The 56,125-nt window shown below is 62.7% G+C and carries 55 protein-coding genes (1 of these 55 cut by a window edge); 32 read left to right on the plus strand and 23 right to left on the minus strand.

The window, feature by feature from the left end:
• Positions 1-42 precede the first annotated feature (42 nt).
• From ACCO56_RS22240 to rpsU, 3 genes are all read right to left on the minus strand, one after another.
• Positions 43-309, minus strand: a complete 267-nt coding sequence (locus ACCO56_RS22240; protein WP_433643053.1) for a DUF2277 domain-containing protein — start codon at positions 307-309, stop codon at positions 43-45.
• Between the two features lie 72 nt (positions 310-381).
• Positions 382-2,007 carry a GMC family oxidoreductase gene (locus ACCO56_RS22245; protein WP_433643315.1) on the minus strand — a complete coding sequence of 542 codons (1,626 nt, stop codon included), beginning with the start codon at positions 2,005-2,007 and terminating at the stop codon, positions 382-384.
• A gap of 302 nt (positions 2,008-2,309) precedes the next feature.
• Positions 2,310-2,564, minus strand: coding sequence for a 30S ribosomal protein S21 (gene rpsU / locus ACCO56_RS22250; protein ID WP_433643054.1), 255 nt, complete (start codon positions 2,562-2,564; stop codon positions 2,310-2,312).
• A gap of 490 nt (positions 2,565-3,054) precedes the next feature.
• On the opposite strand from rpsU, the gene ACCO56_RS22255 reads away from it, so the two are divergent.
• From ACCO56_RS22255 to ACCO56_RS22265, 3 genes are all read left to right on the plus strand, one after another.
• Entirely contained in the window at positions 3,055-5,010 is a 1,956-nt protein-coding gene (locus ACCO56_RS22255; RefSeq protein WP_433643055.1) for an MOSC N-terminal beta barrel domain-containing protein, read from the plus strand.
• Between the two features lie 40 nt (positions 5,011-5,050).
• Positions 5,051-6,199, plus strand: coding sequence for a serine hydrolase domain-containing protein (locus tag ACCO56_RS22260; RefSeq protein ID WP_433643056.1), 1,149 nt, complete (start codon positions 5,051-5,053; stop codon positions 6,197-6,199).
• A gap of 268 nt (positions 6,200-6,467) precedes the next feature.
• The gene (locus tag ACCO56_RS22265; protein WP_433643057.1) at positions 6,468-7,451 is read left to right on the plus strand and encodes a glycerophosphodiester phosphodiesterase family protein; all 984 of its coding nucleotides are present in this window, start codon (positions 6,468-6,470) and stop codon (positions 7,449-7,451) included.
• Between the two features lie 28 nt (positions 7,452-7,479).
• On the opposite strand, the gene ACCO56_RS22270 is transcribed toward ACCO56_RS22265, so the two are convergent.
• Positions 7,480-8,517, minus strand: a complete 1,038-nt coding sequence (locus ACCO56_RS22270; protein WP_433643058.1) for a serine hydrolase domain-containing protein — start codon at positions 8,515-8,517, stop codon at positions 7,480-7,482.
• 159 nt (positions 8,518-8,676) lie between these two features.
• Between ACCO56_RS22270 and ACCO56_RS22275 the strand changes: the two genes are divergently transcribed.
• The 11 genes from ACCO56_RS22275 (at position 8,677) to ACCO56_RS22325 (ending at position 19,140) form a co-directional block, all read left to right on the plus strand.
• Positions 8,677-9,513 (plus strand): sugar phosphate isomerase/epimerase family protein, encoded by an 837-nt coding sequence (locus ACCO56_RS22275; RefSeq protein WP_433643059.1) that lies wholly within the window; start codon positions 8,677-8,679, stop codon positions 9,511-9,513.
• Positions 9,514-9,519: 6 nt separating this feature from the next.
• The gene (locus tag ACCO56_RS22280) at positions 9,520-10,167 is read left to right on the plus strand and encodes a TetR family transcriptional regulator (RefSeq protein ID WP_433643060.1); all 648 of its coding nucleotides are present in this window, start codon (positions 9,520-9,522) and stop codon (positions 10,165-10,167) included.
• A gap of 78 nt (positions 10,168-10,245) precedes the next feature.
• A complete protein-coding gene (locus ACCO56_RS22285; RefSeq protein WP_433643061.1) occupies positions 10,246-11,139 on the plus strand; it encodes a sugar phosphate isomerase/epimerase family protein in 894 nt (297 codons plus the stop codon).
• A gap of 80 nt (positions 11,140-11,219) precedes the next feature.
• A complete protein-coding gene (locus tag ACCO56_RS22290) occupies positions 11,220-12,299 on the plus strand; it encodes an NAD-dependent epimerase/dehydratase family protein (RefSeq protein WP_433643062.1) in 1,080 nt (359 codons plus the stop codon).
• Between the two features lie 10 nt (positions 12,300-12,309).
• Entirely contained in the window at positions 12,310-13,362 is a 1,053-nt protein-coding gene (locus ACCO56_RS22295; protein WP_433643063.1) for a dihydrodipicolinate synthase family protein, read from the plus strand.
• A gap of 7 nt (positions 13,363-13,369) precedes the next feature.
• Complete coding sequence (locus ACCO56_RS22300; RefSeq protein ID WP_433643064.1) at positions 13,370-14,140, plus strand: ABC transporter permease; 771 nt, start codon at positions 13,370-13,372, stop codon at positions 14,138-14,140.
• A gap of 26 nt (positions 14,141-14,166) precedes the next feature.
• Complete coding sequence (locus ACCO56_RS22305) at positions 14,167-15,168, plus strand: ABC transporter substrate-binding protein (protein WP_433643065.1); 1,002 nt, start codon at positions 14,167-14,169, stop codon at positions 15,166-15,168.
• Complete coding sequence (locus ACCO56_RS22310) at positions 15,165-15,410, plus strand: hypothetical protein (protein ID WP_433643066.1); 246 nt, start codon at positions 15,165-15,167, stop codon at positions 15,408-15,410. Before ACCO56_RS22305 ends, ACCO56_RS22310 begins: the two co-directional genes overlap by 4 nt.
• 36 nt (positions 15,411-15,446) lie before the next feature.
• On the plus strand, positions 15,447-16,271 hold the full coding sequence (locus tag ACCO56_RS22315) for an ABC transporter ATP-binding protein (protein WP_433643067.1): 825 nt from the start codon (positions 15,447-15,449) through the stop codon (positions 16,269-16,271).
• Entirely contained in the window at positions 16,268-17,707 is a 1,440-nt protein-coding gene (locus ACCO56_RS22320) for a mandelate racemase (protein ID WP_433643068.1), read from the plus strand. The genes ACCO56_RS22315 and ACCO56_RS22320 overlap by 4 nt, the downstream gene beginning before the upstream one ends.
• Positions 17,704-19,140, plus strand: coding sequence for an amidase (locus tag ACCO56_RS22325; protein WP_433643069.1), 1,437 nt, complete (start codon positions 17,704-17,706; stop codon positions 19,138-19,140). The genes ACCO56_RS22320 and ACCO56_RS22325 overlap by 4 nt, the downstream gene beginning before the upstream one ends.
• A 150-nt stretch (positions 19,141-19,290) precedes the next feature.
• On the opposite strand, the gene ACCO56_RS22330 is transcribed toward ACCO56_RS22325, so the two are convergent.
• Together ACCO56_RS22330 and ACCO56_RS22335 are read right to left on the minus strand one after the other, a co-directional pair.
• Positions 19,291-21,378, minus strand: a complete 2,088-nt coding sequence (locus tag ACCO56_RS22330; protein ID WP_433643070.1) for a molybdopterin cofactor-binding domain-containing protein — start codon at positions 21,376-21,378, stop codon at positions 19,291-19,293.
• Positions 21,379-21,494: 116 nt separating this feature from the next.
• Positions 21,495-21,965 (minus strand): (2Fe-2S)-binding protein, encoded by a 471-nt coding sequence (locus ACCO56_RS22335; RefSeq protein ID WP_433643071.1) that lies wholly within the window; start codon positions 21,963-21,965, stop codon positions 21,495-21,497.
• A 464-nt stretch (positions 21,966-22,429) separates the two neighbouring features.
• On the opposite strand from ACCO56_RS22335, the gene ACCO56_RS22340 reads away from it, so the two are divergent.
• Positions 22,430-23,095 (plus strand): DNA alkylation repair protein, encoded by a 666-nt coding sequence (locus ACCO56_RS22340; RefSeq protein WP_433643072.1) that lies wholly within the window; start codon positions 22,430-22,432, stop codon positions 23,093-23,095.
• A gap of 106 nt (positions 23,096-23,201) precedes the next feature.
• Positions 23,202-24,221, plus strand: coding sequence for an LLM class flavin-dependent oxidoreductase (locus tag ACCO56_RS22345; RefSeq protein ID WP_433643073.1), 1,020 nt, complete (start codon positions 23,202-23,204; stop codon positions 24,219-24,221).
• Positions 24,222-24,321: 100 nt separating this feature from the next.
• On the opposite strand, the gene ACCO56_RS22350 is transcribed toward ACCO56_RS22345, so the two are convergent.
• On the minus strand, positions 24,322-25,302 hold the full coding sequence (locus ACCO56_RS22350; protein WP_433643074.1) for an AraC family transcriptional regulator: 981 nt from the start codon (positions 25,300-25,302) through the stop codon (positions 24,322-24,324).
• Positions 25,303-25,389: 87 nt separating this feature from the next.
• Here ACCO56_RS22350 and ACCO56_RS22355 point away from each other — a divergent pair, with 87 nt between their 5' ends.
• Entirely contained in the window at positions 25,390-26,592 is a 1,203-nt protein-coding gene (locus ACCO56_RS22355; RefSeq protein ID WP_433643075.1) for an MFS transporter, read from the plus strand.
• 44 nt (positions 26,593-26,636) lie between these two features.
• Positions 26,637-27,665, plus strand: a complete 1,029-nt coding sequence (locus tag ACCO56_RS22360; RefSeq protein WP_433643076.1) for an NADP-dependent oxidoreductase — start codon at positions 26,637-26,639, stop codon at positions 27,663-27,665.
• Positions 27,666-27,718: 53 nt separating this feature from the next.
• Here the strand turns inward: ACCO56_RS22360 and ACCO56_RS22365 are convergent, their stop codons facing one another.
• Positions 27,719-28,819: an MBL fold metallo-hydrolase gene (locus ACCO56_RS22365; protein WP_433643077.1), complete on the minus strand. Its 1,101-nt coding sequence runs from the start codon at positions 28,817-28,819 to the stop codon at positions 27,719-27,721.
• A 327-nt stretch (positions 28,820-29,146) separates the two neighbouring features.
• Between ACCO56_RS22365 and ACCO56_RS22370 the strand changes: the two genes are divergently transcribed.
• Both ACCO56_RS22370 and ACCO56_RS22375 read left to right on the plus strand, forming a co-directional pair.
• Positions 29,147-29,797, plus strand: coding sequence for a TerC family protein (locus tag ACCO56_RS22370; protein WP_433643078.1), 651 nt, complete (start codon positions 29,147-29,149; stop codon positions 29,795-29,797).
• A gap of 300 nt (positions 29,798-30,097) precedes the next feature.
• Complete coding sequence (locus tag ACCO56_RS22375; RefSeq protein ID WP_433643079.1) at positions 30,098-30,922, plus strand: alpha/beta fold hydrolase; 825 nt, start codon at positions 30,098-30,100, stop codon at positions 30,920-30,922.
• A gap of 44 nt (positions 30,923-30,966) precedes the next feature.
• Here the strand turns inward: ACCO56_RS22375 and ACCO56_RS22380 are convergent, their stop codons facing one another.
• A complete protein-coding gene (locus tag ACCO56_RS22380) occupies positions 30,967-31,671 on the minus strand; it encodes a glutathione S-transferase family protein (RefSeq protein ID WP_433643080.1) in 705 nt (234 codons plus the stop codon).
• A 106-nt stretch (positions 31,672-31,777) separates the two neighbouring features.
• Between ACCO56_RS22380 and ACCO56_RS22385 the strand changes: the two genes are divergently transcribed.
• Positions 31,778-32,125 (plus strand): winged helix-turn-helix transcriptional regulator, encoded by a 348-nt coding sequence (locus tag ACCO56_RS22385; protein ID WP_433643081.1) that lies wholly within the window; start codon positions 31,778-31,780, stop codon positions 32,123-32,125.
• Positions 32,126-32,148: 23 nt separating this feature from the next.
• Here the strand turns inward: ACCO56_RS22385 and ACCO56_RS22390 are convergent, their stop codons facing one another.
• Positions 32,149-33,285 (minus strand): NAD(P)-binding domain-containing protein, encoded by a 1,137-nt coding sequence (locus ACCO56_RS22390; protein WP_433643082.1) that lies wholly within the window; start codon positions 33,283-33,285, stop codon positions 32,149-32,151.
• A gap of 316 nt (positions 33,286-33,601) precedes the next feature.
• Between ACCO56_RS22390 and ACCO56_RS22395 the strand changes: the two genes are divergently transcribed.
• Complete coding sequence (locus tag ACCO56_RS22395) at positions 33,602-33,859, plus strand: YjhX family toxin (RefSeq protein WP_433643083.1); 258 nt, start codon at positions 33,602-33,604, stop codon at positions 33,857-33,859.
• Between the two features lie 59 nt (positions 33,860-33,918).
• Here the strand turns inward: ACCO56_RS22395 and ACCO56_RS22400 are convergent, their stop codons facing one another.
• The 6 genes from ACCO56_RS22400 to ACCO56_RS22425 all read right to left on the minus strand — a co-directional run bounded on the left by ACCO56_RS22400 (position 33,919) and on the right by ACCO56_RS22425 (position 41,301).
• The gene (locus ACCO56_RS22400) at positions 33,919-35,208 is read right to left on the minus strand and encodes an APC family permease (protein ID WP_433643084.1); all 1,290 of its coding nucleotides are present in this window, start codon (positions 35,206-35,208) and stop codon (positions 33,919-33,921) included.
• Between the two features lie 7 nt (positions 35,209-35,215).
• Positions 35,216-35,944 (minus strand): alanyl-tRNA editing protein, encoded by a 729-nt coding sequence (locus ACCO56_RS22405; RefSeq protein WP_433643085.1) that lies wholly within the window; start codon positions 35,942-35,944, stop codon positions 35,216-35,218.
• Positions 35,945-36,034: 90 nt separating this feature from the next.
• Positions 36,035-36,871 carry an AraC family transcriptional regulator gene (locus ACCO56_RS22410; RefSeq protein ID WP_433643086.1) on the minus strand — a complete coding sequence of 279 codons (837 nt, stop codon included), beginning with the start codon at positions 36,869-36,871 and terminating at the stop codon, positions 36,035-36,037.
• A gap of 255 nt (positions 36,872-37,126) precedes the next feature.
• A complete protein-coding gene (dinB, locus tag ACCO56_RS22415) occupies positions 37,127-38,374 on the minus strand; it encodes a DNA polymerase IV (RefSeq protein WP_433643087.1) in 1,248 nt (415 codons plus the stop codon).
• Positions 38,375-38,553: 179 nt separating this feature from the next.
• Positions 38,554-39,726 (minus strand): MFS transporter, encoded by a 1,173-nt coding sequence (locus tag ACCO56_RS22420; protein WP_433643088.1) that lies wholly within the window; start codon positions 39,724-39,726, stop codon positions 38,554-38,556.
• 282 nt (positions 39,727-40,008) lie between these two features.
• The gene (locus ACCO56_RS22425; RefSeq protein ID WP_433643089.1) at positions 40,009-41,301 is read right to left on the minus strand and encodes an amidohydrolase family protein; all 1,293 of its coding nucleotides are present in this window, start codon (positions 41,299-41,301) and stop codon (positions 40,009-40,011) included.
• A 422-nt stretch (positions 41,302-41,723) separates the two neighbouring features.
• Between ACCO56_RS22425 and ACCO56_RS22430 the strand changes: the two genes are divergently transcribed.
• From ACCO56_RS22430 to ACCO56_RS22445, 4 genes are all read left to right on the plus strand, one after another.
• Positions 41,724-42,371, plus strand: coding sequence for a DUF3617 domain-containing protein (locus tag ACCO56_RS22430; protein ID WP_433643090.1), 648 nt, complete (start codon positions 41,724-41,726; stop codon positions 42,369-42,371).
• The gene (locus ACCO56_RS22435) at positions 42,368-43,009 is read left to right on the plus strand and encodes a DUF3617 domain-containing protein (protein WP_433643091.1); all 642 of its coding nucleotides are present in this window, start codon (positions 42,368-42,370) and stop codon (positions 43,007-43,009) included. Before ACCO56_RS22430 ends, ACCO56_RS22435 begins: the two co-directional genes overlap by 4 nt.
• A gap of 313 nt (positions 43,010-43,322) precedes the next feature.
• Positions 43,323-43,487, plus strand: a complete 165-nt coding sequence (locus tag ACCO56_RS22440) for a hypothetical protein (protein ID WP_433643092.1) — start codon at positions 43,323-43,325, stop codon at positions 43,485-43,487.
• Complete coding sequence (locus tag ACCO56_RS22445; RefSeq protein ID WP_433643316.1) at positions 43,487-44,401, plus strand: DUF6734 family protein; 915 nt, start codon at positions 43,487-43,489, stop codon at positions 44,399-44,401. Before ACCO56_RS22440 ends, ACCO56_RS22445 begins: the two co-directional genes overlap by 1 nt.
• Before the next feature lie 2 nt (positions 44,402-44,403).
• Here ACCO56_RS22445 and ACCO56_RS22450 read toward each other — a convergent pair whose 3' ends face one another.
• The 3 genes from ACCO56_RS22450 to ACCO56_RS22460 form a co-directional block, all read right to left on the minus strand.
• Positions 44,404-45,360 carry a hypothetical protein gene (locus ACCO56_RS22450; protein WP_433643093.1) on the minus strand — a complete coding sequence of 319 codons (957 nt, stop codon included), beginning with the start codon at positions 45,358-45,360 and terminating at the stop codon, positions 44,404-44,406.
• Between the two features lie 261 nt (positions 45,361-45,621).
• Positions 45,622-45,873, minus strand: coding sequence for a DUF1344 domain-containing protein (locus ACCO56_RS22455; protein ID WP_433643094.1), 252 nt, complete (start codon positions 45,871-45,873; stop codon positions 45,622-45,624).
• A gap of 213 nt (positions 45,874-46,086) precedes the next feature.
• Complete coding sequence (locus ACCO56_RS22460) at positions 46,087-47,421, minus strand: PQQ-dependent sugar dehydrogenase (protein ID WP_433643095.1); 1,335 nt, start codon at positions 47,419-47,421, stop codon at positions 46,087-46,089.
• Between the two features lie 153 nt (positions 47,422-47,574).
• Between ACCO56_RS22460 and ACCO56_RS22465 the strand changes: the two genes are divergently transcribed.
• Positions 47,575-48,186: a hypothetical protein gene (locus ACCO56_RS22465; protein ID WP_433643096.1), complete on the plus strand. Its 612-nt coding sequence runs from the start codon at positions 47,575-47,577 to the stop codon at positions 48,184-48,186.
• A gap of 963 nt (positions 48,187-49,149) precedes the next feature.
• Here ACCO56_RS22465 and ACCO56_RS22470 read toward each other — a convergent pair.
• Together ACCO56_RS22470 and ACCO56_RS22475 are read right to left on the minus strand one after the other, a co-directional pair.
• Positions 49,150-49,455, minus strand: coding sequence for a BrnA antitoxin family protein (locus ACCO56_RS22470; RefSeq protein ID WP_433643097.1), 306 nt, complete (start codon positions 49,453-49,455; stop codon positions 49,150-49,152).
• Positions 49,452-49,700, minus strand: a complete 249-nt coding sequence (locus tag ACCO56_RS22475) for a BrnT family toxin (protein ID WP_433643098.1) — start codon at positions 49,698-49,700, stop codon at positions 49,452-49,454. The genes ACCO56_RS22470 and ACCO56_RS22475 overlap by 4 nt, the downstream gene beginning before the upstream one ends.
• A 469-nt stretch (positions 49,701-50,169) precedes the next feature.
• Here ACCO56_RS22475 and ACCO56_RS22480 point away from each other — a divergent pair, with 469 nt between their 5' ends.
• Positions 50,170-50,382 carry a hypothetical protein gene (locus ACCO56_RS22480; RefSeq protein ID WP_433643099.1) on the plus strand — a complete coding sequence of 71 codons (213 nt, stop codon included), beginning with the start codon at positions 50,170-50,172 and terminating at the stop codon, positions 50,380-50,382.
• Positions 50,383-50,395: 13 nt separating this feature from the next.
• Here the strand turns inward: ACCO56_RS22480 and ACCO56_RS22485 are convergent, their stop codons facing one another.
• A complete protein-coding gene (locus ACCO56_RS22485; RefSeq protein WP_433643100.1) occupies positions 50,396-50,722 on the minus strand; it encodes a hypothetical protein in 327 nt (108 codons plus the stop codon).
• A gap of 119 nt (positions 50,723-50,841) precedes the next feature.
• Between ACCO56_RS22485 and ACCO56_RS22490 the strand changes: the two genes are divergently transcribed.
• The 4 genes from ACCO56_RS22490 (at position 50,842) to ACCO56_RS22505 (ending at position 55,013) form a co-directional block, all read left to right on the plus strand.
• Positions 50,842-51,531: a hypothetical protein gene (locus tag ACCO56_RS22490; protein WP_433643101.1), complete on the plus strand. Its 690-nt coding sequence runs from the start codon at positions 50,842-50,844 to the stop codon at positions 51,529-51,531.
• Between the two features lie 1,303 nt (positions 51,532-52,834).
• On the plus strand, positions 52,835-54,268 hold the full coding sequence (locus ACCO56_RS22495) for a tyrosine-type recombinase/integrase (RefSeq protein WP_433643103.1): 1,434 nt from the start codon (positions 52,835-52,837) through the stop codon (positions 54,266-54,268).
• A gap of 54 nt (positions 54,269-54,322) precedes the next feature.
• Positions 54,323-54,706 carry a type II toxin-antitoxin system RelE/ParE family toxin gene (locus ACCO56_RS22500; RefSeq protein ID WP_433643104.1) on the plus strand — a complete coding sequence of 128 codons (384 nt, stop codon included), beginning with the start codon at positions 54,323-54,325 and terminating at the stop codon, positions 54,704-54,706.
• Complete coding sequence (locus ACCO56_RS22505) at positions 54,690-55,013, plus strand: helix-turn-helix domain-containing protein (protein WP_433643106.1); 324 nt, start codon at positions 54,690-54,692, stop codon at positions 55,011-55,013. Before ACCO56_RS22500 ends, ACCO56_RS22505 begins: the two co-directional genes overlap by 17 nt.
• Positions 55,014-55,633: 620 nt before the next feature.
• Here ACCO56_RS22505 and ACCO56_RS22510 read toward each other — a convergent pair.
• Positions 55,634-56,125, minus strand: the 3' end of a protein-coding gene (locus ACCO56_RS22510; protein ID WP_433643108.1) for an AAA family ATPase. Its footprint extends 1,800 nt past the window's final position; the window shows 492 of its 2,292 coding nt (coding positions 1,801-2,292); the start codon falls outside the window, past its right edge — the gene reads right to left on this strand; its stop codon occupies positions 55,634-55,636.

Consider the following 56,125-nt stretch of genomic DNA (forward strand, 5'->3'; position numbering starts at 1 on the left):
GCCAAATTGTCAAATAAGTCCCCAGCCTTAGCCAAGCCAGCGCTACCCGAAACGCTCGCGGGCTCTGTCGCGAGCCTTCATCGCCTCCACCTCCCGGTCCCGCGGAGGACTTGCCGTCTCCAACGCGGTGAGCAACCGGTGCGCCGTTGTCGCGATCTCATCTACGGCACGGTTGAAGGCGGTCTCATTGGCTTTTGACGGCCGGTTGAAGCCGGAGAGCTTGCGCACGAATTGCAGCGCAGCGTCGCGGATTTCATCTTCCGTGGCGGGCGGCTCGAAGTTGAAGAGCGTTCGAATGTTCCGGCACATGGGAAACTCCTGGTCACGTCGGGCTCTCGCATGACTATAGGCAATGTGGGACACATTGCCGACCCCCTCTCCCTACCTTCGATTCTCCTCCAGGATCATCGCCGCGCCCTTTTCGGCGATCATGATGGTCGGCGAGTTTGTATTGCCCGACGTGATGGCCGGCATCACCGAGGCGTCGACCACGCGCAGGCCGTCGATGCCGCGCACGCGCAGCCTCTCGTCGAGCACGGCGTTCTGGTCGTTCGCCGCGCCCATACGTGCCGTGCCGACCGGATGAAAGATGGTGGTGCCGAGATCACCGGCGGCGACAAGCATGTCCTCGTCCGAAATCACATGGGCGCCCGGGCGATATTCTTCCGGCTTGAAGGGTGCCAACGCCTGTTGCGAAACGATGCGGCGCGCCCATTTGAGCGAATCGACCGCCACGCGTCTGTCCGTATCGGTCGACAGATAGTTCGGCCGGATGTCGGGGCAGGTCGCCGCGTCCGGCGTGGCTATGTGGATGCTGCCTCGGCTGGTCGGCCTCAAATTGCAGACGCTTGCCGTGAAGGCCGGAAAGGGGTGGAGACCGGCGCCCCAATTGTCGAGCGAAAGCGGCTGGAAATGGAACTCCAGATTGGCCGTCTCATATTCGGGTGATGAGCGCACGAAGGCGCCCACCTGCGACGGCGCCATGGTGAGCGGCCCGCGCCGGCGAAAAGCATAGTCGAGCCCCATGAGCCCGCGCCGGAAAAGATTGGCGTAGGTGTCGTTCAGCGTGCGGATGCCGGACACTTTGTAGATCGGCCTGATCTGAAGATGATCCTGCAGATTTTCCCCGACGCCCGGTGCCTCGACCACCGGGGCGATACCGAGCTTTTGCAGCAGCTCCGGGTTGCCGATGCCGGAGCGTTCGAGGATGCCTGGCGAAGCGACGGCTCCCGCGGCGAGGATGATCTCGCCCCGCGCGACGGCTTTCATAGGCTGCCCGTCCCTCTGATAGACCACGGCGCACACGCGCCCGTCGGCGCACTCGACCCGGTCGACCAGCGCGCCGGTCTCCACCTTCAGGTTCGGCCGGCCCAGCGCGGGCTTGAGGAAGCCTCGCGCCGCGCTCCAGCGTCGGCCGCGCCGCTGGTTGACCTGGAAATAGGACGAACCGGAATTGTCGCCGGTATTGAAGTCGTCGACCTTGGCGATCCCGGCCTGTTCGGCGGCGTCGCGGATGCGGTCGAGGACCGGCCAGTGGATCCGCGGATGTTCGACCCGCCATTCGCCGCCCGAGCGATGCAGCGCGTTCGGTGGGTTCTCGTGGTCCTCGTGCTTGAGGAAGAACGGCAGCACGTCGTCCCAGCCCCAGCCCGTCAGGCCTTGCTGGCGCCAATTGTCGTAGTCCCGCGCCTGGCCGCGCATATAGATCATGGCGTTGATCGCAGAGGAGCCGCCGAGCACCTTGCCGCGCGGATAGGCAAGCCGGCGCCCGTTGAGGCCTGATTCGGCGGCGGTCATGAACATCCAGTCCGAGCGTGGATTGCCGATGGCGAAGAGATAGCCGACCGGTATGTGGAACCAGATCCAATTGTCCTTGCCGCCGCCTTCCAGCAACAGGACCCGATTGCGCGGATCGGCCGAGAGCCGGTTGGCGAGCACGCAGCCGGCCGAGCCCGCCCCGGCAATGATGTAGTCGAATTCTTCGCCTGCCGCGGTTCCCGCCAAGATGCTCTCCTCCTCGGATGCCGCCGCTTCTACGCGTCGGCCTCGGTCGAGCGCACCATATGCACCGGAGGGCGGTTGTGTGAAGTGGCTGATCCTCTCGGGGAGCCGCATCGAGGCCTGACGGAAACGCCGATCAGCGATCGCATATTGCCGGCGGGTCGCTTTCGAAGAAATCTACACCAGGATCTGGGCCGAGCTTCTGAGACAGCTGGAAGGTCGTCGTTCGAAATCGGGCGGCGACCGTTCTGGGTGTTGGCCAGAACGTCGGAGTGGACCGGGCGTGACGCGCCCGGTCGCGGAGAAGATCAGGCTCTGGCGGCCGGCCTGCCGGCAGGGGCCTTGCGCTTCGGTGCCGGCAGAAGGCCCTCGCGCTGGGCCTGCTTGCGCGCCAGTTTTCTGGCACGGCGCACGGCTTCCGATTTCTCGCGGGCGCGCTTCTCGGAAGGCTTCTCATAGGCGCGGCGCGCCTTCATCTCCCGGAAAACACCTTCCCGCTGCATCTTCTTCTTGAGAACGCGAAGCGCTTGGTCGACATTGTTGTCTCTTACGAGAACTTGCATTTTTTCTCCTGTCGTTATCGCTTTGCGCCGCCATCGGCGGCATTCGATCGCCGCAAAAAACGGCGGTTGCGACGCCTGTCGCTTTCAAATCAATCGAAAAATTTGGGTAAGGTGGATGTCTCTCACGAAGGGAGAGCCAAATCAGCCAAATGTACGATCGCGCTTGCGTTACCAGACAAATGCGTCCCAATTGAGGCCTAGCAATGCTGAAAAGATTCCAGGAGCCGCTGCCGCTGTGGATGGCAGAATGTGTCGCTGTTTTCAGGCTTTTGGCTCCATAGGGAGGGCCTCGGTTAAATCCATTTGCGCGATCTGCGATCGCAATCTGCCGAGGGCTTGTCGATGCCGGGCGCATTCTTCTCGGCGGGAGGCTTCCTCGATGCCACCGCGGTCCGAAATGGTGCTACCGGGCCGGGACCCGCATTGCACCCTGGCTGTCCGGTCGTGCATGCTACGTCCCTGAGCATTGTTCCGGATCGTCAGTCGCAACATGTCGGAAGCCACTTTTCGCCTGAAGAGCCTCCATGTCTACCCGCTGAAGTCGGGGGCCGGGCTCGCTGTCGAAACGGCTCGGCTGGAGCCCGAAGGCCTGGCCGGCGACCGGCGCATGATGGTCGTCGATGCCAGCGGTACCTGCCTCACCGCGCGCGCGGCGCCAAGGCTCATGCAGGTCCGCGCGCATCGCGACGGCGACGAGGTCGTGCTCGCGGCCCCCGGCATGGCTGCCCTGGTCTTCGCTCGGAGCGACCTCGAGCGGACGAACAACGTCACTATCTGGGGCGATCACGTGGTTGCGCTGGACGCGGGCGACGCGGTCGCCGCATGGCTGTCCGCGTTCCTGGACCGGCCATGCCGTCTCGTGGTGAAGGGGCGCGAGACGCATCGGCCGCTCGGCCTGGCGCCCGGTGGGACGGTCAGCTTCGCCGATACAGCTCCGTTGCTTATGACCAATGTCGCTTCGCTCGCCGATCTCAACCGGTTCCTCGACGACGAGGTCGAGATGGCGCGGTTCCGGCCGAATGTCGTCGTCTCAGGCCCGCAGGCGTATGACGAGGACGGCTGGGGACAGGTGCGCATCGGAGAGGTCGAATTCGAGGTTGCGGGAGGGTGCGATCGCTGCGTGATGACAACGCTCGATCCGCGCAGCGGCGAGGCACGGCCCGACCACGAACCGCTTGCCACGCTCGGCCGTCAGCGACGAGGCCCGGATGGCAAGGCTTATTTCGGCCAGTATTTGATTCCCCGCACGCTGGGCCGGCTCGTAGTGGGCGACGCCATCGAAGTCCTGTCGCGCAAGCCGGCCATGTCAGTCGCCCCCGGCACGGCCTCGCCCGTGACGCGTCTTCCCTCGACGGCAGGTTCAGCCGCCCAAGGCGGAAGCCGCGAGCGGCAACTCCGCTGCGTGGCAGTCATCGACGAGACGCATGATTTCCGTACCTTTCGTTTCGCTGTGGAGCCGTTCGTCGATTACAAGCCCGGTCAGTTCATCACGTTGCTTCTCGATATCGACGGCCGCGTCGTGCGCCGCAATTACACGATCTCGTCGTCTCCTTCACGTCCGCACCATGTCTCCGTGACGGTGAAGCGACTCCGAGGCGGGCATGTGTCGAACTGGCTGCACGATACGCTGAAGGTGGGCGACACCATCCGCTCCCTCGGAACCAACGGGCGGTTCCATCTTGCCGCGGCCCGAGGAGCCGATCGTCTGCTGATGCTGTCGGCCGGCAGCGGGATCACGCCGATGATGTCGATGCTTCGTTTCGTGGCCGACACCGACCTGCCAGTGGATATCGTCTTCCATCACAGCGTGCGTACCGAGCGCGATGTTTCCTTCATCGAGGAGTTGCGGCTTCTGCGTCGGCAGATGGGGTCCCGGCTGCAGATGTCCTGGAACCTTACGGGATGCGACGCGAAGGCTGCTGCGGCTTTCGCGTCCGCCACCACCGGAGACGATGCGCCCAGGGTTTTCACGGGAAGGCTCGACGCCGACATGTTGCGGATCGCCTGCCCGGATCTTGCTGATCGCGCGGTGTTTTGCTGCGGGCCGGACGGCTTTCGCGGCAAGGCGCGGGAGATTTTGGAGGCGTGGCAGCCCGCGCCGAAGCACGCCTTTCTCGAAGAGACTTTCGGACCAGACCGGTCGGCCGAGCCCTTGCCGGAAATCGGCGCCTACAGCGTAATCTTTCGCAAGAGCAACAAGCAGGTTTCCGGCGAAGGCACGGTGACGGTTCTGGAGCTTGCGCGCCAGGTGGGCCTCGCGCTGCCGGCCGATTGCGAGGCGGGCATCTGCGGCACCTGCCGGTGCAGGCTGGTTTCGGGCGATTGGCGCATCGCTTCGAACTCCGCCGATCGCGGCCGGACAGTGCTGTCGGAGGAGGAAGAACGGGAGGGCTATATCCTCGCTTGTTCCACCAACCCCATCGGCGATGTCGTCGTCGATTTGTAGTCCGAGCCATTCTCGTTCCATCAGAAGCAGGAAGCCGACAATGATCAATGCCATTTCCATGCGTGCTGAAATCAACCTGGCGAACTGGCGGACGCGACCCTATTCCGGCTGGTCGTTCCAGAACGCGAGGGAACTCGTGCCTTCCGCCGTGATCCCGGGCAAGCGCATTGCCGAGGAGCCGGCACCAGGGCTTGGCGCGCTTGGCGATCTGGTCGTCCACGACAATGCCGGGAAGGTGCGCAAGCTCACGGAATTCCTGGCCGAGAACAGCACCGATGCTTTTGTGGTGATGCGGAGCGGCAAGATCGTGGGAGAATGGTTCGGCGCGGAATGCGACCCGGCAAAGCCCCATATGGTCTTCTCGATCTCCAAATCCATGACCGGCCTCCTCGCCGGCATCCTGGTCGGCCAGGGCGCGCTGTCGCTCGACGATGTCGCGGCGAAATACGTGCCCGAAGCGGCGGCCTCGGCTTACGGCGACGCGTCGATCCGCGACCTGCTCAACATGCAGGTCAGCCTCGACTTCGAGGAATCCTATCTGGACAAGACCGGCGCGTTCGACCGTTACCGGCGCGCCATGTTGTGGAATCCGGAACGGGCAGACGAGCCGACTCCGGACCTCAAGACCTTCCTCTGCAACCTGCCCAAAGCGTCGCATCCTCATGGCACGAGGCATGCGTACCGCTCGCCCAATGTCGACATGGCGGCACTGGTGCTGGAACGCGCGGCCGGCGAACGTTACGCCGATCTGATGAGCCGGCTGCTCTGGATTCCGATGGGCGCCCACAGCGATGCCGAGATCACCGTCGATCGGATGGGCAATCCGCGTGCCTCGGGCGGCATCTCCATGACCGCGCGCGACCTGGCCCGGGTCGGGGAACTGGTACGCACCGGCGGCAACGGCATCGTGCCGTCTGACTGGATCACCGACATCTGGTCCGGTGGCGACCGCGAGATCTGGGCGGCGGGCGACCAGGGCTATGCCTATCCGGGCGGCAGCTATCGCTACTACTGGTATGATACGGGCACGGGTGCGCTGGCCGGCCTCGGCATTCACGGGCAGTGGCTGTGGATCGACCCCGCCACCGAGACGGTAATTGTCCGGCAATCGTCGGAGAACGACCCGATCAACGACGAGATGGATCAGACCGTCATCAAGGTCATGAAGGCGGTCGCGGCCTTTTCATGACGTCGCGCCTGCGGCCAAGCCTTCGCTTTCTTTCCCCGGGGCGAAGGCTTCGATCATGCTCTACCGCGTTTTCCTGGAATGCGCGTGCTGCATGAGATGCGAGGCGCCGTCGCGTATGTCGCGAACGATGGCGGCTCGCGCCTTCGGGCCGAACGGTTGCAGGCTCGACGAGATCCATTTGCCGCCTTTGCACCCAGAAATGAGGCAAGGTTATTGACTTGTTCTCCGTTCCCAGGACATCCGGCCCCCACAGCCGAAAGGACCGTCGATGCGGCGAAAGCTGAAACCTGTTTTGCTACTGGCGCTCGCCTTTGGGCTTTTCGTCTATTTCGCCAATTCCAACCTCTTCGTGGCAGGCGAGCATGGCGACCCAATACTGCTCGCTCATCGCGGCGTGGCCCAGCGGTTCGATGCCGCGTCGATGGACGGCGAGGCGTGTTCGGCCTCCCGCATCGCGCCGCCCACCCATGACTATCTCGAGAACACGATCCGCTCGATGCGCGCTGCCTTCGCGGCCGGCGCCGACCTCGTCGAATTCGATGTCCATCCGACAACCGACGGGCAATTCGCGGTCTTCCACGACTGGACGCTGGACTGCCGCACGGATGGTCATGGCGTCACGCGCGAGCACAGCATGACGGATCTCCGGGCGCTCGACATCGGGTACGGCTATACGGCGGATGGCGGCAAGACGTTTCCATTCCGCGAAAAGGGGCGCGGCCTGATGCCGACCCTGGACGAGGTGCTCGCGACCTTCCCCGACCGTCGTTTCCTGATCAACGTGAAAAGCAACGACGCGAACGAAGGAACGAAGCTTGCTGCCGTGCTTGCGCGGTTCCCGCCCGAGCGACGCGTGCTTCTCGTGCCCTACGGCGGAGATCGCCCGATCGATGAAATCCGACGCCTGCTGCCCGATATGAAGATCGTCTCGCGCGGCTCACTCAAGGCGTGCCTGCTTCGGTATGTCGGCTATGGCTGGACGGGCCTCGTCCCGAAAGCTTGCAGGAACCTCGTATTGCTGGTTCCGACGAATGTCGCGCCCTGGCTTTGGGGATGGCCGGATCGGTTCCTGGCCCGCATGAGATCTGCCGATAGCGAAGTGTTCGTTGTCGCGCCGTGGAGCGGCGGCGCAACGGCCGGCATCGACACCCCGGAGGAATTGGGGAGCTTGCCAGAAGGTTACTCGGGAGGCATCTGGACGAACGCGATCGAGGTAATCGGTCCGATGGTGAAGGATGAGGTCGGCGGGTAAATCTTGCCCAAATGAACTTCAGCAGGCGTTAATTCTGGGCTTGGAAGGCGACCTGGGTGGCGATGATCGCGGCCAGCAGATCGTGCAAGGCGTCGCGGTAGCCGTTGCGGGCGGAGGGATTGTCCTCGTCCGAGGTCATGACGACGGTGAGGCCGATCGCCGGTGCGATATAGAGCATCTGTCCGCCGTAGCCCCAGGCATATTTCACGTCCTGTCCTGCGATATTGCGCAGGAACCAGCCATAACCGTAGCCGTCGCCATTGAACTGGGACGTCGTCCGCTGCTGCCAGGACGCGGCGATCCATTCGGGCGAAAGCAGTTGCTTGCCATCCGGCATCCTGCCGTTGTTGCGGTAGAGCTCGCCGAAAGCCAGCAGGGATCTGGCGCTCATCGCCATCTGGTTTCCGCCGAGATAGATGCCCTGTGGGTCCCGCTCCCAGCCGCCGATGGCGAAATTGGGCAGAGGGCCCAGCCATTCCCGTGCAAGCTCACGGGTCGAGCGGCCGCTGCGCCGCGTCAGGATCGCCGACAGGAGGTGTGTCGAGCCGGTGGAGTAGAGCATCCGACCGCCGGGTTCGTCGACGAAGGGCTGGGCGAGGGCGGCACGCACCCAATTGTTGCTTGCCACCCACCGACCATAATTCGGCCCGGAGGTGCGATCGAGCCCGGCCTGCATGGAGAGCAGGTTTCCGATGGTGATGTCCTGGAGCCGGGGATCGGCCTCGGGAGGGAGATCGGCCCGAAGCAGCGGCGCGATCCTCTGGTCCGGTCCCTCGAGCAGCCCCTTCTCGATGGCGATCCCGACCAGCGCTGACATCACCGTCTTCGATGCGGACTTGATGTTGGTCGGCGTCGTCACCTTGTTGTCGCGATAACCTCGCTCGGCAAGCACGACGCCGTCGCGGGCAACCAGCACAGTTTTCAGCGCGCCGAGCTCCCCTGCTCTGTCGAGAACTTGCGGCAATGTCGGTTGCGGCGCCGCGGGCGGGGCGGTGATGTCCTGGGCACGTGCCGCGAGCGGCAGCACAAAGAGCGATATCAGGGAAAGAAAGATACGTCGGTTCATGATGCCGAGCTAACGCATCGACGCGGCAGAATCGTGAATCGTCTGCCGAACCGGAAGCAACTCACGGTGATTTGACCCATTTCCACACAATCGCTGCCGATGGATGACGGCGGCGACGGATTGTGACATCCATGGCGGCCGGTCGCCGGGGAGAGCCTGATGTCTATTCCGATCAACCTCTGCAACGAAGTGATCCGCGAACTGGATTTCCGCGCCCAATGCGCTTTCACGCGCGCGGTCGGTTATGACGGGCTGGAGATCGCGCCCTTCACTCTGGGAGCCTCACCTCATGATTTGCCGAAATCCGTGATTCGCGAAACCCGAGCCACGGCGGAGGGCGAGGGCATGGCAATCGCGGGCTTGCATTGGCTGCTTGCAGCGCCGGATGGCCTTTCGATCACCAGCGCCGACGATGCGGTCTGGCGCCGCACGGTCGATGTCGGGCGCCGACTTGTAGTCCTCTGCGCCGAGCTCGGCGGGCGCTATCTCGTCCACGGCTCGCCGGGACAGCGCCGGCTCGAAGCTGGATGCGAGACCGAAGGACGCGACCGTGCCGTCGCCTACTTCGCGGCTGTGGCCGCCGAGGCGGAGAAGGCAGGAGTGGCCTATCTCATCGAGCCGCTGGCCAGGCAGGACACAGCCTTCATCAACTCCGTGGACGAAGCGCTCGATATCGTCCAAGGGGTCGGCTCGCCGGCGCTGGGAGCGATGATCGATTGTTACGCGACGGCTGCGGATGGCGGGGACATCGCGGCGCTCTTGAGGCAATGGCTGCCGCACAATGCAGTGGGTCATGTCCACTTCAACGATTCCAATCGGCGCGGCCCCGGCGAGGGGAATCTCGCCTTTGCGCCCATCGTCCACGCGCTCCGGGAATTCGGCTATCGCGGCGCGATCGGCATCGAGCCTTTCGTGTACGAACCCGACGGCATGGCTTGCGCTGCCCGTGCGATCGGTTATGTCCGGGGGCTCATGGAGGGGCATGGAGCGCATTAGGATAAGATGTCGACGACAAGAGAGCCGATCGCGGCCAAGCGACCACGCAACCCGGAAGCCACCAAGGCCTCCATCCTGGCGGCCGCGCGTGCCGAATTCGCCGAACGCGGACTCGATGGCGGGCGCGTCGACAGCATCGCCAGGCGGGCCGGCGCCAACAAGCAGCTCGTCTATTATTATTTCGGGAGCAAGGACGAGATATACAGGGCGGCGCTCGAAGCTTCCTATGCCGATATCCGCAGCCTCGAACGTGAGCTCGACCTGGCCGCCCTGCCGCCGCGCGAGGCGATGATAAGGCTGATCGACTTCTCGCTCGACTACCTTGCCCAGCACCGCGAATTCATCCGGATGCTCGCCGACGAGAATGCCCATGGCGCCCGCCATGTGCGGAACTCGGATGCTGCCCGTCAGACCAATTCGCCGCTGCTCGAGATGATCGCCGAGACGCTGAGGCGCGGCGAGAAGGAAGGCATCTTCCGGACGGGCGTCGACCCGCTCGAGCTCTATGTCTCGATCGCCGGCATGACCTTCTTCTACTTCGCCAATGGTCTCACCATGTCGGCCATTTTCGGCCGCGACCTCACGCAGCCCGAGGCGATCTCCTCCTATCGAGACCACATCGTCAGCTTCACCCTCGCCGGCCTGCGCCCATAAGCTATCAACCATACGGTTGAAACTTTCCCGATTCTGCCGTTAATTCACCGCCCGAAAGATAGAGCGGGGGATGCAGGCATGATTCCAAGCATCGTGACGGACGAACTATCCGGCGATCCGGAAACGGCGTTCGAACTCGGTCTCGAATGGGGTGTCGACCGCTTCGAATTGCGCGGCATCCATGACGGGCGCGTGCCCCGTCTCGATCGGCACGCCCGGCAGCGCCTGCTGCGCGCCGTGCGTGGCTTCGGTGTGACGATCACGGCTATCTCGCCGGGCCTCTTCAAATGTCCTTTTCCCGCCGGGGAGCCGGCGCGCTCCAATCTCGGCTGGATGGACAAAGGCTTCTTCCAGAACTGGGAGGAGGCGCGATCGCTGGTCGAGGACCACAGGCGCAACCTGCTGCCTGCGTCGATCGATTTCGCCAGGGAGGTGGGCGCGAAATTCATCATCGCCTTCAGTTTCAGCCGCAACGGCGCGGCTAGCGGTGAGGCTCCCGCCGGTGTGATCGAGCTGCTGTCCGAGGCAGCGGCAGCGGCTGATGCTGCCGGGCTGGAACTGCTGGTCGAGACCGAAGAAGGCCATTGGGCGGATACTGGCGCGAGATCGGCTGCCTTGGTGGAGCGCGCCGCCAAGCCGAGCCTCGCCATCAATTGGGATCCGGCCAACGCTCTCATCGATGGCGACGTTCCCTATCCTCAGGGGTATGCGGCCCTCAAGCATCTCGTCCGCAATGTCCATTTCAAGGATGCCCGGGTCTATCCCGACGGATCCTGGGAACTGCTCGCGCAGGGCGATGTGGATTGGGCCGGCCAGATCGCCGCGCTCGCGGCAGACGGCTACGAGGGTGCGATTGCCGTGGAGCCGCACCTGTCGCCTTCAGTCGCCTCGACGCGCAATGCGCTGGCTCGCCTGCGGTCGCTGATCGAAGACGCGAAAGCACGTCCGTCGACGGTCGGGAAAAAATCTTGAACAGGTTTCAACCAAATGGTTGAAACCTCGCGAGAGTCGCGATAGCGTCGGATCGACAAGGCAAGCAGGGGAGTGGGGCGATGCAGCCAGCCGCGGTCAAGGCGCCGGTGGTGGACGAGGGAAGCAAAGGGCGGTCCGCCCTGCCCCAGCGTTTCGACAGCATCGAGCAGCTCGATGATTTCCTGACGCGGCCGAGCGACGCTCTCGTTGAAGACCTCGAGAGGCTTGACGGCGACATCATGCTTCTGGGCGTCGGCGGCAAGATGGGCCCCACACTGGCGAAGCTTGCCCGCAATGCCGCGCCTTCCAAGCGTATCATCGGCGTCGCCCGGTTCAGCGAGGCAGGCCTGCGCGAGCGTCTCGAGGGCTGGGGCGTCGAGACGATCTCCGCCGACCTGCTCGACGAGGCGCAGGTGAGCTCGCTGCCCAAGGTGAAGAACGTCGTCTATATGGCCGGCCGCAAGTTCGGCTCGAGCGACAACCAGGCGCTGACTTGGGCCATGAACGTACACAGCCCGGCGATCGTCGCTTCCGCTTTTCGGGAGTCGCGCATCGTCGCTTTCTCCACGGGCAACATTTATCCGTTGGTCGACGTCATGCACCAGGGCGCGCTGGAAACCACGCCGCCCGGACCGCGCGGTGAATATGCTCAGTCCTGTCTCGGTCGGGAGCGGATGTTCGAATATTTCTCGGACAAGTACGGAACGCCCGGGCGTCTTTTCCGGCTGAACTACGCGATCGACCTGCGCTACGGCGTACTCCACGACCTGGCGAGCCGCGTCAAGGCCGGCACGCCGATCGATCTTTCGCTGATGGGTAACGTCAACGTCATATGGCAGGGCGACGCCAATGCCCAGGCGCTACGCTGCCTGCTCCATTGCACGACGCCGACCTCGCCCATCAACATCAGCGGGCCGGAGACGCTCTCGGTCCGCTGGCTGGCCGAGGAGCTCGGCGCCCGCATGGACGTCAAGCCCAATCTCGTCGGTGCGGAATCGCAGACCGCCTGGCTCACCAACACCGCGGAAGCGGCCAAGCTCTTCGGCTATCCCGAGGTGCCGCTCGGTGCCATGCTCGACTGGGTCGCGGATTGGGTGGCGCGCGATCAGCTCAGCTTCAACAAGCCGACGAAATACGAAGTCCGCGATGGCGGCTTCTGAGATTGGAACGATGACCGCCGACTCCCGATCCCCAGCGCTCGCCCTTCTCAAGCAAGGCACCGTGATCCCGGCTCATCCGCTGGCGCTCGATGCCTCGCGCCGGCTCGACCGCCGCCGCCAGAGGGCGCTGGCACGTTACTACATCGATGCCGGCGCGGGCGGTCTTGCCGTCGGCGTCCACACCACCCAGTTCGCCATCCGTGAAGCCGGCCTCTATGAGGAGGTCCTGTCGCTGGCCACCGAGACGGCGGCGAGCTGGACGGATCGCCGGCTTGCCATGGTCGCGGGGCTCGCCGGGCCGACGAAGCAGGCGGTCGCGGAGGCGAAGACGGCCGTGCGGCTCGGTTACGATGCCGGCCTGCTCAGCCTCGCAGCGCTGAAGGGCAGCGATCACGACGCGCTGATAGAGCATTGCGAGGCGGTGGCGCGCGAGATCCCGCTTGTCGGCTTCTATCTGCAGCCGGCCGTCGGCGGGCTTGACCTCGACGCGCGCTTCTGGGCGCGTTTTGCAGCGATCGACAATGTCGTCGCCATAAAGGTCGCGCCGTTCAATCGTTATCGCACCATCGAAGTCATCCGCGGGGTGGTCGAGGCCGGCGCGGATCGCCGCGTCTCGCTCTACACCGGCAATGACGACCACATCGTTCTCGACCTCGTGACGCCTTTCACCGTCATGCGCGAGGGCAAACCGGTGACCGTCCGCTTCGTCGGCGGGCTGCTCGGCCACTGGTCCGTATGGACCAAGGGGGCGGTGGAGATTTTCGAGCGCTGCCGCCGGGCGGCCGCATCCGAGGCGGTTTCCGCAGAGCTGCTGGCGCTGGACAGCCGGGTCACCGATTGCAACAGCGCCTTCTTCGACGTCGCCAACAATTTCCATGGCTGCATCGCCGGCTGCCACGAAGTGCTGCGCCGGCAAGGCCTGCTCGAAGGGATCTGGTGCCTCGATCCGAACGAGGGACTGAGCCCAGGCCAGAAGGAAGAGATCGACCGTGTGTTGGAGCTGCATGCCGATCTCGCCGACGACGCTTTCGTGGCGGCCAATCTGGAGCGCTGGCTGGGATAGGGCAGTCATGAACAAGCTTTCCGGCAAGATCCTCGAACTTATTCCGGCCACGCTCATGTTCGTGGCCGTTATCGTGCTCTGGCAGCTCGCCGTTTCGGTCTTCGGCGTGCGCGAATATCTGCTGCCGAGCCCCGGCTCGGTTGTCGCCTCGATGTTCGGCGGCGGCATCGATTGGGTCGGCCACATCTGGGTCACGGCCGTGGCGATCTTCGGCGCCTTCCTGCTTGCGACGGTGGCCGGCGTGCTGCTCGGCACGATGATCGCATGGTCGAACACCATGGCCCGAGCGCTGATGCCGTTCCTGGTCTTCGTGAACACGCTGCCGAAAGTGGCGGTGGCACCGCTTTTCCTGCTCTGGCTAGGCTACGGCATCCTGCCCAATATGCTGATCGGCGCCTTGATCGGCTTCTTCCCGGTCGTCATCAACACCGCAGTGGGATTGAGCCAGATCGACAACGACATGCTGGATCTCGGCCGCGTCTTCAGCGCGCCGAAATGGAAGATCTTTGCCAAGATCCGCATCCCCAACGCCTATCCCTACATTCTGAGCGCCTTGAAGGTGACCGCCACCTCGGCGGTGGTCGGCGCGATCGTTGGCGAGTTCGTCGCCTCGCAGCGCGGCCTCGGCTACGTGATCATCACCAGCCAGAGCAGCATGAACACGCCGCTCGCCTTTGCCGCGCTCGTCTGGATCTCGGTGCTCGGATTGCTCCTTTTCGGCGCTGTCGCCCTCATGTCGCGCGTGCTGGCACCGTGGGCCGAAGGTCAGGAAAGATAATAAACGACGACAATGGGAGATTTGGAATGATCAGGAAGCTTATCTCGACGGCGGCATTGCTCGCAGCTCTCGCGCTGCCCGGCGCGGCGAACGCGCAAGAGAAATTCACCTTCGCTCTCAACTGGTTTCCGGTGGGCGATCATGCCGCCTACTGGGTCGCGCTGGAGAAAGGCTACTTTGCCGAGAAGGGCCTGGACGTAACCCTGGAGAACTCGAAAGGGTCGGGCGATTCCATCGCCAAAGTCGACAGCGGTCGTGCCGATGCGGGCCTGGCCGACGCCGCCGTCATTATCGGCTCACGCGCTCGTGGCACCACGGTCAAGATAGTCGGCATGATCTTCGACAAGACGCCGATGAACGTCTTCTCCCCCAAGGACGCGCCGATCACCGAGCCCAAGCAGCTCAAGGGCAAGACCATCGCAGCCCCGCCCGGAGACAGCCAGCGCCAGATGTGGCCGGCTTTCGCCAAGGCCAACGGCATCGATGAAAGCAAGGTCACCTGGATCAATATCGAGCCGACCGCCAAGGTCGCAGCCCTCGCCGAAAAGCGTGCCGATGCCGTCTCCGACTACACGACCGGTCAACCGCTCTTCGAAAAGCCCATGGGCAAGGGCAATGTTGTGGCTCTGCCCTGGTCGCAGCACGGCTTCGACATGTATTCCATGTCGATCATGGCGAGCGAGAAGACCATGACGGAGCGCCCGGAAGTGCTGAAAGCCTTCCTCGAAGCTGCCTACAAAGGCTGGCAGGATGTGATGAAGGATCCGCAGGCTGCGCTCGCCATCTTCAAGAAGCGCGTGCCGGAGATCGACGAGACGCTTATCGGCGAGAACATGCTGCTCGGCCTCGACCTGATGGCGACCCAGCGCTACAAGGATCACGGCATCGGCTGGATGGAAGAAGCTAAGATGTGCGACTCGGTCGAACTTGTGAACACCTATATGGAGCTTCCCTCCAAGGTGGCTTGCGCGGATGTCTTCACCAACGAGTTCCTGACCAAGGTCGACATGCCGCTCGACGTGAAGTGAGCGACTGGAGCAATTTCGGGAAGGAGGACCCGGTTTTCCGTCCGGAATTGCGCAAGAAGGAGCAGTTCCAGGAAAAGTGGGAACCGGTTTTCCGTCCGGAACTGCGCAAGAAGGAGCAGTTCCAGGAAAAGTGGGAACCGGTTTTCCGTCCGGAACTGCGCAAGAAGGAGCAGTTCCAGGAAAAGTGGGAACCGGTTTTCCGTCCGGAACTGCGCAAGAAAAGAGAAAGAGCATTTCCGTGAGTCGAAGAAGAGCGGAAATGCTCTAGAAGCGGGCTGATGAGCGTGGCCAAGACATCGATAGACCTCGATCGCGTCGGCATGATCTACGACACGGGCAGCGGCCCGGTCGAAGCGCTGCGCGATATCTCCCTGTCGGTCAGGCAGGGAGAGTTCATCTCGCTTGTCGGCCCGAGCGGCTGCGGAAAGTCGACGCTGCTGCGTATGATCGCCGGCTTGCGCCCGGTGAGCAGCGGCACCGTGCTGGTCGATGGCGTGCCGGTCACCAAGCCGATCCCGCAGGTCGGCATGGTATTCCAGGCGGCCGTGCTGCTGCGCTGGCGCACGATCCTCGACAATGTGATGCTGCCGGCCGAGCTGGCCGGCCTCAACCCCAGGCACTATCGCGAACGAGCGTTGGAACTGCTGCGGCTGACCGGCCTTTTCGAATTCGCCGACAAGCTGCCCAGCGAACTCTCGGGCGGCATGCAGCAGCGCGCCTCGCTGTGCAGGGCGCTGCTCCTCGACCCGCCCTTGTTGCTGATGGACGAACCCTTCGGCGCGCTCGACGCCATGACGCGCGACGAGATGAATCTCGAACTGCTGCGCATATGGGGTGAGGCCGGCGGGGTCGGCGGCGAGAAGAAGACCATCCTCTTCGTCACCCATTCCATCCCCGAAGCGGTCTTCCTCGCCGACCGCGTGGTGATCATGTCGCCTCGCCCCGGCCGGGTCGCGCGTATCCTCGACATCGACCTGCCGCGCCCGCGCAGTGTCGAGACGAGAGCGACGGCCGAATTCGGCCAATACTCGCTGGAGATCTACGACGTGCTCACCGGGCGGAATTCCATCGGTGCCGACGCGTCCAGGATGGTGCCGGCTTGACTGCTCCGCGCCTCACGGTCGTCGAGATCACCAGACGCGAGCGTCCATACAAATTGCGCATGCCTTTCCGCTTCGGCGTGATGACGGCGACTCACGGCCGTCAGGCCGTTATCGCTGTGCGGATCCGCCTGGGCGATGGGCGGGAAGGGCTCGGCTACGCCGCCGAGGCGCTCGGCGCCAAATGGTTCGACAAGAACCCGGCGCTCAGCGACGACGACAATCACCATCAGCTCCGCAAGGCGATCGAGCTGGCGGGAGAAGCCTATCTTTCGGCCGAGCCCTCGACCGCCTTCGGGCTTTTTGCCGACAATTACCGCAGCCATCTCCACATCTGTGCGGCAATCGACCTCAATCCGCTGGTCGCGAGCTATGGCCCCGCGCTTATCGACCGCGCGGTGTTCGACGCGCTCTGCCGCATCCACGGGGCCAGCTTCTATCAGGCGACAAGGAGCAATCTCGCCGGCATAGACAGTCATCCGGTCGCACCGGAACTGGAAGGCGTCGACATCGGCGCCCTGCTGCGCAGCCTCAACCCGGCTTCGACAATCGACGTGCGCCACACGGTCGGCCTTCTCGACCCTATAACGCGCGCCGACCAGACGGAGCGCATTGGAGACGGACTTCCCGAGACGCTGGAAGAAGTGATCGCGACCTATGGCAACCGCTATTTCAAGATCAAGGTCGGCGGCGACGACGCGGCGGATCTGGAAAGGCTTGAACGCATCGCCTCCGTGCTCGACCGTTCGCCCGAACCTTATTTCCTGACTCTCGACGGAAACGAACAATATGAGAGCGCCGAGAGCGCGCTGGCGCTTCTCCGGCGCATCGACGAGAGCGAGGGCCTTCGGCGGCTGAGAGCCTCGATGCTCTATCTGGAGCAACCCATCAAGCGCGCCGTCGCCCTGTCGCAGCCGGTCGAGACGCTGGCCGCGCTCACGCCCGTCATCATCGACGAGTCCGACGGCGAGCTCTCCTCTTTCCCCCGGGCGCGCGCTCTCGGCTATCGCGGTGTCTCTTCCAAGGCGTGCAAGGGCTTCTACAAGTCGCTCATCAATCTCGTCCGCTGCCGCGTCTGGAATGCGGAGGGGCCCGACCGTCACTTCCTGTCCGCGGAAGATCTGACCTGCGAGCCCGGCGTCGCGCTCCAGCAGGACCTCGCGCTGGTCAATATGCTCGGCCTCACCCATGTCGAGCGCAACGCGCATCATTTCATCGACGGCTTCGACGGCCGGCCCGAGGCCGAGGCGATGGCCTGGCGGCAGGCTCACGCCGACCTCTACGCGCTTCAGGGCGGGCGGGTGCGGCTCGCCATCACCGACGGTCGGCTTGGCATCGGATCCCTGGATACGCCCGGCTTCGGCAGCGGCGCCGTGCCCGATCTCGAAGCCACCGAGCCGATGCCGGTTGCGCGTTGGCCGCTTGGGAATGCGGCATGATCGGTGACTATGCCGGCTATGACGCGCTAGGTCTGGCGGAACTGGTTCGCACGCGACAGGTCTCGGCTGCCGAACTTCTGGAAACCGTGCTCGATCGAGCCGCTGCGGTCAATCCGCGCCTCAACGCCATCGTCACGCCGCTTTACGAACAGGCCCGCGAGGCCGTAGCGGCCGGCTTGCCGGAAGGGCCTTTCGCCGGCGTTCCCTATGTCTTCAAGGAACTTGTCGTCTCGGTGAAAGGCGCGCCGACCACTTCGGCTTCGCGTCTCTTCGCCGACAACATGCCTGTCGCGGACAGCGAAATCGTGCGCCGCTGCAGACAGGCGGGGCTCGTCGTGATCGGCAAGACGAACTCGTCTGAATTCGGGCTCTCGGCCGCGACCGAGCCGGCGCTTTTCGGGGCGACGCGCAATCCCTGGGATTTGAGCCTGTCGCCGGGCGGGTCGAGCGGCGGTTCGGCCGCCGCGGTGGCGGCAGGCTTGCTGCCCATGGGCCATGCCAGCGACGGCGGCGGCTCCATCCGTATTCCCGCGGCATGCTGCGGGTTGTTCGGCCTCAAGCCCACGCGGGCTCGCATCACCGCCGGGCCGGAGGGCGGGGAGGGGTTGGCCGGTCTCGCCAATCAGCATGCGGTGACATGGAGCGTGCGCGACAGCGCGGCCCTGCTCGACGCCACGGCAGGCCGCTTGCCAGGCGACCCCTATTTCGCCTCGCCGCCACAACGCTCCTACCAGGAGGAGGCTGGACGCGACCCCGGCAGGTTGCGTATCGCCTATTCCGCGAAGTCCCTTCATGGCGCGCCGGTCGATTCCGAGATTGTCGCGGCGACCGAGGATGCGGCCCGGCTCTGCTCTGCGCTGGGCCATGAGGTGAGTGAAGCTTCGCCGGCTTTCGACTTCGAAGCCGTGCGCGAGGGCTTCGCTGCCGTTTTCGCCGCGAATTGCATGGCAAGTATCGCGCGGGCGACAGGTGGGCGGCTCCCGCCGGAGGGGTCGGTGGAGCCGCTCACCCGGGCCATCGCGGAGCGTGGGCTCGCCATGCCGGCGGCGGACTACATCAGGCATCTTCAGGTGTTGCACCGCGAGAGCCGCGCCATCGCGCGCTTCTACCAGCAATATGACGTCTGGCTCACCCCGACACTGGCGATGCCGCCTCGGCCGACCGGTTATTTCGACGTCAATGACACCGATGTGGATCGCTGGCTGGAAAGGCTGCTCGCCTTCACGCCCTTTGCCTTTCTCGCCAATATTACTGGCCAGCCGGCCATGTCCGTGCCCCTCGGCGAAAGCCAGATCGGCCTGCCGATCGGCTGCCATTTCACGGCGCGCTACGGCGAAGAAGGCTTGCTTTTCCAGCTTGCCGGGCAGTTCGAACGCGCGCGGCCCTGGACGATGAGGCGGCCCAACTTTCCATGCGGTCTGGCAACGGACTGATCGATCGCGTAGCGTTCCGCGTTCGCCGCTCCGCTAAATTAAAGACGGAGCTTTCGCGGTCGCCACGCCGACGTCAGAACGAGGCCTTTTGCTGAACTTGACGCACACAACTTGCGCCATGCCAGCGCAAGGCGCGCCCGGAGCCGCTGCTCACACCTTCAACTCAGTGCTGTCGATGGGCAGCCTTCGCAGACGCGTGCCTGTTGCCGCAAAGATCGCGTTGGTCACGGCGGGGGCGATTGCCGAGGTCCCTGTTTCGCCTATGCCGCCGGGCGGATCGGAACTTTGGACAATATGGACCTCGATGGCTGGGGTCTCGTTCATCCGCAGGATTTGATAGGTGTCGAAGTTCGATTGTTCGACGCGTCCGTCCTTGAGGGTGACCGCCCCGTAAAGCGCTGCGGTGATGCCGAAGACGACCCCGCTCTGGACCTGCGCGCGAACGGTATCGGGATTGACGACAGTGCCGCAATCGACAGCGCAGACCACGCGCTTGACCTTGACCTCTCCCGCTTTCGAAACCTCGACTTCGGCAACCTGCGCCATGTAGGACGCGAAGACGAATTGAACGGAGACGCCGCGGCCAGCTCTCTCCGGCAATGGCTGGCCCCAGCCGGCTTTTTCCGCCGCAAGTTCAAGCACGGCTTTGGCGCGCGGCGATTTGTCGAGGAGACCCAGCCTGAAGGATACCGGATCCTGCTTCGCCGCAGCCGCCATCTCATCCATGAAGCTCTCAGTCACGAAGACGTTGTGGGACGGCCCGACGCTGCGCCAAAACGCTGTCGGAATACCCGGCGGTTCCACGCGCGCATATTCGACATGCATGTTCGGGAGATCATAGGTCAGGTCGATCGCGCCTTCTGTCGTGTCGGGGTCGAGACCGTTGTTGAAACCCGGCGGTACCCATCGCGCGATGACGGAGGAGCCTGCAAAGCGGTTGTTCCAGGCGATCAGCTTTCCCTCCGCGTCGAGACCGCCGGAGATCCGGTCGAGGAAAGCGGGTCTGTACATGTCGTGCTGGATGTCTTCCTCGCGCGTCCAGACGACCTTGACGGGCCCGTCGACTTGCCTCGCTATCTGGACGGCGCGAACGACGCCATCTGCCTCAAGCCGCCGTCCGAATCCGCCACCGATCAAATGGTTGTGGACCGCTACCTTTTCCAAGGGCATGCCGGCGACTTCGGCTGCCATCGCCTGGGCCCGCGCGATCGCCTGGGTGCCGACCCAGATTTCGCAGCTGTCCGCACGGGCGTGGACCGTACAGTTCATCGGCTCCATTGTGGCATGCGCGAGGAACGGAACCTGATAGGTCGCCTCGATCTTGATGACGGCATCCGCCATGGCACGATCGACATCACCGATGTTCTGCGCGACCGCTCCCGGAGCGAGCGTAGCCTTGTCGAGCTCTTCCACGATCGTGTCTGTAGTGACCTCGGCATGTGGGCCCTCGTCCCATTCGATCGTCAGCGCTGCAAGGCCCTTTTTTGCCGCCCCCATATGGTCGGCCACTACGGCGACGGCGTCGTCGAGCTGCACGATCTGGCGCACGCCCTTAATGGCCTTTGCCGCCGCATCGTCGACGCTTTTCACCCGGCCGCCGAAGACTGGTGATTGCGCCAGGGTTGCGATCGTCAGCCCCGGTAGCCGGACATCGATGCCATAGAGGGCCGATCCGTCGACCTTGCCGGGTGCGTCTAGCCGTTTTGCCGCGGTGCCGATGAGCTTGAAGTCCTCCGGTTTCTTGAGCGCGACGTTTTGCGGGATCGGCATCCCGGCGGCGTCACCGGCCAGCTCGCCATAGGGGATGTGCTTTCCTGTCGGCAAGTGATGCACTTCGCCAGTGCGGGCGGCGCAAGACGTCGGGTCGACGTTCCACTGTTTTGCAGCCGCCGCTATCAGCATGGTCCTGGCCGTGGCCCCGGCTTCCCGCAGGGGCTGCCACGCCCCACGGATCGCGTTCGAGTTGCCGGTCGCCTGGATTCCGCCAAGCAAAGGGTTGCCGTAGAGCTTCTCATCCGGTGGTGCGTGTTCCAGCCGAACTTGCTTCAGCTCGACTTCCAGTTCCTCGGCAAGCAGCATGGGGATGGAGGTATAGGTGCCCTGCCCCATTTCGACATAGGGCATGGTGAGGACGACCTCTCCGTCGCTGCCGATGCGGATGAAGGCGTTCGGCGCGAAGCCGGCGGCGCCTGCCGCTTTCGCGCCACCATTTGCGAAGGGTATGTTCAAGCTGAGCATCAGCCCTCCGCCTGCGGCTGCTCCGACCTGGAGAAACCGACGACGGGAGAAAGTGCCGGCCGATTCTGCTCGTGCCGAGTCGGCGAAGTTGGGTGTTTGTCGATAGAGGTTCATGATCAGCCTCCCTGTCCATTCGACTGCGCGGCCTGCTTGATCGCCTCGCGAATCCGAAGATAGGTCCCGCACCGGCAGATGTTGCCGGACATCGCATCGTCGATATCCGCATCCGACGGATGCGGATTGCTCGCGAGGAGCGCGGCGGCGGACATGATCTGTCCAGACTGGCAATAGCCGCACTGGACGACCTCCCGATCCAGCCATGCCGTCTGTATCCTGGCGCCGGCGGCAGTCTTGCCGATCGCCTCAATGGTTGTGACCTCGGAGTCGCCGATGCCGTCGATTGCGGTGATGCAGGATCTGGTGGCGATGCCGTCGATGTGCACCGTACAGGCGCCGCAAAGCGCCATGCCGCATCCGAACTTCGTGCCCGTCATGCCGAGCACGTCACGCAGCACCCAAAGGAGTGGCGTGTCGCCGTCGACATCGACGCTGTGCGTGTCTCCGTTGACTTTGATCATGTAGCCCATGGCGTCCTCACCTCTTGCTCGAAACAGCCGGCGATGCCCGGCTCTTGCTGTTCGCTCGTTGTGAGCGGGTCCCCAAAGCAGACGAAGAGAGTCGACTTTCGAGTGCTTCAGCTCTGGTGAAATGCGTGCAGGCTTCTTGAGTTGAATCGATGCTTGCCGAGCAACGTTCAAATAAAATTCAGACATATATTATAGTATACTTTACCAAGGAGCGCACGGGCGAATTGCTCATGCCGAAGGGCGTCATGAATAAATGCCAGCGTCCGAAGACGGGCGTTTCGAACCAAGTGGGTGCCCAATCGATCAGAAAATTGCAGCACTGCTCGATCGATGATCACGCGACCAGGCGATCGCGGAAGGTTCGGGCCGGCCCGTTTGTATCGCGCTCCTCATCCGCTACGATGGGCGCTCTCGATGAGGCTCGCACACCTTTCTCGAAGCGAGCGGAACATGCGGAGCGAGCGATGAGCACAATCAAGGACGTCATGCGCGAGCTCGCCGTACTCGAAGACCCGAAGATGCGGGAAGCCAACGAACGCCGTGGTGACGATCACGGCGTTAACCTCACCCGGCTTCGCACTCTCGCCAAGCGGCTGAAGACGCAGCATGAACTTGCGCTCCAGCTCTGGGCTACGGGCGACACCGCGGCGCGCCTTCTTGCCACCCTGGTATGCAAGCCCAAGGCATTCTCGGCGGCCGAACTCGACGCGATGGTCCGCGATATAGGCTCTCCCAAGCTCCTCGACTGGTTCATCGTGAACGTGGTGAAGCCCGGTCGCCACGCCGAGGAATTGCGTCCGGGCTGGAAGGACGGCGACGATCTCGTCGGCCGCGCCGGCTGGAGCCTGACGACCGACAGGGTCGTCAGGAATGCTGAGGGCCTCGATCTCGATGCGTTGCTCGACCAGATCGAGGAGGAGATGAAGCAGGCACCTGCCCAGAAGCAGTGGGCCATGAATCATTGCCTCGCAGAGATCGGCATTCACCATCCCGAATGCCGCAGGCGAGCAATCGGCATCGGCGAGCGGCTCGCTGTCCTTATGGACTACCCGGCCTCACCCGGCTGCACGCCGCCTTACGCGCCGGTCTGGATCGCCGAGATGGTTCGCCGTCGCGAGGAGGGTGCTTGATGACAAGATCTTCCTGGCGCCAAGCCGCCTCCTCGGGGAACTGGTTGGCGTTCCAACGTCGTGTCATTTGGAACCACGGTCCGCGCGTGCTAAATCCCTTCGCATCATGAAGAAGATCGGCTTCCTATCGTTCGGGCATTGGTCGCCCTCGCCCCAGTCGCAGACGCGGTCGGCATCCGATGCGCTTCTCCAATCGATCGACCTGGCAGTCGCCGCGGAGGAACTCGGCGCGGACGGCGCCTATTTCCGTGTGCATCACTTTGCGCGGCAGCTCGCCTCGCCATTTCCCCTGATGGCTGCCGTCGGCGCGAGAACCAGGCGCATCGAGATCGGCACGGCGGTCATCGACATGCGCTACGAGAACCCGCTCTACATGGCCGAAGATGCGGGCGCGGCCGATCTCATCGCCGGCGGGCGCCTGCAATTGGGCATTAGCCGCGGGTCGCCCGAGCAGGTGATCGACGGCTGGCGGTACTTCGGCTACGTCCCGCAGGACCGCCAGAGCGATGCCGACATGGCTCGGCAACATGCCGAGGTATTTCTGGACGTGTTACGCGGCCAAGGATTTGCGCGGCCCAATCCTCGCCCGATGTTCCCCAACCCACCCGGACTATTGCGCATCGAGCCGCATTCGGAGGGGTTGCGTGAACGGATCTGGTGGGGCGCCGCCACCAACGCCACAGCGGAATGGGCGGCCGGATTGGGGATGAACCTGCAGAGTTCCACGCTCAAATTCGACGAAACCGGCAAGCCTTTCCATATCCAGCAGGCTGAACAGATCCGGGCCTTTCGTGAAGCCTGGAAACTGGCCGGCCACGAGCGCGAGCCTCGGGTGTCGGTCAGCCGCAGCATCTTTGCGCTGGTTGACGACCGCGACCGCGCTTTTTTCGGCGGTAATGAGAGCGATGACCACTTCGGCTACATAGAGGCCGATACCCGTGCCGTTTTTGGCCGCACCTATGCCGCGGAGCCGGATGTCCTTGTCGAACAACTCAGGGAAGACGAGGCAATCGCCGAGGCCGATACGCTGCTCCTGACCGTCCCCAACCAGCTCGGCGTCGACTACAACGCGCATGTCATCGAGGCGATTCTGAAACACGTCGCGCCGGCCCTGGGTTGGCGCTGACGTTTCCTTGAGTGCCATGTTGGCCAACGTCATCCAGGGATGATGAGCGTTCGCGCTGGGCCCCCCGGCAGAACAGAGGGGGGTGAGGACGGCAGCGGGCTTATAACTGGGGCCGCATCGAGCCGGGCGCCTGCCCGATCACCCGCTTGAAGGCGCGGCTGAAGGCCGCCTGGGAACCGTAGCCGAGGCGGTGGGCGGCCGCTTCGATCGGCATCCGGTCGCGTCCGATCCACTGCGCCGCGAGCCGCATCCTGAGTTCCGTGAGATAACGCACCGGCGTCATTCCGGTCATGTCGAGAAAACGCTCGGCGAAGACCGAGCGGGAACTTCCCATTTCAGCCGCAAGCTCGGCCACCGTCCAGTTTCTGCCGGGGTCGCGATGGAGCGCGCCGATGACGCGGCCCAGGCGGGGGTCGCGAAGGGCCGCGACCCAGCCGCTCGCGTCTCCACAGCCGCATTCCACCCAGGCTCGGACGACGAACGCCGAAACGACATCGGCGAGCCGGGCCAGGATACCGGCAAAGCCTGCGCGAGCGTCTCGGGCCTCGCGTTCCATCGCCTCCAGCATCGGCAGGATCTCCGGATAGCGTTCTAGAAGCGTGCCGACGAGCATCACTTCAGGCATGAGCGCCACGAGCGGATGCATGGCGCCGAGATCGAATTCCATGCACCCGCTGAAGATGAGCGCATTCGTCGACGGGCAGCCCTCGCCCGAACATGACTTGATGGCGCTGACGCTCCGGCACAGAGGGCTGGACTGGAAGGCTGCGATGTCGCGGCCGATGAGATCCGGCGCGGACACGAGATCGTGCTCGCCGCCACGAGGCAGAAGCACGGCATCGCCGGTGTTCATGGCCTGGACGGTCTCGCCACCGCCGCGCAGGAAGACGGGGCCACGGGCGATGAAGTGAAACTGTGCCCGTCCTTCCACGGTGCCGAAGCGCAGCCCGAAAGGCGGTGTGATCTCGATGCGGCGGTAATCGAGCCCGACGAGCCGCATGCCCATGAGCAGCTCGCTCACGAGATCGGCCGGAATGCGCCGCTCCTGTCCGGTGCGATTTTCGGATTTTCGATCAAGCATTCCGGATTCTATGACATAGCACGTCCGAAAAGTCCACCCTACTTCTGCTGCACTGCAAAATATCTCGTCTTGCGAAAGGGCCTACGGATGAGCGAAACCTTGCAATGGATCGGCACGGATCGGGCGGAAGCGGAGCCCGCCTGGGGCGCCGTCTTTGCCATGACGCTTGGCGTATTCGGCTTGGTGACGGCGGAATTCCTGCCGGCCAGCCTGCTGACGCCGATGGCGATCGATCTCGGCATCACCGAAGGAATGGCAGGGCAGGCCGTCACCGCGACCGCCGTCGTCGCGCTCCTGACCAGCCTCCTGATCTCCGCCGCGACACGGAATGTCGACCGTCGGCGTGTGCTTCTGGCCTTCTCCGTTCTGCTGGTCGGGGCAAATCTCATTGTCGCCTTCGCGCCCAGCCTGCTGCAGTTGCTCGTCGGGCGTGTGCTTCTCGGCGTAGCGCTCGGCGGGTTCTGGTCGATGTCGGCGGCGATCGCCATGCGGCTCGTGCCGGAGGCGCTGGTGCCCAGGGCGTTGTCGATGATCTTCAGTGGCGTCTCGGCCGCGACGATCCTGGCGGCGCCCATCGGCAGCTATCTCGGTGACGTCGCGGGGTGGCGCAGCGTCTTCCTCTTGGCCGCGGGCCTCGCCGTGATCGCGTTGGTCGCGCAGGTCTTCACGCTTCCCAGGATGGCGCCGAGCGGTCTCACCCGGCTGCGGACGCTCGCCGACGTGCTCGCGCGGCCAGGTGTCGGGCTTGGCATGCTCGCGGTGATGCTGGTCTTCACCGGCCACTTCGCCTTCTTCACCTATATCCGGCCGTTCCTCGAAACCGTCACCGGAGTAGGCATCGGCGCGGTATCCGCCATCCTGCTGGGGTTCGGCATCGCCAATTTCCTCGGCACTCTCCTTGCCGGCCCGATGATCGAGCGCAGCCTGCGGCTGACCCTGCTTTCCATGCCGTTCCTGATGGGCGTCCTCGGAGTAGCCCTTGTCAGCCTGGGCAACGCCCCGATGGCGGACGCGGTGATGGTGTCGCTCTGGGGGCTGGCGTTCGGCGCCGTGCCGGTGGCCTGGTCCACCTGGCTCACCCGCACTGTTCCCGACCAGGCGGAAAGCGCGGGCGGTCTCATCGTCGCGGCGATCCAGCTAGCCATCGCGATCGGCGCGGCCGCCGGCGGCGTGATGTTCGACCTGAGCGGCGCGAGCGGTGTCTTCGCTTCGGCCGGACTCGTCCTCCTGCTGGCCACCGGAATCATCATGCTTGGCGTACGGCCACGGCCCGTAGCGGCCTTGGCATGAACCTGCCAAATTTGTCATTTCCACATCTGCTCGAGGAGAAAGACGTGTCACAGCAACAGGCGATCAATCGCAGGATCGTGCTCGGCGCCCGGCCTCAGGGGGTACCGACGCCGCTGGACTTCAGGCTCGAGGAAACTCAGGTGCCTGCGCCTGGGGAAGGGCAAGTGCTCTTGCGCACGCTCTATCTCTCCCTCGATCCCTATATGCGTGGCCGAATGAGCGAAGCGCCTTCCTATGCTCCTCCGCTCGAACTGGACGAGGTGATGGTCGGCGGCACCGTGGGCCGCGTGGTCGCCTCCCGCAATTCCAATTTCCACGAAGGCGACCTCGTGCTGGGCAATTCCGGTTGGCAGGACTACACATTATCCGACGGCAGGGATCTGACGCCGCTGGGCGAGATGGCGCGTCCGTCCTACGCGTTGAGCGTGCTCGGCATGCCGGGCTTCACGGCCTGGCACGGCCTGTTGAAGATCGGTGAGCCCAAGCCGGGCGAAACCGTGGTCGTGGCTGCTGCCAGCGGCGCGGTCGGTGCCGTGGTCGGTCAGATCGCCAAACTCAAAGGTGCGCGCGTGGTGGGCATTGCCGGCGGTAGGACCAAGTGCCGCTATGTGTCCGAGGAACTCGGTTTCGACGCCTGCATCGACCGTCGCGACCCGCAATTCGCGGTGAAGCTCACGGCCGCATGCCCCGACGGTATCGATGTCTATTTCGAGAATGTCGGCGGCGAGGTTCTCGACGCCGTTCTGCCGCTCCTCAATGTCGGAGCTCGCATGCCGATATGCGGATTTATCGCCCATTACAACGAACGCGAACTTTCACCCGGCCCGAACCGCATGCCGTCCTTACTGTCGGCGCTGCTGTCGAAGCGCGTGCGCGCCCAGGGCTTCATCATCCACGACCACTACGCCGACGAATTCGCAGCCTTCTCCCGCGACATGGGCGGATGGGTGACCGAGGGCAAGGTGAAACTGCGCGAGGACATCGTAGACGGCCTGGACAAGGCCCCCGACGCCTTCATCGGGCTCCTGAAGGGCGAGAACTTCGGCAAGGTCGTCGTCCGCGTCGCGGAATGACGTTGCCAAGGCGCAGCGCTGTGGTCGCTGTGCCGGCCGCACTCGATCGGTCTCTACCTGGCCAGGACAAGCTTGTGCATGCCGGCCTCTTCGCGCCAGGCAAGTTCGCCGCGCCGGACCATGTGGTTGACGTGGGCGTGGGTTTCGCTGAAGGCGAAGCTCAGTTGATGCGGGTCCAACTCGCGCCTGAAGAGGACGGGGACGAGATCCGCGACGGTTCTGGGCCCGGCACTGCAGGCATCCGCGATCAGGCGGCAGCGGACCCCATGATGGTCGGCAAGTTCCCGGCAGCGTCTGTGCAGGCCGCGAAAGGGGAGTTGATGTCCCGGAAGGACCAGTGTGTCTTCGGGGAGGCTGCGCTCGAGAGCGCCCAGGGAACGCAGGTAGAGCCCCAGCGGATCTCCGTCGGGCTCGACTGCCCAGACGCTGATGTTGGGGGAGATTTTCGCGATGACCTGGTCGGCGGCCAACAGAATCCGGTCGTCCGGCGAATAGAGCATTATCTGCTCGGGCGCATGCCCATCACCGGACAAGACGTCGAACCGCCGTCCTCCAAGGACAAGCTCGTCTCCTGCGACCATGCGCCGGAACGTCGGCGGCAGCGGCATGACCATTCGCAGGTAGCCATGGCCTTGCGTGCTGACCAGTTGCGCCGTCTCGCTCGTCATCCCGTGACGCAAGTAAAAGTCGCGATAATGCTGGGCCTCAAGAGCGCCCGGGTCGAGCGAGATGTTGATACAGCCGAGATAGCTTGTCTGGCTGGTCAGCAGCGGCACCTCGAAACGCTCGCAGAGCCAGCCGGCGAGCCCGATATGGTCGGGATGGTAGTGTGTTATGACGACCTTGGTGAATCGCCAGCCTGCGAGGGGCCCCGACAGCAGCGCCTCCCAGGCCGCCCTGGTGCTGTCATGGGCGATCCCGGTGTCGAGAATGGCCCAGCCGTCATCGTCCTCGATCAGATAGACATTGACGTGGTCGAGCCGAAAAGGCAGCGGAATACGCGCCCAAATGATGCCAGGGGCAACCTCGCGCACTTCGCCCGGTGCCGGTGGCTCGGGGAACGGAAAATCCAAGGCGTCCCGGTGTGCCAGGCCCATCGCTTCGGGATCAAGTCGTCGCAAGGAAACGTCCTTCCAGTCTGTCGCACCAAGCATGGCTTGCAGCGGCGATCCATTAGCGATCGCGTCTTCCCTGCCTAATACGGCAAGAATCCTAGCGCCAGTCATCTCGTCGCGACCAGGGCAATTTCTTCCGATCGATTTCGCTCTTGAGTTTCTCCCGCCCCTCGATTAGGCAATTGCCACCAGGCCGGGCCCCTCTGGCAGCCATAATGGCTGCGATGTCGGACTGGAGTTCCAATCCGGTGGCCTGGCTTTGACGTTTCTCACTCCGTAGCAGCACCTGCAGTCTCACGCGCATTCCGGATGCGCCTGAACGCGCCTGCAAGCCATGCCGCCCTCGCTGAATGCAAAGGGTGCCGTATGACAGAATTTTTCACACCGGAGGCTATGACAGCCCTCTTCCAGGTCATCATGATCGACCTGGTGCTGGCGGGCGACAATGCCATCGTGATCGGTTTGGCGGCCGCCGGGCTGCCGAAGGAACAGCGGGCAAAGGCGATCCTGATGGGCATCGTCGCCGCGACCGTGCTGCGCATCGGTTTCGCTGCCGCCACCACTCAGCTTCTTCAGATCGTTGGCTTGCTTTTGGCCGGCGGCGTGCTGCTCCTGTGGGTGTGTTGGAAGATGTGGCGCGAGCTCCAGAATCATGGAGCTGAGACGCAGGCCGTGGAAGCGTTGTCGGAAGAGGATCTGGATCGTGACGGCAAGATTGCCGGCACGGCGCCGCGCAAGACCTTCGCGCAGGCCGCGTGGCAGATCGTCATCGCCGACGTCTCCATGTCGCTCGACAACGTCCTCGCGGTGGCGGGCGCGGCACGCGACCATCCGAACGTGCTGATCTTCGGCCTGGTGCTCTCGATCGCGCTGATGGGCGTTGCCGCGAGCTTCATCGCCAACCTGCTGCAGAAGCATCGCTGGATCGCCTATGTCGGGCTGCTGATCATCCTCTATGTGGCAGGCGAGATGATCTATCGCGGCGCGCTGGAGCTTCTGCCTTATCTCGCGGGCTGATACGGATAGGTCAGGGGCCGGAGCAGCATTGCGCCGGCCCTCGTCCGTCCGAGCCGCCACGCGGCTGATCAGGCCGGAATGAAGTGGCGGGGACTCAGGACTTGCCGCGCGCGGCAAGACCTGAAAACATCACGTCTTCAGCACTCGCCACAATTCATTCCACAAGTATTTCCCATTCTTCTCGTGTCGGTGCGATGAAACGGTCAGGGAGTGAAATTGTCGCGGATTGAAGCAGGCACATAAGAGGCCTGCCGCCGCCCAAGGATTCGCGTTCATCCGGAGTTTTCGGGAGTCATGATCATGAGCATCTTCAAGACGAAAGACGGAACGGAAATCTTCTACAAGGACTGGGGTTCGGGACAGCCAATCGTTTTCCATCACGGCTGGCCGCTGAGCGCCGACGATTGGGACAGCCAGATGCTGTTCTTCCTGCATCAGGGTTACAGGGTCGTCGCCCATGACCGGCGGGGCCACGGCCGCTCCACTCAGACCGCTTATGGCAACGAGATGGATACTTATGCCGACGACGTCGCCGAACTCGTCGTCCATCTCGACCTGAAGGACGCTGTCCATGTCGGCCATTCCACCGGGGGCGGCGAGGTCGCCCACTATCTCGGGCGACACGGCACCGGTCGCGCCGCCAAGGCGGTGCTGATCGGCGCGGTGCCGCCGGTCATGGTCAAGTCGGAAAAGAATCCGGGCGGTCTGCCGATCGAAGTGTTCGATGGTTTTCGCGCCGCGCTGGCGGCCAATCGCGCCCAGTTCTACAGGGACGTGCCGTCGGGACCCTTCTACGGTTTCAACCGGCCGGGCGCCGAAATCTCGCAAGGGATCATCGACAATTGGTGGCGCCAGGGCATGATGGGCGGGACCAAGGCGCATTACGACTGCATCAAGGCCTTCTCGGAGACGGATTTCACCGACGATCTGAAAAGGATCGATATCCCGGTTCTGGTCATGCACGGCGACGACGACCAGATCGTCCCCTATGCCGACTCTGCCCCGCTGTCGGTCGAGCTCCTGAAGCAGGGCACGCTCAAGACCTACAAGGGCCTGCCGCACGGCATGTGTACGACCCACGCCGACATCATCAATCCCGACCTTCTTGCCTTCATCAAGGCATGAGGCGATGAGCGCTCCGGTTTGCCGGAGCGCCCATTCGAACAGTCTTACTTGCCGAACCGCTCGACGATCTCGGCCAGAGGGACCTGCCCGAGCAGGGCGCCGGAGCCGGTCGGCGTCTCGCCGTTCTCGATCGCGGTTGCGAATTTGACGGCCGGTTCGGCCTCGATGCGCTCGCGAAGAGCCGCGAGCTTCGGCCAGCGCGAGGGCCGAGCGACCTCGTGGAATTCCAGCCATCGGGCGACGCCGATCAGCACGCCGTCGGCGAGGGTCGGACGTTCGCCGAGCAGGAACGGCGTATCGCCGATCATTGCTTCCAGCTTGTCGTGACGCTCGATCACCCTTTCCCGGCCGAAGCTCCGCAGCCTGGCCTGCAGTTCCGGGTCGGGCTTCTCCATCTCCAGCGCTACCCAGAGCGGGGTGAAAGCTCCGGTGAAGCCGGTGTTCACGAAGGCCATCAACTGATGCATGCGATCGGCCTCAGACGAGTGCGGATCGAAGCTGATGCGCCGCTCGCTGTCGCGTGCCTCGAGCCAGGCGGCGATCGCCATGGTTTCGCTGAGGGCACGGCCGTCGTCGGTGATCAGCACGGGGGTCTCATGCCGTGCGTTCAGGCGGGCATAGGGCGGCGTACGCATCTCGCCGAGCATGTCGACGCGGCTGAGGCGATAGGGCTTGCCGAGCCACTCCAGCGCGGCGACGAGGCCCATCGAGCTTCCCAGCGGGAAGCCGTAGAGAAGGATTGGTTCCATTGGTCTGTTCCGTGATTGAAGACATCACGCTGCGCAGCGAGACTGGAACATAGGTGCCGGCGAAATTATGTAAATTACGCACATTTTTGTAACCGGAGCCGCGCCCATGAAAGACGTCGTCTCGCGTTGTCCCATCGAACAGGCCATGCAGGTTCTGAGCGGCCGTTGGCCGACACTCCTGCTCTATTATCTGAAGGACGGGACGAAGCGCTTCAGCGACTTGAGGCGCGACAACCCGACGGTTTCCCATCGCATCCTGACGCTCGAGCTGCGCAAGCTGGAGAAGGCCGGCATCGTCAGGCGTACCGCCTATGAGGGGTATCCCCTACGCGTCGACTACGACCTGACGCCGGCTGGCCTCCGGCTGGTGCCGCTCATCGATTCGCTTGGAGACTGGTGGGAAGAGACGGAGGCGGAGCGTCGCCGTCCACCGGCGCTGCCCAAGGCGGCTTGATAACAACAGCGGCCTGAGCGCTATCAAGCAAGTCCGAGATAGGCCGAAAGCTCTCGCGCAGCCGCCGCGCCCGCCCGGTTGGCGCCGATGGTCGAGGCCGACGGGCCGTAACCGACCAGATGGACGCGCGGATCCCTCGCGACCTGCGTTGCCAGCCGCCCTGTCATGACGATGCCGCCATCGTCCTCGCGGATCTGCAGCGGTGCGAGGTGGTCGAGCGAGCTGCGAAAACCTGTCGCCCACAGGATGACATCGGCTTGCCGTTCCGTTCCGTCCGGCCAGCGCACGCCGGTTTCGGTGATCTCGCTGAACATCGGCAGGCGGTTCAGCACGCCGCGCTCGCGCGCCGCCTTCAGGGCCGGCGTCCAGGGAATGCCGGTGACCGAGACGACCGAGCCGGGAACAAGGCCGCGTCTCACCCTGTCTTCGACGGTCGCAACCGCGGCGCGGCCATCTTCGGGCGTGAAGGGAGCGTCGCGGAACCGGGGCTCCCGGCGCGTCACCCAGGTGGTGGAGGTTACGCGCGAAATCTCGTCGAGAAGCTGAAGGGCCGAGATGCCGCCACCGACCACCACGACATGTTTGCCGGCAAACTCGTCGGCGGTGCGGTAGTCGCGGGCGTGGAGCTGGCGTCCCTTGAAGAGCTCCTGGCCGGGATAGGTGGGGATCGACGGCGTCTCCCAGGTGCCGGTCGCGTTGATCAGGCCACGCACCGAGAAGGTTTCGCGATCGGTCTCGACCCGGAAGCGGCCATTGCGCTCGCACACGACCTTCACCGTCACTGGCCGATAGACCGGAAGCTGGAACTTGCGCTCATAGGCTTCGTAGTAGCGCGGCACGACGACGGAGGCTTTCACCTCGGTGACGCCGGGATCGATGATTTCGGCGAACTGCATGCCGGGCAGGTCATGAATACGGTTGACGGTGCTGAGCGTCAGCGAGGGCCAGCGATATTGCCAGGCTCCACCCGCCTGTTCGGACTTGTCGAGAAGGAGGAAGTTCCGGCCCGGCTTGAGACCCAGCCGCATGAGGTGGTAGGCCGAGGAGAGGCCGGCCTGGCCGGCGCCGATGACGACGATATCCACCTTGTAGGCGACGTGGATCTCGCCTCGGGACGAGCCGTTTCCATTCTCGGTTGTCTGCGTTCGCTCAGTGGTCATGTCCGGCTCGGATGCGTCGACCCCATCGCCACGATCGGATCTGAACTGATGCTCTCATATGGGGAGAGGGCCTTCCCGACGACAAGGCGGAGGGTCGGCTGGATCGGCCAGTGTCGAGTTGACAGCGGCGTATGGGTCAGGTTAGGCGAGGCTTGGCTTGTAACGAGCCGGCGATCCGGGGTCTTTATGTCAGAGCTTGTGGGAAACCGCTGACCGTCTCGATCTGACGAGACATGTCGAGGCAATCGACCGGGTCCGCACGTCGTGCGGCACCTCGGATTTTGCTCGTCCTGGTTTCAGTTACAGGCTCATTACAATGAATATCTCACGGGGCGAACAGCGCGTGCTGCACGTGCTCGCCCAGGGTGGTTACATCCGCCATCATCGCGGCGATAACGGCCGCATCTTCCATGTCGATTGTTTTACGCGCGACGGTTACCGTCTCGCCGACTGCACGCTTGACGTCTTTGCCAAGCTGCGTCGCAAGCGGCTGATCGAATCCCGCTCGGCGAGCCCCTACCGCATATCGCAGCGGGGCCGGCACGCCGTGCGTTCGCAGGCCGACAATCGCTGAGCAGCTCGATGCCTCGGCCCTGAAGTCGTTTCAGGGCCGAGGCCGTCGGTGCCTCATAGTCATCGCCGTACCCGGTCGGCGAGAAGGCCGACCGCCAGCCATGCCGCCCCGCCGGCGATGCCGATAGCGCCGCTCGACAGGAGCAGGGCGAGCGACATCGCGAAGGCGAGCGGAAGCAGCAGCCGGGCAAGCGGCATGCGGAAACCCGTTGCATTCCCGCCTCGCCGGCGCAGCTTCATCAGCACGACGAGCGGCGGGATGAAATGCAGGACATAAAGGAAACCGCCGATCGACGTCGAAATATGCACCGATCCGGCGAGCGCGACGAGCGCCATCAAGGCGGCGCTCACCAATATCGCGACGGTGGGTGCCCCGGTGGCAGCATTTATGCGTGCGAGCCGCCCAGGGAGCAGGTCATCGCGGGCCATGGCGAAACTGATGCGCGAAGTCACGACCAGCACGGCATTGGCCGTCGCCGCTGTCGTCAGCACCGCAATGATCGCGACCACGGCGCTACCGGCCGGCCCGAGAAACCGATCCGCCGCGTCGCGCAAGGGCGCGCCGGAGGCGCCGAGCCCTTGCCAATCCATCGTTCCGAGGGCGACGAAGGCGACCAGGAGATAGATGCCGAGCACGATGGCGAGCGTGAGAAGAATCGCCAGCGGCAGGTTGCGTTGAGGGTTTTCGACCTCCTCGCCGGCGGCCGCTACCATGTCGAAACCGCCGAAGGCCAGAAAGGTCAGGAGGGTGGCCGACAGGATTCCGGCGGGACCGGTCGGCATGAAAGGCTTGAAATTATCCGCATCCACATGGGGCAGGCCGATGGCTCCAAAGCCGACAAGCCCGGCGACGGCAAGCGTGATGACTGCGAATTGCACCTGACCGGAAAGGCGGACGCCGGCGACGTTGACCGCAGCGCAAGCCGCGATCAGGCCCAGTGCACCGGCGGGGACCGGGATCCCTGTCAGCGCGTGGAGATAACCACCGAAGCCGAGCGTCACGTAGCCGCTGACGAACAGATAGGCGCCCCAGAACACCCAGCCCATGAGAAAGCCCCACCGCCGCCCGAGAACGCTGCGGGCAAAAGCGTAGCCGCCGCCCGCCTCCGGGTATCGGCAGGCAAGTTCGGCATAGGGAAGCGCGATGAGCAGCGAGGCGAGGAAGGCCAGGCCGAAGGCGAGCAGGGCGGCCGGGCCGGCAAGGCCGGCCGCTCCGCCGACGAGCACGAAGATGCCTCCGCCGATCGTCCCGCCGACGCCGATGCCGATCGCCTCGCGCAACCCCAGCGCGCGATGGAGTTGCGTTCGCACGTTCGCGGCGCCTTCGCCGCGCCAACCATTGCTTGCCATGATCTCCTCACGCCCCGGCGAAGCCTGCCAGCCCGATGCGAACGCGACGATTGTGCCGCCCCTTGTTTTCGACCTTCAGGATCCTGATCGGCCGGCACTGTCCGGTCGAAGCAAGATGCGTGCCGCCGCATGCCTGCCGGTCGAGGCCGGCAATTTCGACGACGCGGATCTTTCCGTCGGAGGTGGGCGGCGGTGTGACGGACTTGGATCGGATGAGGCCGTGCTGCCCATGGGCGCTCTCCAGCGGGACGTAGTCGTCAGTGACCGCGAGGTCCTGGCGGATAGCGTCGTTGATCGGCGCTTCGAGCGCTTTCAGCCGCTCATTGTCGGCTCCGGGCACGTCGAAATCCATGCGCGCCGTGCCGTCGGCATTCATCTGCACGCCGGTGACGAGAGCGCCGTCGAAGTGCTGAAACACGAAGGCGTTGAGAATGTGGGTACCGGTATGGAGCTCGCGCATCATTTGCCGGAATTCCGCATCGACCGCAGCCTGGACGGTTCCCGACAGCTCGTCTTGGCTGGCGAGCAGGATCCACTGCCTGCCGCCCTCGGTCTCGAAACCGATGACGTCGGCCTCGCCTCCCGACCAACGCAGCACGCCTCGGTCGGCCAGTTGGCCTCCTCCGCCGGGATAGAACGGAGATTGGGCAAGAAGCAAGCGGCCCGGCCGTGCCTCGACGATCCCGGTTTCGAGGGCAAGGGTCTCGGGGTTCTGATGATAGAATGCACGCGACATGATCTTCCCCATTGGTTTGGAGGAAGATTGGCCGATGCAGGTCTCACCGTATTGGTGAAAATTGAAGGCAAACAGCTGATGCGCGGGACGCTACTTGCGCTCTGCCACGGCCCTGGTGAATTGAAGCGGTGTGATGCCGTAGCAACGCTTGAAATGCCGTGTCAGCGCGCTCTGGTCATAGAAGCCGGAATCGGTCGCCGCGTCGGCGATCGGACGACCGATTGCCAGGAGTTGCCGCGCCCGGCGTAGCCGCGTTTGCGTCAGGTAGTTGTGCGGCGTCATCCCCAGGACGCGGTTGTAGAGGCCGATGAGCTGGAACTGCGTGAGCCCGACCTGCGCCGCGACGGCCTCGAGCCGCAGCGGATCGGCGTAGCGGTCTTCCAGGATCGCGTTTGCCTTGGCGACGAGCATGCGATCGCGCGGCGGCGGCTCGATTCTGCCGCCGCCGCTACCGTGGCGGCGGAACAGGCGGCCGAAGGTGGAGACCAGCAGCTCGCGCTGGCGAAACAGGTCCGCACCTTCTTCCAATGCCCGATGCAGCAACAAAAAGCCGCCGATCAGATCGCTGTCCGTGTGGAGATTGCGGATGAAATAGGGAAGAGCATCCACCCCGAGCGCCTCGGCCACGGCACGAAGCGACTCCTGTTCGAGGTAGAGGGAACGGTATCGCCAATAATTGCTGCGGCCCATCCAACCGGAATGTGGCTCTGCCGGATTGAAGACGAACAGGGCCGAAGCGTGGGCTTGTTCTATCGAGCCGCGGCTCTTGATCGCCGCGCCGCCGGTCTCCGTAACGGCGATGACGAAGCCGTCATGGCTGTGGGGCGCATACTCCTGGGTCGTGAAGTCAGCGCACATGAGGCCAAGCCCGCTCGTGTTGGGATCCAGCCAGAAGCGTGCGATGTTCTTCGGATCGGTGCGAGCCATTTGCGGCCCTCCTGAGACTGAAGCATGTCTTCCGAAAATGGGCATCGGTTTCGGCGAAAAGACATGCGAAAATCAAAACCTAAAGCGTAAGGAGCGAATCTGAAAGATCGCGACACGCTTTGGCCGCGCCGAACGGCGCCGCATCTGCGTAGCGCCGATAAAGATTGATGTCGCGCTACTTGCGCAAACAATGCGATGGGCTCGGCCGATAATCGCGGAAATCCCCGGTCTTCTCTGCGCCATTGTGCTTGTGGGCTAAAGCCCCTTTTCCGCGAGTTCGCGGAATGCATCGGGGACGGACTTGGCGTCCTCCAGGGCGACCGACGCATAACCGACGGCTTCCCATCCGAAGCGGTCGCGAATCCTGTCCATGGCACGATCGGCCACCCAACGGGCCAAGCCTTTCCCCGTGCCCGGTCGGCGTGCTTCGTCGGCCAGGCCGAGGGGAAGCTCGAGTTGAAGCTGAGCCCGCTCATCGAGATGCGAGACGGAGATCGCCAGGAGCGAAATGGACTTCTCCCGGGGATGCTCCGCGAGCACGCCGCGCACCAGATCCTCGGCGATCTCCGCAATCATCGCAGTCGCCGAGATCGGTGCGTCGAGCGTGACGGAGCGCGTCACCGAGTGGAGATCGGCGAAGCGGACCCGCACCGTCACCGTGCGGCCCGGACGGGATTTGGCGCGCAGTCGGCTCGCCACCCGGTCGGCGAGGTGTCGGAGCGCGGGACGGAAGACGGCCTCTTCGGCGGCTTTCCTGCCGAGCGCCGACTGTGCCCCGGCGGACTGCGCCCGGCGATGCGTCCTGATCTCGCGCGGGTCGCGGTTCCAGGCGAGCGACTTGAGCTTTTCTCCGGCGGCTGGGCCGAGCAGCCTCTCGAGCGACCATCCCGGTGTGTCCGCGAGTTGCCCGATCGTGGTGACGCCGATCTCGGCAAGGCGTGCCCGGGTGGCCGGGCCCACGCCCCACATCAGTCCGACAGGCAGGCCGTGAAGGAAATCCAGCTCGATCTTCGGCTCGACGACAACCAGCCCGTCGGGCTTGGCGACCTGCGAGGCGATCTTGGCGAGATGCTTGGTCCGGGCGACGCCGATCGAGATGGGAAGCCCAAGTTCGTTGCGCACGCGTTGGCGGACGATGCCGGCGATTTCGCCGGGTGAACCGAAAAGATGGGTACAGCCGGCGACATCGGCGAACGCCTCGTCGATGGAGATCCGTTCGACCAGCGGCGTGAAATAGTGAAGCACCGCGATAGCGGCGTCGCCGAGCCGTTGATACTCCTTGAAATGGCCTCCGACGAAGATGAGACCGGGACAGAGTTCGCGCGCTCGCCGGCCCGGCATGCCGCCATGCACGCCGAAGGCCTTGGCCTCGTAGGAAGCTGCGAGCACCACGCCGCCACCGACCGCAATGGGCTTGCCACGTAACGAAGGTTCGAGCAACTGCTCGACGGAAGCATAAAAAGCATCGAGATCCGCATGCAGAATTGTGGCTGCCGGTTCCATTCGACTTTCGCCTCGACGCTCGAATTCGGCGAGTTCTCGCAGTGATCAGTGATAGAACATAAAGAGAACATTGTCGGGCTGCTTGTCAAGCTGCACTGATCCGTTCTGCCGCCGCGAGCGGCGGCAGAAGGAGCTTTTCGGCATCGTTCGAAGCGGTGGCGACCCGCGCCAGGCGCCCGTCACAGAGTCGGCAGCAGCGCCAGCATGGCCAGCGCCGACCCCACCAGAACCGTGGAGACCAGCGCCATCGGCAGGAGGCCGAAGGTTATGAAAGGAGCGACCCCCGCCGTGCCGGCTGCGGCGACAACCAGGATGGCCACCACGACGATCGCCGCCCCCCTTGCATCGTCGCCGCTGGCGGCCACGACCGCACCGTGGAAGCCGGCGGGACCGCGCAGCCCGAGCCCGATGTTGAACGGGATGAACAGCAGCGTGACGGCGAGTGGCCCCGCCGCGCCGGAGAGCGCCAGGATCAGGATGGTGACGGCGCTCGCCGCCGCTACCCAGGTCCCGGTCCAGATCGCTGCCTCGCGGCCGTACTTGGCTACGAGGCGGCCCGACAGGTTCGCGGCGACGACGAACGCCGCAATGCCGACGATCTGCATGAGGATGAAGTCCGCGAGCGTAGCGCCGAGCGAAACGACAAAGACGGTTGGCGCGGCGAATACGATCACCAGCAAAGCGCCGAGGACCAGCGCATGGGAGCAGGCGTAACGCATGAAAGTGCCGTCCCGCAGCAGTCGCAGATATCCGCCGGGGCGTGTCGGCCTCGCGGGCTCGGGCAGGGCCTTTCCCAGCAGGGCGACGCTGATCGCCGCGGCCATGGCCGCCGCCGCGATGACGACGAAGGAAGATGGCCACCCTCCCATATGCAGGAGCCATGCGCCGACGACCGGTGCGAAGGCGGGCGCGAGCATTTCCACGCTGTTGAGCAGCCCAAGCGCCGAAACCGCGTGCTGGTCGCCGTAAAGCGCGCGGATCATCCCGGGGGCGAAGACCGCGGCTGCGGAGCCGGCCAAGCCTTGGAGAAAGCGCAGGACGATGAGGAACTCCACCGATGTGCTGGCCGCGGCTATCGCCGAGATGCCGGAATAGGCGAGGAGCGATACGATCAGCAGCCCGCGCTGGCCCAGGCGAGCGCCGAGCGCACCGAAGGCGAGGAGGCCGGCGGCCGCGCCGACGACGAATGCTGCGAGCACATATTGCGCGCTGGCATGGGTCGTGCCGAGCGCTTCGGGCAGGAAGGGAATCGCGGGAAGAACGAGGTCCGTGCCGGCGATGCCGAGCAGCGTGCCGGCGACGATCAGGATGAATGCGACGCGACGGCGGGCGTCGTGGTCGTGCGAAGTCATGATTTGGATTCTCGAAACAAGCAGCCTGTCCGCCCCGTCTGGATAGACCATCGGGAGGGAAGGCACAGAGCTGACGACTATGTGGAACGAAGCGACCGGCGCCATGCGCCGTCGCCAGGGGGCCTCACACCAGCAATGCGGCTTCGGCCCCGCCTCGGCGGGGCCACTCAGGCGACAAGCGGCAATCCGTGTTTCATAGGCGCCGTCATAGCATGGCCGGCGGCTTTTGCCACGCCCTCGTCGAGTGGCTGGAACTCGGTCCACGCGAAGTCAAGTCAGTCCTCACGCTCTCAGGCTATTCTTGTGGATGCGCCCATCCTTCATGATGAGCTTCAGGTTCTTCTCGGGATCCGCGACAAGCGAAACGTCCTCCAACGGATTGCCGTCGATCACCAGCAGATCGGCAAGGGCGCCGGGCTCGACGACGCCGAGCGCTCCCGGATAGGGGTTACGCGGGCCGGAGAGCGCGAGGAGCGCTGCATTCCGGCTCGTCGCGAGCCGCAGCACGTCGGCATTGTCGAACCAGCGCGCGATCTTGGTGAGCTGCTTGCCCTGCGTCGCCGTCCCGCGCGGGTTGAACAGGATGTCCGTTCCCCAGGCCATGTTGACATTGTGCTTCTTGCCGAGCTCGAAAGCGCGCACCGTTCCTTCCGCGATGGCAAGCTGCTGGGCCTGTTGCTCCGCGCTCCCCTTGGGATTGGAATCCTCGTCGGCCAGGAATGGCTGGAGGCTCCACCAGGCGCCGGCGTCCGCGATGCGGCGAACGGTCTCTTCATCCGCCAACTGGCCGTGCTCGATCGATTTCACGCCGCAGGAAAGCGCCCTTTGAATGCCTGGCGACGTGTAGACATGGGCGCAGACGTAAGTGCCCCAGTCGGCGGCCGCGCCGACGGCGGCTCGCATCTCGGCCTCGGAATACTGCAGGGAATCGAGCGGATCGAATTCCGACGACACTCCCCCGCCCGCCATGATCTTGATCTGGCTGGCGCCGAGCATCAGCTGTTCGCGGGTGCGCCGCAGCACCTCCGCCTCCCCGTCCGCGATCGCTGAAATGCCGGCGGCTTCCGCCGTGCTCAGATTGCTCTGCGCCGTGCGCGGCAGGTCGGTTCGGAAACGGAAATCGCCATGTCCGGATGTCTGAGAGATCATCGCTCCCGACGGAAAAATGCGCGGGCCGGGGATCTGGTTCTCGTCGATCGCCCGCTTCAGGGCGAAGGCCGGGCCGCCCACGTCGCGCACCGTGGTGAAGCCGCGCATCAACGTCCGGTCGGCCTCCCGCGCGGCAACGAGATGGACGTAGGGCACGTCGGCCGTCATGGCGACCAATTGCGAGATGCCGGCGAGAAGCGCGTGCCAATGGGCGTCGATCAGGCCGGGCATGATCACCTTTCCCGAACAGTCGATCGCCTCCGCGTCGGCGACGTCCTGCCCGGCGGAAACAAGGTCCTGGATCTTGTTGCCGGCGACGAGCACATCGCGCCCCTCGATCAGACTGCTCGCCTTGCCGTCGAAGATCCGGCCGTTCTGAAGCAGGATGGGCTTGTCGGTCGTTTGTGCGAGGGAGACACCCGCCATCCCTATAGCCGGCGCGGCCAGGCTGGCTGCGATGCCGCGGAGCACGGAACGGCGCGAGAGGCCCGTGGCGACCCGGTTGCAGAGGTCGACGGCGAGGGGATCATGGCAAGCGCATCGGGAATTTTGCGCGAGATGTTGATATCTCGGTCCAAATCGGATCGACAAGAATTCCCTCCCTCGCAAAGTGCTGAAAGAATTGATGGAGGGGTACCATGACCGGGCCCAGGCTGGAAGTGTTGCCGATACGTCGCCAAAGCTCTGCAGAGATGAGGATTCCGGCTGGAGTGAGGACCGGCGGCTAAAAGCAATGGTGAAGAGCGATCGCGCTCGGCCTGTGGCCGAGGCCGCATTTCCGACACCCTTGGTGGACCCGGCTCCTCATGACGGGCTATGCTCGCCCTGATTTCTGAAATGAGGCTTTCGTGAAACCCATTGCGAAATTGACCATTGCCGGTGCTGTCGCCGCCATTGTCCTTTCAACGCTTGGCGCGGGGGCATTCGATTTTCCGCAAGACCTTCCAGCTCGGAAGCCCGGGCTCTGGGAAAGCGTGACGACAGGAATGCAAGGCCCGCTCCAGATCGAGCACGTCAAGCGCTACTGCCTCGACCTCCGTTCCGATCGCGCCCTTCATGAAAGCTACGTTCTCGGCCGGGAGCTTTCGGTGATCTACGAAGATGTCGGTTGCGAGCAACCGAAGCTGGCCCTTTCGGCCAATGTGATGTCCGGCGAGATGATTTGCAGAACCAACTCGGCCGAAGACGCTGAAACCGCGGGCAAGGACTTTCGCTGGACCGCTACGTTCAAGGGCGACACCGAAGTTGTCATCGAGGAGCAAAACGAGGCCCGCGATATCTTGTTTTCCGGCGAAGACCACTTCGTCGAGCGTCAAAGATGGATGGGCGAATGTCCCGCCGATCAGAAGCCCGGCGACATGCTGGAGATCAGCGTGAAAACCAATGGGGTCGAGACCTATAAGAAGCCGCCCTCGAACATTCTCGAAGGTCTGGTGATCAAGAGGAAGCTGATCAAGGAAGCGAAAGAGATCAACGAACGGCTGGGGCCGCTATGAGGCGTCGTAACCGCTTCGCCCTCCGCCCTTTGCTCGTCGCTTCTGCCCTGATGCCCGTCGGGGCCTCGTCGTTCGAACTGCCCTCGGAGCTGCCGGCACGCGACGAAGGCATGTGGATCATCGATCAGACCGGAACGATAAGCGACGGCAAGACCACCTTCGAGATCCAGAAGATCTGGAATGTCTGCCTCGATACCAACGCTGACCGCGCCTTGCATGAACTCGAAGTCCGCGAGCAGCAGGCAAGTGTCGCCAGCCTCAACGAAACCTGCGAGGAGCCGCAGCCCTCGGTTTCAGGAAACGTCCTCTCCTGGGCGATGCACTGCTCGGGTCCTTCGCTAATCGAGGACAAGATCGGAAAGACCGATATCCGGCATTCCACCACATTCGTGAATGGTGAAGAGACAAGCGCCGAGTCCGTGATCGTCAACCGCGACAATCTCGTCCAGAGTCACGGCCGGTTCGAGACGAGAATGAGACGGCTTGGAGACTGCAAAGGCAGCCTAAAGGCTGGCGAAATGATGCTGATGCACTGGCGGGTCAACGGCGAGGAAACGCTGAAAGGGCGCCAAATGCGAAACATCCGTCGCGAGATCGAGAACCACAAGGCATTCACCGCCTCTCGGCTGGCCCGATGACACCGGTTCCTGCCTTGTTCGAGCCTGTAGCTGCAACGTAATTGCAGGCCTGCCGTCCAGCGTTCCTCCTTGATCGGAGCCTGAGGGGGCGCAAGCCAGCTTTAGGCTGGCGTGCAGGCGCAAAGCGATAGATCATGGTGGAATGCCGGATTGCTCCGAAGATGCGATCGCATGTTCTCGGAACTGGGGAGTACGTCAGTCGCTTGTGATCGCGACCATGACGGGGTCCGCGTTGCGACAATGCAAGGCGCTGAGGTTCAGCGGCGGTGGCGTCAGGATGGAAATAATCGGAAGAGGCGGAAACAGCATCGACGTGGCGATCGAGATCGCCGCAGACGCCAGTTTGGGGCCCAGGATGCTGATCGTTGAATACGCGCTCGCTCGTTTCGTGCTCCCGGACTTCTTTACGATTGTCGAGCCCGCTGCCATGCCGTCGGCCGGTTTTGAGGTGCGCGGAATCGGAAGCCATCTCCTGTGATGCGAGCGGTCTGGTCGTTCTGGTCAAAGCCCTACCGTGCCTTCTATCACCGCAGCTGGCTGGATGAACGAACGCACCTCCTCTCATGGGCGCTTTCGATTTCCGAGGCGAGCCGCCACTATCCGATAACCTGTCTGCACACCGACGCCATCGGCGCCGAACTGTTGGTAGACCGTCTCAAGCTTCCGTTCCGGCATGTCTTCTTGACGCTGGACGAGCTGAACGTCGTGGCGGATCATGAATGGTGGGTTCTCGGCAAGCTGGCGACATATGCGGCGCAGACCGAACCGTTCGTCCATTTGGATAGTGATGTGTTCCTCTGGAAGCCCTTGCCTGCCCGGATGACCGACGCGCCGGTCCTCGCACAGAATCCCGAGCGATTCGATTTCGAAGATCAGTCGCTGTATCGAATCGATGCCTTCATGTGCGGGATCGAGCGTTTCGGGGGCTGGGTACCGGAGGAATGGGCGGATCACTTCGCCAGTCGCGCCAATCGCGCGATATGCTGCGGAATTCTCGGTGGTCGCGATGTCGAGCTCCTACGCTGTTACGCCAATCTGGCGATGGAGGTAATTCACCGCCCGGAAAACCAGCCGATCTGGCCTACGCTTGGCGTGCGCGACAATATCTTGGTCGAGCAGTACTTTCTCGCCGCCTATCTCCGTTTCCATGCAGCTGGCAATAGATCTGCGTCGGGTGTGCACGCGGAATTCCTGTTTCCATCCTCAAACGATGCGTTCGATCCTGCTGCAGCGCAACTTGCCGGCTACACGCACCTGATCGGCGACGCCAAGCGCAACATCGCGGTTGCCGAGCGGCTCGAACAACGAGTCAAACGAGAGTATCCCAAGCTCTATGACGTTTGCATGGGCCAGGCTTTCCCATCGATTTCGCTCTTCAACGACAAGACCTGATTCTATTGGGTCCTGTCGTCAGCCTGAAGTTTCATTTCGAATTCAGCTTGGACGACACCTGCCATCTGCATCCAATTGTCTTGAATGTCCCGAATGTCCGCGAAAAGTTCCAGCGAGATCTCCCGGCCTGCCTGCCTTTCCTCGAGAAACCTTCGAAATTCGGCATTCGCGCGCGTTACCGTCCGCCCAATGGCGTCCAGCTTGTCTCTCAGGCTCGCCGAAACAAATATGCTTTGAGTCATCAAATAGGATCGGAGTTCTTCTGAAAGCGCGTGGGCCCGGCGGTATCTTGCCCAATCCAACATGTTCGCCAGCTTCCGATCCCGGTCCGTCTCTTTGTCCTTGGGGTAATTTCTGATCTCCCATTTTTCCCAATCGAGCAGGGGAGCACTTTCCAAGAACGTGTTGAGTTCTCCCTCGTTCATGCCTCGGGTGGAAGGCTGAATTCGATCCGGGTCGGTCATCTCCACGGTTGCGGACAATGCCGACGACATCTTCCGCCACAACTCCGGAAGGACGGTGAACTCGAACTGGTGAAGCTTTGACACGCGGTCCATAAGCACGCCGAAACGATGTTCCAGTGCCTTGATTTGCTTGGTGTGCTCCTGTTCAAGTGTTGCGAGTTTCTTGGAGTACTCATATTCAAGTGCCTGCTTGCGGGATTCGAAGTAGTTGTTCAACCAAGCGTTGGCTAAAGTCTTAATGGCGAGCCAGCCTGCAAGTAGGACGGTAACGACCGAAATCCCAAGTTGAACGAGGAGTTCTCTAATCCATAATTCCATGTAGAAGAGTATGAACTTGTGACTGGTTCCGTTCAAGATCGATCGAAAGCAGAAAGTCTCTTTCTGATATGGATCTATATTGATCTTCAATGGCATTTGGGAGAAGAAAATCGAGAAAGTTGGTGGTGATGTGCACGCGCAGGTCGAACTCACGTGGTGGGTCGTGTTCAGCGCCACGAAAGCCGCTCAACGGAGCGGGTGACCATTCAGGCCGACCGCTCCGTTGAACCGGCGCTCGAGCACGCTCGATCCGAAAACATTTGAGGATCCGAGCTGAAGCCTCGTTCGGCTCCATCTTGGCGGCTTTCACGCTGCCGTTAGAGCATTTCGCAGCCGACCGGATTCGGTCGGCGTCGCGAGAATGCGGCAGAACAAACACCTAAAGCGTGTCACCCGAATCCGATTGCCAGCGACACGCTTTAGTGCTCTATCTTGGAACTACTGAGGGACAACGGACGTGGCCATATGCTTGCCGCCCTTGTCCTGGTAGGTCACCTTCACCTTTTCGCCAGTCTTCATCTTGCCCATGCCCTGCTTGGCAGGGATCGAAAATACCGTGCCATTGTCGAGTGTCAGGGTATGAGCCTTTGCATCCATGGACTTGATGCTGCCTGTTGCCTGCGCCGCATACGCTCCGGTGGCGGCAAATAGGGCAACTGCGGTTAGTGACGGAAGGATCATGCGTCTCATAGCAACCTCCTATTGCTCTGGAACAACGTTAGGCTTTTGCCTGGTCGGCCCAGATCGGAGACCGAGCCGATCCGCCGCCCCAATTCGAAGCCTTGATTTTCGTTCCGAGGGAGAGGTGCGACATAATCGCAGGAGCTGCCGTCTGCTCACTGGTTCCACAGTTGAAAGTCGCCATGTAGTCTTGGGCCCATGATCAACGACAAGCGATGAACTCTATTTTCCACCGCCCGTAGGCGCGACGCGCCAGACCTTGTTGCCGACGTCGTCGGCTACTAGCAGTGCGCCGTGCTTGTCCACCGCGACGCCAACGGGGCGACCCAGCGCCTGGCCGCGCTCATTGACAAAGCCCGTCAATATGTCGCGCGGCCCGCCGATCGGCTTGCCGTTCCGGAAGGGAACGAAGACCACCTTATAGCCGCTCCGCGGGTTGCGGTTCCAAGAGCCGTGCTGGCCCACGAAAGCGCCACCCCGGTATTTGGGACCGAACAGTCGCCCCGTATAGAATGTCAAGCCGAGCGAGGCCGTGTGCGGGCCCAGAGCGTAGTCGGGCTTGATGGCCTTGGCGACAAGATCCGGCCGCGGCGGTTTAACGCGCATATCGACATGCTGCCCGAAATAGCTGTAGGGCCAGCCATAGAAGCCGCCTCGTCTCACCGCGGTCATGTAATCCGGAACGAGATCGCTGCCGATCTCGTCGCGTTCATTTACCACCACCCAGAGCGCGCCGCTGTCCGGCTGCCATGACAATCCGTTCGGATTACGCAAGCCGGAGGCGAACAGATAGCTGCGCCGGGTGGTGAGATCGATTTCGAGAACGCTGGCGCGGTCGATTTCGTTCTCGATGCCGTTCTCGCTAACATTACTGTTGGAGCCGACGGTGGCGTAGAGCTTTGTGCCGTCGCGACTCGCGATCACATCCTTGGTCCAGTGATGGTTGATCGGCCCGGCCGGCAGATCGGCAATTTTCTCGCCCTTCGAGGATATTCTGGTTTGGCCGCGCGAGTAGGGGAAGGCGACGATCGCGTCGGTATTGGCGACATAGAGCTTGTTGCCGATGAGCGTCATCCCGAAGGGCGAATTCAGGCCCTGAAGTAACACGGTTCGCGTCTCGGCCCTGCCATCCGCGTCAGCATCTCTAAGCAGCCTGATGCGGTTGGCGCTCTTCGTGACTGCGCCAGCTCTCTTCATCACCGCAGATTGAACGATCTCCCTCAGACTGAAACCTGTGCGCTCAGGCGGCCGATTTGTCTCTGCGACGAGAACGTCACCGTTGGGAAGCACATGAAGCCAGCGCGGATGATCCAGGCCTCCCGCAAATTCGTTGACGCTCAGTCCTGGGGCGGCCTTGGGCGTCGTGCCCTCGGCCCAGCGCCTTGCCGGCGCAATCTCGATGGTGGGGATGAGGGTGGGATTCGGCTTGGGCAGCACCGGTGTTGGCCCGTATCCTTGGTCGATGGGGATTTTGGCGGATTCTACGGACAAGGACGAGCATGCAGCCGTCATGGCTGTACACAGCGCTGCCACAGGAATGGCGATCAGGGCTTTCATGGCGTCACCTGCTCGGGCCAGGCAAACACTAACGCTTGGGACGAAGATTTCATTCCCGGACCTTCGCCCAAGCGAGGCGGCGATCAGCGGGGCAGTTGCCGTGCGATGGCTCCTACTTCTCCAGTCCAGAGGGTCGGTGTGTGCAGCAATAGCGTGAACAGGGCGATATCCGGTGGGCTGCAGCGGCTCCTGCTGAAAGACGAAACACTAGGGCGACAAATGCGCAGGGTTTTTATGAGTGTGCGGCAGTGGTTAGGTGCCAGGATCGAGAAAACGGCGGCAGGCTTCTTATTCTTTTCCGCACTTGTCGTTGCGTATCCGGTCGCGGCTGAGGAAAATTACAATGAAGCTCAAACTGTCGATTTTATCATCTCAAATCTTAACAGGATCGCGAGAACCGAAAGCCTATCCTATTACTTTAGACCAAAATATTCATTCGAATATTCAAAACCTTATTTTGTAGTACATATCTATCATACCCGGGCGGATGAGCATGGCGATCCCCTTGAATATGAAATGAACCATAGTATACTTGAATACTTGTTATATGTAGTTGATCTTCGACATGATTACGAAGTTCCAGGAGGCATCGTTAACGGCGAAGCGAACAATTATTTGCAGATAACGTGTTACACGGAATGTGTTGAGGTACTGGAACGAACTTATAGCGCGGACAACAAAATTCTTGAACAAAGTAAATTTTTTTTCGAATGGCATCACGACTTCTCCGGGGATATACATGGATGGCAGCAGAGAAACTGTTAGACGCGTGCGGAACGCATTCGTTTATCTGAAACGGTTTCAAGAAAGATTACCTCATAGACCCTTCCAGTGAAGGAACGGTGGGTTTCTATACGCCAGACGTCCCGAAGCGCCCGCAAATGCAGTCTCCCCCTCATGACGGTTATGGCGGAAGTCGAGACCCAAGCCACTCGGCATGCGGTACGCACCGCCGGCTGCTGTAAAAGTTTGTGCGCCATCAGTGTCGGGTGGCTTCGGTGGTTCCGGTTCGGGCCGTTCCCGACATACCTGATCGTAGTGGGCGCTCCAGAAGAAGGCGCGTCGGAGAATGCGAGCCGCTCGCCCAGCATGTTGCAGGCCTCGACCTGCCCCTGCCGCTCGGCCACGACCCAATGCTCGATGCGAGTGCGCGCGCGGTCCGCTGGACCAAATCGCCGAAGGCGCGAGTCAGCTTTCCATGTCCGCTTCCAGATGAAGACAGAGTTTACCTCTACCTCTGACTTCGGGCGCGGAGCCCTAGATCGTGTTCGCTGACATGAGACACGCCACACTTGCTCGCAGCGTGGTCCAGAATAACCGAAACGGCCATTTCATGGGGTTGCCAGTCACCCCCGAAATCGGCCACTTTCCCGCTACCATAACGATCTTGCGCGCGCCGCAATTCGCCAGCCCCGTCAAGCATTTGTCAAAACGATGAAACCGAGATGGTCACATTCGGTTGACAGTCGGGGCTGGACTACGTGTCCGAGAATGCGCAAAAAGCGGCCTTATGAACGGTATCGTCGGTGTGTTGCGCCAGGATGGTAGCGGCGCGCCGGCGGCAGCCCCGAACCTTCCCGGTCATCCTGACCGACAGGCTCCCGTCTGAAGCGGATGGGGCGAGAACTCGACGGCAAACGCGGTTTGCATCGCCAACCTGGGTGTTGCCATGTTGCCGCAAAATCGGTGATGTTTTAGGTACACTCGCGGTAGATGTGAGTGCCGATCTCAGACCTCGGCATTATCGAGCACCTCGGACATTCGGGCTCGCCAGTCGTCGCCCTTGGCCTTGAACTTAGCGAGAGTCTCGGGGCTAAGCCGTAGCGTGACGGCTTCCTTCGCGTTGTCGACCTTCGGCCGGCCGCGGCTGCGCTTGATGCTTTCGGCCAAGTCAGGGAACGCCTCGGCAAACGGCTTGCCCTTCCGGGCCTGATCGTCGGTGATTTCTGGGTTGTCCGGGTCGCTGGCGATCCTCTTCTGGATCTCGGCCTCTTCCTCATCGGTAAGGGGCCGTTTCGATGAAAAGCGGGTCATAGGAGCCTCCTTTCCTTCCGGCTCGCGTGGCGCATGGAGATTATCGAGATCGCCTCCGAGCCGAGCGGGGCGAAGATCACAGCAAGGATGATCTCGCCACGGAATTCGCCAAGAGCAAGCGTCCTGCCTTCCTTGGCGGGATAGATCGTGGCGTTCATGAAGAAGTCGACATCGAGATCGGCGAAGTCCAGACCGTGCTTGGTCTGGTTGGTCTGGCGCTTCGTTTCGTCCCATACGATCTTCATGGGATTATTCGTACACGGAAAATCATCCGTGGTCAACAATATTCGTACACGGAAATTCATGATAGTCCTCCGGTTGTTATCTAATAGGGAGGGGAAAGCGACCTCGGCTGCCTGGGCATTCGAGATAGCAAGCGAAACAGATAAGCCCGAGGCGTGGCATGCGCCCTTGATCTAGGCGTCAGGCATGAGCCGGCCGATGATGATCAGGGGAAGCCGTTCGATACGGCGACGGGCACCACATTCCGCGAGGCGCGCTCCCGACAGCCTCGTCGGTCTCATGAATCTCGGAGCGCAGTGGCAGAGTGGCGGGGTGGTTCCCGACTGGATGCCTTGGGATGCGAAACTGGTCAGTAGGCAGAGGTCGCGGGTTCGAGCCCCGTCGTCGGCCCTAGAGATAGGGTGGGCGTAGCTCAGTCGGATAGCGCTGCCGAATGCCAGCCCCAGCAACAGCAGACGTAGGGGTGTCCCAATGCGGTTTCATTTCGGCGGGATGCGACCGGGCCAACTCCGGTTTGACATCGGCACCATGAGCCATGGTAGGCATCCCGATCGCCAGACGATGCGCAGATGGATGACGCACCACATCGGCAAAGGCTCGTGGGGCGTCAGCTTCGGACATAAGCTGTTCATCGGCGTTCTTCGCCTTGAGCACAGCCGGGAAGTCCGCGAGCGGATCAAATAGTCAGGACGAGGTACTATCGCCCCTTTAGATGCTCGGAAACGATTGGAGATACTCTCCAGCCAACCAATCCCGGCTGGCACCATTCAAGAAGCACAGCGATCGCAAGAAGAACCAGCACGGCAGCTACGCGCAACTCCGGAGATAGACGGCCGATCTCTCTGTCGCGCTGACGGATCTCCGCATTCCACGCGTCGAATACCGTCGTGAGAGGTTCTCTCTTTGGCGGCTCGCGCCAAGCCCATACCCGCTCATGCTCTTTCTTCAGCGCAGTGATGCGAGCCTCCAGTTGATCCAAGCGGGTCTTCGGGTCTTCCGGATTGCGAGCCATGTCATCGGTCATGCCAGTCCTGCCTAACCCACGTCACGAGACATTCGCTCAGGCTCTCGCAAAGGGCAAGCCGGCGAACGCGCTGCCGGCGTAACAGTCACTCGATCGAAAGGATCTCGGATATGCGCTTCATGAGCGTCATGCTTGCTCTGCTATGTCTGCCGGTACTCGCGGCGGCAGTCGTTCTTTCCCCGGTCATCGTCCCGGTGCTGTTCTTGCTGTCGGCCATCGTGCCCGGTTTCGCGGCTTTCCGACGAACCAGCGGCAAGCGCTCATGGAACATCGCGTCCTATCACTCGCCGCACAGCCTCACTTGGCGATGGCTGTTCCATGTAAGCACGGGCGCGCGGGTGCTCTGGTGGCCTTACGTCAATGTGGACAGCAACGGCACCGGCTTCTGCATGGGCATCGCAAGCGTTCATGTCTATCGCACCGCCGTGGGCTGGCAGTTCGCGGGGTCGATCCTGGGGCTCGCCTTCCATTTCCAGCAGCAGCGGCCGATGTGGTTCCGCGATATGGGTCGCGCCGGCATCGAGGACTTGGCGAAACAGGAATACCGGGAAGGTGTTAGCGCCGGTGCTGCTGCCCGTCAGCTTTGCCGTAGCCTTGGAGCACATGGCGGTGCGCCGGTACTGAAGCGGATGCTCGAAGACATGTTGGCCGAAGCCAACCGCGCCTCGCATGATCCCTACCTCATTCTTCGGGCATTCGAAAAGGTCGACCCGGTTGCTGCACAGGCGGCCCGGATGGAGAGCTTCTACCGCACCATCCGAGCCCACTGGGCGTCAACGATCAACGGCTACGGCCGGGCGTTCTTGTAGGCGAACCTCACTGGCGATTTCTCCAGTGAAGCCCGCCGAGTTTCCTACATCGTCGGTGGAAACGTTGGGCTAGCCGATACTCCAAGGCAGCAGACGCCGGCTGCTGGAGCCTATCGGCAACATCCCGCCGGCCGAAGCCGAGGCACGCTACTACGCCATGCTGGGGGAGCCGGCCATGGCAGCGTGACTCAAACGAATGGCCTCCGGCAATCCCGGCTCGGTTCATTCTGCCATTTTACTTCATCCCTACTTAATAGTTTCGGTCATTCGGACGAATACGCGATTGTCCGGATAGAATCTGATACTGAAAGTGAGCCCGTGAACAACAAAGCGCCTGATCATTTGCCTCCACAGAGGTATCCTGTACAAGTTTCCGTGCTTCGAAACCGGCCACACTGCACTTACCAGCACCTCTCCAGGACGATGCCGCTGCGTAATCGTTATAATGCCGTCAAATCCATCGGCTCGTAGGATATCAACAGTTCGCGCAGGTCCAGCGAGACTCGCCATCCGCGTCAAGCAAACAATTGCCTGTTCATCAGAATTAACAGTTGCCCAATCAACGCTTCCGTCTGGCTTTAAACATTTGTCATTCGCCGCTTCGGCAGCCCCCGCAGGCGCAAAGAAAAGCCAGCCGGAAACCAGAACTGCAATTCTTAACAAACCTGATGATGGCGGAGCCGGCACTGCAATCGCTTCAGCGGCCCGGACCCAGAGAGACCACAGCCTGATCGCCTTAATTGCCTGTCTCATTTCTGAACAATTTGCCCCCTCCCACACACCCCAAGCCTCGTCCTGTTCCCGCCCAACGGTTCGAATCATCACAACCGCGGCGCCATCAAGCTTGCTGTAGCAGCGCGACTGTCTGTCAAAGAGAGTTCAATCAGTGAGGCGAGATGCGAAGTCCGCCATTGCATGAATGCGATCAGCGCTACCGCCCCTGCGATTACCGCTGCCACCCAGTCGCTCATGAGAGAACTCCCCATCCCGGCCGCAGCGTGGCGCAACCGGCGCGAGGGCGCAAGCGGTTCGCTGTGTGAGTATTCGGTGAGTAGCTTAGAGCCTGTGAGTAGCCAATTGGGCGGTAAGCATTTGATTTATTTGGCGCACCCGACAGGATTCGAACCTGTGACCTCTGCCTTCGGAGGGCCAAGCACCATCTTCGCCACGGTTCGCCAGGATATCCAAACATACGCAAAATCAAACAGTTATGCTAACGTGAGATCGAAGCCGTATCCCGCTTTAGCCTTGTTCTTTCTTCCAAGTGGTAGCAATATGGTTGCAATTTCGTCCGGAGGCCACCATGCGGAAACTCACAAAGCGCACCATTGATAACCTGCCGCCCTCGGAAGCGGAGACCGGTACAGTCCATTGGGACAGTGAACTGAAGGGGTTTGGACTCCGCGTCCTTCCGTCCGGCCGCAAGACATTCGTCATCAAGTTCCGGGCGCACTCTGGTCGCCAGCGCTGGATGAAGCTCGGCACATATGGTCCGCTCACTGTCGAGCGCGCCAGAGAGTTGGCGAAAGTCGAACTGGCCAAAGTGGTGGAGGGCCAGGATCCCGCGGCCGAACGTGCAGAGCACCGGCAGGCAGTGACGGTTTCGCAACTCTGCGACGTCTACATGGAAGCGGCCAATGCGGGTCTTGTGCTCGGCCGAAAGGGAACTCCGAAGAAGGCGACCACCCTCTCGACCGATGGATCCCGCATCCACGCCCACATCAAGCCACTGCTCGGACATCTGAAAGCCCGCGAGGTCAAGCGAGCCGACATCGAGCAGTTCAAGACCGGCGTCGTCACGGGAAAGACAGCGCGGGACAAGAAGCTCGGCTTCCGAAGCCGCTCAATGGTCAAGGGCGGAAAAGGTGCCCTTACGCGGACGCTCGGCCTGCTCGGCGCCATCTTCGCCTGGGGCGTCGACAACGGATACGTCACTTCAAACCCGGTGCGCGGCGTTCGCCGCTTCGCAGACAATCAGAAGAAGGCGCTGCTGACGGGACAGCAATACCACGCATTGGCGGAGGCGTTGCACGTGCTCGAACAGAAGCGGGATCGACACGGGGAGCCGATGCACAATCTCACGGGTATCGCGGGGGTCCGGTTCATCGCGTTGAGCGGCGTCCGCCGCGGCGAATGTCAGAAGCTGCTTTGGGACGAGGTTGATGCGGAAGGCACATGCCTCGCAATGGATGAAACCAAGACCGGACCATCGCTGCGTCCGCTCAGTCGCGCAGCCTATGCCGTGATCGACGATCTCGACCCGATCTCGGACTATGTGTTTGCTGCCGGCCCCGAAGAGAAGGGCTATCAGGGGCTGCCCCAGTTGTGGCGCACGGTCCAGAAGACCGCCCGACAGGCAGCCATTGAGGCGGCGAAGCTCCGTGGGGAAGAGCCACCTGCAAAGGGCCCGCTTGATGGCATCACGCTCCACAGCTTGCGGCACAGCTTCGCCGGTGTTGCAGAAGAGTTGGGCGCTTCGATCCCCACCATTGCCGCACTGCTCGGTCACCGCCTCGGTGGCGTGACAGGTGGCTATATTTTGAAGCGCGTGGACGTCATGTTGCTCGATGCTGTGAACCGCGTCGGCGATCACATCGCGATGATGATGCGCGGCGAGGTTCCGCAGGCACAGATCATCCAGTTCCGTCCGAGAGGGAGGACTGCACGCCGTCCGCCCGCAGCCGCGGCCCTCGTCCCGCAGGAGAGCATCGCCGTCGCTCACGCGGACGCCGCTTGAAATGTGTAGCTCTGAGGACTATACATGTTGTGAGCTGCCCGGGCGCGGGCGTACATGACGGTCTTTGTCACGAAGGAGTTCGCCCGCTTCAGGCGCAAGGCGCGGCTGTCGACGGAAAAGCTGCTCGACGCCGCCTCTGAACTCGCTGACGGACGGTTCGATGCCGACCTTGGCGGCGGAGTGTTCAAGCAGCGTGTGGCTCGGAATGGCGGTGGCAAATCAGGAGGCTTTCGCACGATCATCGTGTTCCGCGTAGGCGGACACAGCTTCTTCGTCCATGGGTTTGCCAAGAATGCTAAGGCGAATGTGTCGACGAAGGAATTGAAGGCGTTGCGACAACTCGCCGGCCTACTGCTTGGATTCACGACGCAGCAGCTTGCAACGGCAATATCAAGTGGCGAATTGATCGAGGTATTGAGCGATGGGAACGAAGCGTAAGGCCGAAATGGGTATTCTGGGCTCCGTTCACAATACGGTAGCCGGCCTGCACAAGGCCGGTTTGATCGACAAGGCCACCATGCGCGAGTTCGACGCCATGTGCCTTACTCCGGTCGAGCCCCTCAGTCCCGACGAGATCCGTGCGCTACGTGAGCGCGAGCAGGTCTCACAGCCTGTGTTTGCGCACTATCTGAATGTGCGTAAGGATGCCGTCAGCAAGTGGGAGCGTGGCGAGAAACGTCCGGACGGACCTTCCCTCAAGCTGCTCAACCTCGTCAAGGTCAAGGGCTTGCAATCTATCGCTTGATTTCACCTCAATTGCGCGGGGAAGGGAAGAACCCAATTCGGGATCAAATCGGCCCCTCCGCCGCCAAGCTCGCGGCAAGCCAACCTGTTCGGAGGGACTGCCTGGCGACGGACACTATACCGCTGCCAACGCCCGCCTTGCGAGGCTCTGCACGACTGTGGGCATCCAGGATGTGACGCCACACACGCTTCGCCACACCTTCGGTAGCGTTGCCGGCGATCTGAACTTCTCCGAGCTGACTATCAGAGCGCTTCTCGGTCATGCCGCGCAGAGCGTCACACAGGGCTGTCGAACGAACGTGCGATGAGCAGGCGGCGTAAGGCAAACAGCGCGATGATCGGCAGGGCGATCCCCACCAGCGCGCCGTCGCTGCATATGAACGACCAAGCTATTGCGGACCCGTGCCAAGACCAAAAAGGTCAGACGGCTCTGCCTGAAGTGCGAGAGGTGGGTGCAAGTCCATGCTCACCAAGCCCTTTAAACCCCTTGCTCTCGGCCTTTCGACAGGCACGATACTTGTAGCGTGGAGGTCTGCATTGGGCTGGGAAGCGGAATGACGGCTTACCAGAGAAAAATCGTGGAAGCGGACTATGGTCGGCCGCAACTGTTAGGCAACTTAGCTAGCGCCGCGACGCAAAGATCAGCGTCCGCTGTGAGAAGTCGGACAACTCTGCATCGTTGATCGCAGCCGTCTGCCAGGCCGGGTTGGAGTCGTGGTGAAACCGATTGGCGTAGTTGAGCAACAATCTGAGTTCGACGATATCGGCCGCCGAGAGTATTTCGTCAGGCCCGCCGACGCGCTGGTCGCATACGCCAATGAACGGTCCAAGAAGCGTACCCGGAGGAAACTGCTCCGGGTACGCCACACGCATGAACGACTCCAGTATCGGCCTTAGCGCCTGCGCTACCTCGCGTTCCCGAGCAGGATTGGCAACCTGCAAGTATGCCCGGACGAGTTCATGGCGCTTGTCGTGCTCGGAAATACTGTCGCTACGAACATCCCACACCGCGATTTCAGAACCGACCGCTGCCCTGTTGATCCTTAGGGCGACGGAACCGTTCCTGTCAGCCTGCTCCCAAAGGCTGCACAAGAACGGCTTGGAGTGTGAGAG

This window comes from Mesorhizobium sp. 1B3 (genome assembly GCF_050958605.1).
GTDB lineage: Bacteria > Pseudomonadota > Alphaproteobacteria > Rhizobiales > Rhizobiaceae.

Bases quoted from the DNA above. Each gene is read 5' to 3' on its own strand.
- ACCO56_RS22240 (WP_433643053.1), bottom strand. From the start codon at position 309: ATGTGCCGGAACATTCGAACGCTCTTCAACTTCGAGCCGCCCGCCACG.
- rpsU (WP_433643054.1), bottom strand. From the start codon at position 2,564: ATGCAAGTTCTCGTAAGAGACAACAATGTCGACCAAGCGCTTCGCGTT.
- ACCO56_RS22255 (WP_433643055.1), top strand. From the start codon at position 3,055: ATGTCGGAAGCCACTTTTCGCCTGAAGAGCCTCCATGTCTACCCGCTG.
- ACCO56_RS22260 (WP_433643056.1), top strand. From the start codon at position 5,051: ATGATCAATGCCATTTCCATGCGTGCTGAAATCAACCTGGCGAACTGG.
- ACCO56_RS22265 (WP_433643057.1), top strand. From the start codon at position 6,468: ATGCGGCGAAAGCTGAAACCTGTTTTGCTACTGGCGCTCGCCTTTGGG.
- ACCO56_RS22270 (WP_433643058.1), bottom strand. From the start codon at position 8,517: ATGAACCGACGTATCTTTCTTTCCCTGATATCGCTCTTTGTGCTGCCG.
- ACCO56_RS22275 (WP_433643059.1), top strand. From the start codon at position 8,677: ATGTCTATTCCGATCAACCTCTGCAACGAAGTGATCCGCGAACTGGAT.
- ACCO56_RS22280 (WP_433643060.1), top strand. From the start codon at position 9,520: ATGTCGACGACAAGAGAGCCGATCGCGGCCAAGCGACCACGCAACCCG.
- ACCO56_RS22285 (WP_433643061.1), top strand. From the start codon at position 10,246: ATGATTCCAAGCATCGTGACGGACGAACTATCCGGCGATCCGGAAACG.
- ACCO56_RS22290 (WP_433643062.1), top strand. From the start codon at position 11,220: ATGCAGCCAGCCGCGGTCAAGGCGCCGGTGGTGGACGAGGGAAGCAAA.
- ACCO56_RS22295 (WP_433643063.1), top strand. From the start codon at position 12,310: ATGACCGCCGACTCCCGATCCCCAGCGCTCGCCCTTCTCAAGCAAGGC.
- ACCO56_RS22300 (WP_433643064.1), top strand. From the start codon at position 13,370: ATGAACAAGCTTTCCGGCAAGATCCTCGAACTTATTCCGGCCACGCTC.
- ACCO56_RS22305 (WP_433643065.1), top strand. From the start codon at position 14,167: ATGATCAGGAAGCTTATCTCGACGGCGGCATTGCTCGCAGCTCTCGCG.
- ACCO56_RS22315 (WP_433643067.1), top strand. From the start codon at position 15,447: ATGAGCGTGGCCAAGACATCGATAGACCTCGATCGCGTCGGCATGATC.
- ACCO56_RS22325 (WP_433643069.1), top strand. From the start codon at position 17,704: ATGATCGGTGACTATGCCGGCTATGACGCGCTAGGTCTGGCGGAACTG.
- ACCO56_RS22330 (WP_433643070.1), bottom strand. From the start codon at position 21,378: ATGCTCAGCTTGAACATACCCTTCGCAAATGGTGGCGCGAAAGCGGCA.
- ACCO56_RS22335 (WP_433643071.1), bottom strand. From the start codon at position 21,965: ATGGGCTACATGATCAAAGTCAACGGAGACACGCACAGCGTCGATGTC.
- ACCO56_RS22340 (WP_433643072.1), top strand. From the start codon at position 22,430: ATGAGCACAATCAAGGACGTCATGCGCGAGCTCGCCGTACTCGAAGAC.
- ACCO56_RS22345 (WP_433643073.1), top strand. From the start codon at position 23,202: ATGAAGAAGATCGGCTTCCTATCGTTCGGGCATTGGTCGCCCTCGCCC.
- ACCO56_RS22350 (WP_433643074.1), bottom strand. From the start codon at position 25,302: ATGCTTGATCGAAAATCCGAAAATCGCACCGGACAGGAGCGGCGCATT.
- ACCO56_RS22355 (WP_433643075.1), top strand. From the start codon at position 25,390: ATGAGCGAAACCTTGCAATGGATCGGCACGGATCGGGCGGAAGCGGAG.
- ACCO56_RS22365 (WP_433643077.1), bottom strand. From the start codon at position 28,819: ATGCTTGGTGCGACAGACTGGAAGGACGTTTCCTTGCGACGACTTGAT.
- ACCO56_RS22370 (WP_433643078.1), top strand. From the start codon at position 29,147: ATGACAGAATTTTTCACACCGGAGGCTATGACAGCCCTCTTCCAGGTC.
- ACCO56_RS22375 (WP_433643079.1), top strand. From the start codon at position 30,098: ATGAGCATCTTCAAGACGAAAGACGGAACGGAAATCTTCTACAAGGAC.
- ACCO56_RS22380 (WP_433643080.1), bottom strand. From the start codon at position 31,671: ATGGAACCAATCCTTCTCTACGGCTTCCCGCTGGGAAGCTCGATGGGC.
- ACCO56_RS22385 (WP_433643081.1), top strand. From the start codon at position 31,778: ATGAAAGACGTCGTCTCGCGTTGTCCCATCGAACAGGCCATGCAGGTT.
- ACCO56_RS22390 (WP_433643082.1), bottom strand. From the start codon at position 33,285: ATGACCACTGAGCGAACGCAGACAACCGAGAATGGAAACGGCTCGTCC.
- ACCO56_RS22395 (WP_433643083.1), top strand. From the start codon at position 33,602: ATGAATATCTCACGGGGCGAACAGCGCGTGCTGCACGTGCTCGCCCAG.
- ACCO56_RS22400 (WP_433643084.1), bottom strand. From the start codon at position 35,208: ATGGCAAGCAATGGTTGGCGCGGCGAAGGCGCCGCGAACGTGCGAACG.
- ACCO56_RS22405 (WP_433643085.1), bottom strand. From the start codon at position 35,944: ATGTCGCGTGCATTCTATCATCAGAACCCCGAGACCCTTGCCCTCGAA.
- ACCO56_RS22410 (WP_433643086.1), bottom strand. From the start codon at position 36,871: ATGGCTCGCACCGATCCGAAGAACATCGCACGCTTCTGGCTGGATCCC.
- dinB (WP_433643087.1), bottom strand. From the start codon at position 38,374: ATGGAACCGGCAGCCACAATTCTGCATGCGGATCTCGATGCTTTTTAT.
- ACCO56_RS22420 (WP_433643088.1), bottom strand. From the start codon at position 39,726: ATGACTTCGCACGACCACGACGCCCGCCGTCGCGTCGCATTCATCCTG.
- ACCO56_RS22425 (WP_433643089.1), bottom strand. From the start codon at position 41,301: ATGGCGGGTGTCTCCCTCGCACAAACGACCGACAAGCCCATCCTGCTT.
- ACCO56_RS22435 (WP_433643091.1), top strand. From the start codon at position 42,368: ATGAGGCGTCGTAACCGCTTCGCCCTCCGCCCTTTGCTCGTCGCTTCT.
- ACCO56_RS22445 (WP_433643316.1), top strand. From the start codon at position 43,487: ATGCGAGCGGTCTGGTCGTTCTGGTCAAAGCCCTACCGTGCCTTCTAT.
- ACCO56_RS22455 (WP_433643094.1), bottom strand. From the start codon at position 45,873: ATGAGACGCATGATCCTTCCGTCACTAACCGCAGTTGCCCTATTTGCC.
- ACCO56_RS22460 (WP_433643095.1), bottom strand. From the start codon at position 47,421: ATGAAAGCCCTGATCGCCATTCCTGTGGCAGCGCTGTGTACAGCCATG.
- ACCO56_RS22470 (WP_433643097.1), bottom strand. From the start codon at position 49,455: ATGACCCGCTTTTCATCGAAACGGCCCCTTACCGATGAGGAAGAGGCC.
- ACCO56_RS22475 (WP_433643098.1), bottom strand. From the start codon at position 49,700: ATGAAGATCGTATGGGACGAAACGAAGCGCCAGACCAACCAGACCAAG.
- ACCO56_RS22480 (WP_433643099.1), top strand. From the start codon at position 50,170: ATGCGGTTTCATTTCGGCGGGATGCGACCGGGCCAACTCCGGTTTGAC.
- ACCO56_RS22485 (WP_433643100.1), bottom strand. From the start codon at position 50,722: ATGACCGATGACATGGCTCGCAATCCGGAAGACCCGAAGACCCGCTTG.
- ACCO56_RS22490 (WP_433643101.1), top strand. From the start codon at position 50,842: ATGAGCGTCATGCTTGCTCTGCTATGTCTGCCGGTACTCGCGGCGGCA.
- ACCO56_RS22495 (WP_433643103.1), top strand. From the start codon at position 52,835: ATGCGGAAACTCACAAAGCGCACCATTGATAACCTGCCGCCCTCGGAA.
- ACCO56_RS22500 (WP_433643104.1), top strand. From the start codon at position 54,323: ATGACGGTCTTTGTCACGAAGGAGTTCGCCCGCTTCAGGCGCAAGGCG.
- ACCO56_RS22505 (WP_433643106.1), top strand. From the start codon at position 54,690: ATGGGAACGAAGCGTAAGGCCGAAATGGGTATTCTGGGCTCCGTTCAC.